Annotated in this window: 40 protein-coding genes and 1 pseudogene (1 of these 41 only partly in view); 17 read left to right on the top strand and 24 right to left on the bottom strand. The window is 71.2% G+C overall.

Going from position 1 to position 40,779, the window contains the following annotated elements; all coding sequences use genetic code 11:
- From ACZ63E_RS38580 to ACZ63E_RS38565, 4 genes are all read right to left on the bottom strand, one after another.
- Positions 1-1,473, bottom strand: a 1,473-nt coding sequence (locus ACZ63E_RS38580; protein WP_465341276.1) for a cryptochrome/photolyase family protein, incomplete at its 3' end; no start/stop codon positions are given.
- A gap of 64 nt (positions 1,474-1,537) precedes the next feature.
- The gene (locus ACZ63E_RS38575; RefSeq protein WP_465302004.1) at positions 1,538-2,854 is read right to left on the bottom strand and encodes a citrate synthase; all 1,317 of its coding nucleotides are present in this window, start codon (positions 2,852-2,854) and stop codon (positions 1,538-1,540) included.
- 197 nt (positions 2,855-3,051) lie between these two features.
- The gene (locus ACZ63E_RS38570; RefSeq protein WP_465341275.1) at positions 3,052-3,993 is read right to left on the bottom strand and encodes a carbohydrate kinase family protein; all 942 of its coding nucleotides are present in this window, start codon (positions 3,991-3,993) and stop codon (positions 3,052-3,054) included.
- Between the two features lie 42 nt (positions 3,994-4,035).
- Positions 4,036-4,611: a TetR/AcrR family transcriptional regulator gene (locus ACZ63E_RS38565; RefSeq protein WP_465302000.1), complete on the bottom strand. Its 576-nt coding sequence runs from the start codon at positions 4,609-4,611 to the stop codon at positions 4,036-4,038.
- A 105-nt stretch (positions 4,612-4,716) separates the two neighbouring features.
- Here ACZ63E_RS38565 and ACZ63E_RS38560 point away from each other — a divergent pair, with 105 nt between their 5' ends.
- A complete protein-coding gene (locus ACZ63E_RS38560) occupies positions 4,717-5,862 on the top strand; it encodes an acyl-CoA dehydrogenase family protein (protein ID WP_465341274.1) in 1,146 nt (381 codons plus the stop codon).
- 115 nt (positions 5,863-5,977) lie between these two features.
- Here the strand turns inward: ACZ63E_RS38560 and ACZ63E_RS38555 are convergent, their stop codons facing one another.
- The 3 genes from ACZ63E_RS38555 to ACZ63E_RS38545 are packed head-to-tail and all read right to left on the bottom strand — an operon-like array spanning position 5,978 to position 8,585.
- Complete coding sequence (locus ACZ63E_RS38555) at positions 5,978-7,195, bottom strand: amidohydrolase (protein ID WP_465341273.1); 1,218 nt, start codon at positions 7,193-7,195, stop codon at positions 5,978-5,980.
- A gap of 11 nt (positions 7,196-7,206) precedes the next feature.
- Complete coding sequence (locus ACZ63E_RS38550) at positions 7,207-7,713, bottom strand: GNAT family N-acetyltransferase (protein ID WP_465341272.1); 507 nt, start codon at positions 7,711-7,713, stop codon at positions 7,207-7,209.
- Positions 7,680-8,585 (bottom strand): aldose 1-epimerase family protein, encoded by a 906-nt coding sequence (locus ACZ63E_RS38545; RefSeq protein ID WP_465341271.1) that lies wholly within the window; start codon positions 8,583-8,585, stop codon positions 7,680-7,682. The genes ACZ63E_RS38550 and ACZ63E_RS38545 overlap by 34 nt, the downstream gene beginning before the upstream one ends.
- Positions 8,586-8,650: 65 nt before the next feature.
- On the opposite strand from ACZ63E_RS38545, the gene ACZ63E_RS38540 reads away from it, so the two are divergent.
- The 3 genes from ACZ63E_RS38540 to ACZ63E_RS38530 are packed head-to-tail and all read left to right on the top strand — an operon-like array spanning position 8,651 to position 10,886.
- The gene (locus ACZ63E_RS38540; protein ID WP_465341270.1) at positions 8,651-9,229 is read left to right on the top strand and encodes a TetR/AcrR family transcriptional regulator; all 579 of its coding nucleotides are present in this window, start codon (positions 8,651-8,653) and stop codon (positions 9,227-9,229) included.
- The gene (locus ACZ63E_RS38535) at positions 9,229-10,065 is read left to right on the top strand and encodes an MBL fold metallo-hydrolase (protein ID WP_465341269.1); all 837 of its coding nucleotides are present in this window, start codon (positions 9,229-9,231) and stop codon (positions 10,063-10,065) included. Before ACZ63E_RS38540 ends, ACZ63E_RS38535 begins: the two co-directional genes overlap by 1 nt.
- Positions 10,062-10,886: an MBL fold metallo-hydrolase gene (locus ACZ63E_RS38530; protein WP_465341268.1), complete on the top strand. Its 825-nt coding sequence runs from the start codon at positions 10,062-10,064 to the stop codon at positions 10,884-10,886. Before ACZ63E_RS38535 ends, ACZ63E_RS38530 begins: the two co-directional genes overlap by 4 nt.
- Before the next feature lie 3 nt (positions 10,887-10,889).
- Here the strand turns inward: ACZ63E_RS38530 and ACZ63E_RS38525 are convergent, their stop codons facing one another.
- Both ACZ63E_RS38525 and ACZ63E_RS38520 read right to left on the bottom strand, forming a co-directional pair.
- Positions 10,890-11,438: a DUF3558 family protein gene (locus ACZ63E_RS38525; protein WP_465341267.1), complete on the bottom strand. Its 549-nt coding sequence runs from the start codon at positions 11,436-11,438 to the stop codon at positions 10,890-10,892.
- A gap of 22 nt (positions 11,439-11,460) precedes the next feature.
- Positions 11,461-12,726 carry an MFS transporter gene (locus tag ACZ63E_RS38520; protein WP_465341404.1) on the bottom strand — a complete coding sequence of 422 codons (1,266 nt, stop codon included), beginning with the start codon at positions 12,724-12,726 and terminating at the stop codon, positions 11,461-11,463.
- Between the two features lie 482 nt (positions 12,727-13,208).
- On the opposite strand from ACZ63E_RS38520, the gene ACZ63E_RS38515 reads away from it, so the two are divergent.
- Positions 13,209-14,066 carry a YwqG family protein gene (locus tag ACZ63E_RS38515; protein ID WP_465341266.1) on the top strand — a complete coding sequence of 286 codons (858 nt, stop codon included), beginning with the start codon at positions 13,209-13,211 and terminating at the stop codon, positions 14,064-14,066.
- Positions 14,067-14,075: 9 nt separating this feature from the next.
- On the opposite strand, the gene pdxH is transcribed toward ACZ63E_RS38515, so the two are convergent.
- The gene (gene pdxH, locus ACZ63E_RS38510; protein WP_465301980.1) at positions 14,076-14,753 is read right to left on the bottom strand and encodes a pyridoxamine 5'-phosphate oxidase; all 678 of its coding nucleotides are present in this window, start codon (positions 14,751-14,753) and stop codon (positions 14,076-14,078) included.
- 219 nt (positions 14,754-14,972) lie between these two features.
- Here pdxH and ACZ63E_RS38505 point away from each other — a divergent pair, with 219 nt between their 5' ends.
- The gene (locus ACZ63E_RS38505; protein ID WP_465341265.1) at positions 14,973-16,640 is read left to right on the top strand and encodes a purine-cytosine permease family protein; all 1,668 of its coding nucleotides are present in this window, start codon (positions 14,973-14,975) and stop codon (positions 16,638-16,640) included.
- Between the two features lie 49 nt (positions 16,641-16,689).
- On the opposite strand, the gene ACZ63E_RS38500 is transcribed toward ACZ63E_RS38505, so the two are convergent.
- Positions 16,690-17,400 carry a TetR/AcrR family transcriptional regulator gene (locus ACZ63E_RS38500; protein WP_465341264.1) on the bottom strand — a complete coding sequence of 237 codons (711 nt, stop codon included), beginning with the start codon at positions 17,398-17,400 and terminating at the stop codon, positions 16,690-16,692.
- Between the two features lie 88 nt (positions 17,401-17,488).
- On the opposite strand from ACZ63E_RS38500, the gene ACZ63E_RS38495 reads away from it, so the two are divergent.
- The gene (locus ACZ63E_RS38495) at positions 17,489-18,595 is read left to right on the top strand and encodes a lipase family protein (RefSeq protein WP_465341263.1); all 1,107 of its coding nucleotides are present in this window, start codon (positions 17,489-17,491) and stop codon (positions 18,593-18,595) included.
- 187 nt (positions 18,596-18,782) lie between these two features.
- Here the strand turns inward: ACZ63E_RS38495 and ACZ63E_RS38490 are convergent, their stop codons facing one another.
- The 6 genes from ACZ63E_RS38490 to ACZ63E_RS38465 are packed head-to-tail and all read right to left on the bottom strand — an operon-like array spanning position 18,783 to position 23,184.
- Positions 18,783-19,478, bottom strand: coding sequence for an urease accessory protein UreD (locus ACZ63E_RS38490; RefSeq protein WP_465341262.1), 696 nt, complete (start codon positions 19,476-19,478; stop codon positions 18,783-18,785).
- Entirely contained in the window at positions 19,475-20,179 is a 705-nt protein-coding gene (gene ureG, locus ACZ63E_RS38485) for an urease accessory protein UreG (protein WP_465301970.1), read from the bottom strand. Before ureG ends, ACZ63E_RS38490 begins: the two co-directional genes overlap by 4 nt.
- Entirely contained in the window at positions 20,169-20,849 is a 681-nt protein-coding gene (locus ACZ63E_RS38480) for an urease accessory protein UreF (protein WP_465341261.1), read from the bottom strand. The genes ureG and ACZ63E_RS38480 overlap by 11 nt, the downstream gene beginning before the upstream one ends.
- A complete protein-coding gene (locus tag ACZ63E_RS38475) occupies positions 20,849-22,564 on the bottom strand; it encodes an urease subunit alpha (RefSeq protein WP_465341260.1) in 1,716 nt (571 codons plus the stop codon). The genes ACZ63E_RS38480 and ACZ63E_RS38475 overlap by 1 nt, the downstream gene beginning before the upstream one ends.
- 1 nt (position 22,565) lies before the next feature.
- Positions 22,566-22,871, bottom strand: a complete 306-nt coding sequence (locus tag ACZ63E_RS38470) for an urease subunit beta (RefSeq protein ID WP_465301964.1) — start codon at positions 22,869-22,871, stop codon at positions 22,566-22,568.
- 10 nt (positions 22,872-22,881) lie between these two features.
- A complete protein-coding gene (locus tag ACZ63E_RS38465; RefSeq protein ID WP_465341259.1) occupies positions 22,882-23,184 on the bottom strand; it encodes an urease subunit gamma in 303 nt (100 codons plus the stop codon).
- A gap of 288 nt (positions 23,185-23,472) precedes the next feature.
- On the opposite strand from ACZ63E_RS38465, the gene ACZ63E_RS38460 reads away from it, so the two are divergent.
- A complete protein-coding gene (locus ACZ63E_RS38460; RefSeq protein WP_465341258.1) occupies positions 23,473-24,621 on the top strand; it encodes a citrate synthase 2 in 1,149 nt (382 codons plus the stop codon).
- A 48-nt stretch (positions 24,622-24,669) separates the two neighbouring features.
- On the opposite strand, the gene ACZ63E_RS38455 is transcribed toward ACZ63E_RS38460, so the two are convergent.
- Both ACZ63E_RS38455 and ACZ63E_RS38450 read right to left on the bottom strand, forming a co-directional pair.
- The gene (locus ACZ63E_RS38455; protein WP_465341403.1) at positions 24,670-25,263 is read right to left on the bottom strand and encodes a TetR/AcrR family transcriptional regulator; all 594 of its coding nucleotides are present in this window, start codon (positions 25,261-25,263) and stop codon (positions 24,670-24,672) included.
- A 17-nt stretch (positions 25,264-25,280) separates the two neighbouring features.
- Complete coding sequence (locus ACZ63E_RS38450; RefSeq protein WP_465341402.1) at positions 25,281-26,975, bottom strand: SDR family oxidoreductase; 1,695 nt, start codon at positions 26,973-26,975, stop codon at positions 25,281-25,283.
- A gap of 241 nt (positions 26,976-27,216) precedes the next feature.
- On the opposite strand from ACZ63E_RS38450, the gene ACZ63E_RS38445 reads away from it, so the two are divergent.
- The 6 genes and pseudogenes from ACZ63E_RS38445 to serC all read left to right on the top strand — a co-directional run bounded on the left by ACZ63E_RS38445 (position 27,217) and on the right by serC (position 33,430).
- Positions 27,217-28,056 (top strand): ABC transporter ATP-binding protein, encoded by an 840-nt coding sequence (locus tag ACZ63E_RS38445; RefSeq protein ID WP_465341257.1) that lies wholly within the window; start codon positions 27,217-27,219, stop codon positions 28,054-28,056.
- Positions 28,053-28,862, top strand: a complete 810-nt coding sequence (locus ACZ63E_RS38440; protein WP_465341256.1) for an ABC transporter permease — start codon at positions 28,053-28,055, stop codon at positions 28,860-28,862. Before ACZ63E_RS38445 ends, ACZ63E_RS38440 begins: the two co-directional genes overlap by 4 nt.
- Positions 28,859-30,015: pseudogene (locus tag ACZ63E_RS38435) on the top strand (sensor histidine kinase). Before ACZ63E_RS38440 ends, ACZ63E_RS38435 begins: the two are co-directional and overlap by 4 nt.
- Positions 30,012-30,632, top strand: a complete 621-nt coding sequence (locus ACZ63E_RS38430) for a response regulator transcription factor (protein ID WP_465341254.1) — start codon at positions 30,012-30,014, stop codon at positions 30,630-30,632. The pseudogene ACZ63E_RS38435 and the gene ACZ63E_RS38430 overlap by 4 nt, the downstream one beginning before the upstream one ends.
- Before the next feature lie 58 nt (positions 30,633-30,690).
- Positions 30,691-32,031, top strand: coding sequence for a serine hydrolase domain-containing protein (locus tag ACZ63E_RS38425; RefSeq protein WP_465341253.1), 1,341 nt, complete (start codon positions 30,691-30,693; stop codon positions 32,029-32,031).
- 274 nt (positions 32,032-32,305) lie between these two features.
- Complete coding sequence (gene serC / locus ACZ63E_RS38420) at positions 32,306-33,430, top strand: phosphoserine transaminase (protein ID WP_465341252.1); 1,125 nt, start codon at positions 32,306-32,308, stop codon at positions 33,428-33,430.
- On the opposite strand, the gene ACZ63E_RS38415 is transcribed toward serC, so the two are convergent.
- The 5 genes from ACZ63E_RS38415 to ACZ63E_RS38395 form a co-directional block, all read right to left on the bottom strand.
- A complete protein-coding gene (locus tag ACZ63E_RS38415) occupies positions 33,423-34,646 on the bottom strand; it encodes a glycosyltransferase 87 family protein (RefSeq protein ID WP_465341250.1) in 1,224 nt (407 codons plus the stop codon). The two genes, serC and ACZ63E_RS38415, sit on opposite strands and share 8 nt — an antisense overlap.
- Before the next feature lie 150 nt (positions 34,647-34,796).
- On the bottom strand, positions 34,797-36,002 hold the full coding sequence (locus ACZ63E_RS38410) for an ABC transporter permease (protein ID WP_465301944.1): 1,206 nt from the start codon (positions 36,000-36,002) through the stop codon (positions 34,797-34,799).
- Entirely contained in the window at positions 35,999-36,685 is a 687-nt protein-coding gene (locus tag ACZ63E_RS38405; protein WP_465341249.1) for an ABC transporter ATP-binding protein, read from the bottom strand. Before ACZ63E_RS38405 ends, ACZ63E_RS38410 begins: the two co-directional genes overlap by 4 nt.
- On the bottom strand, positions 36,682-37,776 hold the full coding sequence (locus ACZ63E_RS38400; RefSeq protein WP_465341248.1) for a peptidoglycan-binding protein: 1,095 nt from the start codon (positions 37,774-37,776) through the stop codon (positions 36,682-36,684). Before ACZ63E_RS38400 ends, ACZ63E_RS38405 begins: the two co-directional genes overlap by 4 nt.
- Positions 37,773-38,315: a hypothetical protein gene (locus ACZ63E_RS38395; RefSeq protein WP_465341246.1), complete on the bottom strand. Its 543-nt coding sequence runs from the start codon at positions 38,313-38,315 to the stop codon at positions 37,773-37,775. The genes ACZ63E_RS38400 and ACZ63E_RS38395 overlap by 4 nt, the downstream gene beginning before the upstream one ends.
- A 113-nt stretch (positions 38,316-38,428) precedes the next feature.
- On the opposite strand from ACZ63E_RS38395, the gene ACZ63E_RS38390 reads away from it, so the two are divergent.
- The 3 genes from ACZ63E_RS38390 to sepH form a co-directional block, all read left to right on the top strand.
- Entirely contained in the window at positions 38,429-39,091 is a 663-nt protein-coding gene (locus ACZ63E_RS38390; protein WP_465341244.1) for a response regulator transcription factor, read from the top strand.
- On the top strand, positions 39,088-40,230 hold the full coding sequence (locus ACZ63E_RS38385) for an ATP-binding protein (RefSeq protein WP_465341243.1): 1,143 nt from the start codon (positions 39,088-39,090) through the stop codon (positions 40,228-40,230). Before ACZ63E_RS38390 ends, ACZ63E_RS38385 begins: the two co-directional genes overlap by 4 nt.
- A 189-nt stretch (positions 40,231-40,419) precedes the next feature.
- Positions 40,420-40,779 carry the 5' portion of a septation protein SepH gene (gene sepH, locus ACZ63E_RS38380; RefSeq protein ID WP_465341242.1) on the top strand. The gene runs 486 nt beyond the window's last position, so only the first 360 of its 846 coding nucleotides appear in the window; the start codon lies at positions 40,420-40,422; its stop codon lies beyond the right edge, outside the window.

Below are 40,779 nucleotides of genomic sequence, written 5' to 3'. Positions count from 1 at the left end.
TTTTGGTGGGCGGGGGGATTCGGGACAACAGCGTGCGGGGGGTTGGCGCCCGCACCACGCTTTGGGAGCCCTTGCGCGCTCCCCCCTTTCGTGGTTTTTCCCCCCCCCCCCCCCCCCCCAAACCCCCCACGACGTGATCGTGCCGTACCGCTCCAAGGACACCTGGCGCTCGTGGGCGTGGTCGACCATCGGCTCCGGGTAGTCCTCGGGGCGGTCCTTCAGCTTGTGGACCGCTTTCCCGGCCACCGAACGCAGTTCCGGCACGTACTTGCGGACGTAGTCGCCGTTCGGGTCGAACTTCTCGCCCTGTGTCGTCGGGTTGAAGATCCGGAAGTACGGCGCCGCGTCGGTGCCGCTGCCCGCGACCCACTGCCAGTTCAGCTGGTTCGACGCGAGGTCGCCGTCGACGAGGTGCTTCATGAAGTGCCGCGCACCGAGCCACCACGGCAGGTGCAGGTCCTTCACCAGGAAGCTCGCGACGACCATTCGGACGCGGTTGTGCATCCAGCCCTCGGCCAGCAGCTGCCGCATCCCCGCGTCGACGATCGGGTAGCCGGTCCGGCCGGCGCACCACTGCTCGAACGCCTCGTTGTCGTTGTCGTGCTTCATCTTGTCGAACCGCGCGTCGTAGTTCTTGCGCGCGGTTTCCGGCCGGTGCCACAGGACGTCGGCGTGGAACTCGCGCCAGCACAGCTCGCCCCGCATCGACTTCGCGCCGGCGCCGTCGTTCCCGGCGAGGTCCGCCAGCAGCGTCCGCGGGTGGACGCACCCCCAGCGCAGGTACGGCGAAATGCGCGTGGTCCCTTCCCGGTCCGGCCGGTCGCGGTCGGTGTCGTACGTTTCGAGCCCGCCGTCGAGGAAGGCGTGCCAGACGTCCAGCGCGGCCTGCTCACCCGGCTCGGGCAGCGACGCCGAAACGCGCGGCGGCTTGGGGATCTTCAGCGAGCGAGGCGGCTCGACCCAGTCCACAAGGGACGGTCCGGTGTCGGCGGGCCCTCGCCAGCCGTGCGCGGTCCAGGCGCGGTGGAACGGCGTGAAGACGCGGTACGGGTCACCGTCCGGTTTGGTCACGCGCCCCGGCGTCACCGCGTACGGGGATCCTGTCTCGACCCAGTCGATGTTGTTGTCCGCCAACGCTTTGGCGACCTCGGCGTCGCGGCGTCGTCCATAGGGGCCGGTGTCGGCGCTGACGTGCACCGCCGCGGCGCCGATCTTCTTGGCCGCCTTCACCACTTCGGCCGCCGGCTCGCCACGCACGACCATCAGGCGGCCGCCGAGCTGCTCGTCCAGCTTTTCCAGGCAGCCGTAGAGGAACGCCGCCCGCGGCGCGCCACCCGGCTTCAGCAGCGCCTCGTCGAGGACGTACAGCGCGAGGACGTGCCTGCTGTGCTTCGACGCTTCGAGCAGCGCGGCGTGGTCGCCCAGCCGCAGGTCGCGGCGGAACCACAGGACAACGGGTGCTTCTCTGGTCACGCGGCCCAACGATAAACGCCCCGCCGTGCCAGTGCACGACGGGGCGTTCAGGAGGGTTAAAAGGTCAGCGCTCCGACATCGGGATGTAGTCCCGCGACGGGTAGCCGGTGTAGATCTGCCGCGGGCGGCCGATCTTGGTGGCCGGGTCGTTGATCATCTCGCGCCAGTGCGCGATCCAGCCCGGCAGGCGGCCGAGCGCGAACAGCACCGTGAAGAACTTCGTCGGGAAGCCCAGCGCCCGGTAGATCAGGCCGGTGTAGAAGTCCACGTTCGGGTACAGCTTGCGCTCGATGAAGTAGTCGTCCGAAAGGGCGGTCTCTTCGAGCTTCTTGGCGATGTCGAGCAGCTGGTCGCCGCCCTTGAGCTTGCCGAGGATCTCGTCCGCGGTGTTCTTGATGATCTTCGCGCGCGGGTCGTAGTTCTTGTAGACCCGGTGCCCGAAGCCCATCAGCTTCACGCCCTTTTCCTTGTTCTTCACCCGCTCGACGAACTTGGCGACGTCGCCGCCGTCGCGCTGGATGCCCTCGAGCATGTCGAGGACCGCCGCGTTCGCGCCGCCGTGCAGCGGGCCGAACAGCGCGTTGATGCCGGCCGAGATCGACGCGAACAGGTTCGCCTCGGACGAGCCGACCAGGCGCACCGTCGAGGTCGAGCAGTTCTGCTCGTGGTCGGCGTGCAGGATGAACAGCAGGTCGAGCGCCTTCGCGACGTCCGGGTCGACCTCGTACGGCTCGGCCGGGAAGCCGAACGTCATGCGCAGGAAGTTCTCGACCAGGCCGAGCGAGTTGTCCGGGTACAGCAGCGGCTGGCCGACGGACTTCTTGTACGCGTACGCGGCCAGGGTCGGGACCTTGGCGAGCAGGCGGATGGTGGACAGCTCCACGTTCGGCTCGTCGAACGGGTCGAGCGAGTCCTGGTAGAACGTCGACAGCGCCGACACCGCGCTGGACAGCACCGGCATCGGGTGCGCGTCGCGCGGGAAGCCGCTGAAGAACGCCTTGAGGTCCTCGTGCAGCAGCGTGTGGCGCTGGATCTTCTCGGTGAAGTCGGCCAGCTGGGCCTCGGTCGGCAGCTCGCCGTAGATCAGCAGGTAGGAGACCTCGACGAAGGTCGACTTCTCGGCCAGCTGCTCGATCGGGTACCCGCGGTACCGGAGGATGCCGGCGTCACCGTCGATGTAGGCGATGGCGGACGACGCGGCGCCGGTGTTGACGAAGCCGGGGTCGTAGGTGATGTGCCCCGTCTGCGCCAGCAGCTTCCCCAGTTCGATCCCGGGCGCGCCCTCGACCGGGTGGACGATCTTGAACTCGTGCTCGCCACTCGGCAGGGTCAGCTTCGCGGTTTCGCCGCCGGACTGCCCCGCAGTCGTCGCGTCGGACATGCAAGTCCCTCTCACGTTGGGCACGGGCCGGCGGCGCCTGTACGTTCCACAGGTAGCCACGTGTTCACGCGAGGAAACACTGGCGCCTCGCTGCACACCGCCCCGCTGGGGTATGAAGAATGCCCCTCTACGCTAGTCGAGAAACGTGTGTTCGCGCAGCGGTGACGTTGCTCCTGGGGGCCCCTTTGGGACCAGGTTCACACGGTGGATGCCATGTCGGCCGACGTCGGCGGTTCGGCGCCGCTGCGGGAGACGGTGATCGAGGCCGCTTTCGCGGCGAACGTGAGAGCTTCGCGCCACGCGTCCGCGTCCAGTGCGGCCAGGTCAGTGACATCGTGGGTGTGCAGCCAGGCCAGCAGCGCGCCCTGGACCGTGTCACCCGCGCCGATCGTGTCGACGACGGTCACCTTGCGCGACGGCACGTGGGCCAGCTCACCTGCGGCGGTGATCACCGCGACGCCGTCGGCGCCCCGGGTGAGCACCACGACGTCCACACCGGACTCGATCCACGTCTTCGCCGCGGCGACCGGGTCGGCGCCTTCGGTGAGCCACGCGGCGTCGTCGTCGGAGATCTTCAGCAGCCGGACGTCCGGCAGCCAGGACGTGAACCGGGCGCGGTAGGCGGCGGGATCGGTGATGAGCGCTTCGCGGATGTTCGGGTCGAGCACGGTCAGCACGCCGCGGGCGGCCTCGCGCCGCAGCATCGCTTCGTACGCCGAGGCGCCGGGCTCGAGGACCATGCCGAGCGTGCCGAGCGAGAGCGCCGTCACGTTTTCCGGCAGCGGACCCGGGTCGGCGACGAGCCGGTCGGCGGTTCCCTCGACGTAGAACGTGTAGTGCGCCGCGCCCTTCGCGTCGAGCGCGACGACGGCCAGCGTCGTCGGCTCGTCTCCGCGCTGCAGCAGCGTGGTGTCGACGGCCGAGGCGTGCAGGCGCTCGACCATCGCGTCGCCGAAGCGGTCGGTGGACACGCGCGAGAGGAAGGCCGTCGGCACGCCGAGCCGGCCGGCGGCCAGCGAGACGTTGTACGGGCCGCCGCCGAGCCGCGGCAGCAGCGCGCGCAACCCACCGTCCACAGTGGAATCCAGGGGGTCGCCGGGAACCAGGTCGACCAGAGCTTCTCCGCCTACGACGATCACGAGGAGGAGTTTAAGTGACCGGAGGCTGACAATTCCTGTCCGCTATTTGTTCAGCCCGCCGAGGAGCAGTTCACCCAGGGCGGTGAACGCCTCGGCGTCGGACACGTCGGTGCGCCGGCCGAGCACCCCGGTCTGGATGCCTTCGATGATCAGCCCGGTCATCTCCGCCACGAGGCGCGCGTGGACGTCGCGGAACACCCCTTCGGCGACGCCCTGGTCGATGAAGTCGCGAAGCCGCTTCGCCGCGTACCGGCTGTTGAGCTGGTAGGCCTCACGGGCCGGGCCGAACTCGGCGAGGTCGCGCATGAACGCCGCGGACGCCCGGTTCAGGTGCTCGGCGACGCCGTCCAGGTACTCCCCGATGAGCTTGCGGGCGTCGTCGATGCCGGCGATCCGCTCCTCGATCCGCTCCGCGGCGCCCCGGAAGAACTGCGTGACGACCTTGACGGCGAGCTGCTCCTTGCTCGGCGCGAGCGCGTAGAGCGTCGACTTCGAGCAGCGCAGGCGGGTGGCGATGTCCTCCAGCGTGAAGACGGCGAACCCTTCGGCGAGGAAGAGCGCCTCGAGGTCGGCGAGCAGGGCTCGCTGGCGAGCCGTGGGCCGGCGACGGGCTTCCATCGGACCACTATCCCTTACGTCCAGTCGGCCACCCCAGGCTCTTCTTACTGTACTCTAAGCGGGCCCACAGTACTGTTTTCAGTACCGTTTTGCTGGAGGACGACGATGCCCGCCGAACGCCTGCTGCCCGATTCGGCCGCCGAGGACCTGCTCGCGCTGGCCACCGAGATCGCGCGCGACGAGCTCGCGCCCCGGGCGGCCGCGGCCGAGGAGGCCGAGGAGTTCCCGCGCGAGCAGTTCCGCCTGCTCGGCAAGTCCGGGCTGCTGGGGCTGCCGTACTCGGAGCGCTGGGGTGGCGGCGAGCTGTCGTACGAGGTGTACCTGCAGGTCCTCGAGGAGCTCGCGGCCGCGTGGATGACGGTCGGCGTCGGCCTCTCGGTGCACACGATGTCCTGTTACGCGCTGGCCGAGTGGGGCACCGACGAGCAGCGCGACCGCTGGCTCCCGGACATGCTGGAGGGCTCGCTCCTGGGGGCGTACGCGCTGTCGGAGACCCAGGCGGGCTCGGACGCGGCGGCCCTGACCACGCGCGCGCGTCTCGACGGCTCGGACTACGTCGTCAACGGCACGAAGGCGTGGATCACCCACGCGGGAGCGGCCGACTTCTACACGACGATGGTCCGCACGAGCGACGACGGCGGCCACGGCATCTCGTGCCTCCTGGTCCCGGCGTCGACGGACGGCCTCTCGGCGGCGCCGCGCGAGCGCAAGATGGGCCTCACCGGATCCCCGACGGCCCAGATGATCTTCGACAACGCGCGCGTGCCCGCTTCCCGGCGCGTGGGCGCCGAGGGCGACGGTCTCCGGATCGCGCTGTCGTCGTTGAGCTCGGGCCGCCTCGGCATCGCGGCGTGCGCGGTGGGCCTGGCGCAGGCGGCGCTGGACGAAGCGGTGCAGTACGCGAAGGGCCGCTCGCAGTTCGGCCGCCCGATCATCGACTTCCAGGGCGTCGAGTTCCTCCTGGCCGACATGGCGGCGACGGTGGAGTCGTCCCGCGCGACGTACCTGGAGGCGGCCCGGCGACGCGACCGCGGGCTGCCGTTCCAGCGGCAGGCATCGATCGCCAAGCTGGTGGCCACGGACGGCGCGATGAAGGTGACGACGGACGCGGTCCAGGTCCTCGGCGGGGCCGGGTACACGCGGGACTTCCCGGTGGAGCGGTACATGCGGGAGGCGAAGGTGCCGCAGATCTTCGAGGGGACCAACCAGATCCAGCGGATGGTCATCGCACGGGAGCTGAAGGCGAGCTGACCCGGCTCGGCGTGATCAGGGCCGGAAGCAGCGTGATCGAGTCACGGCCCCGATCACTCGGGAACATTCGGACGACACGCCGGAACCGCCCGGTAACCGGCGTGCCGTCCGAAACTCAGCGGGTTTCGCGGTACCTGCGGTCCGCGGAAACACCCTCGCCCAGCTGCTCGTCGAAGTGATACACCTCGGCGCCGCGGACGAACACCCGCAGCGCGCGGTTCATCACATCGAGCGGGTCGCCGCTCCACAGCACCACGTCCGCGTCCAGGCCCGGCTTCAGCGACCCGATCTGCCCGTCCAGTCCCAGCATCTCAGCCGGGTTCACGGTGAGCGAACGCAGGGCCGTCGCGGGGTCGAGGCCGTCCTTGACGGCCAGGGCCGCCTGGTAGACCAGGAAGTTGATCGGGATCACCGGGTGGTCCGTCGTGATCGCGATCTTGACGCCCGCGCGGGCCAGGATGCCGGCCGACCGCAGTGTCCGGTTGCGCAGCTCCACCTTGGACTTCGTGGTGAACAGCGGCCCGAGGATCACCGGGACGTCGCGCGAAGCCAGCAGGTCCGCGATCAGGTGGCCCTCGGTGCCGTGGTTGATCACCAGCTTGTAGCCGAACTCGTCGGCCAGCCGCAGCGCCGTGACGATGTCGTCGGCGCGGTGGACGTGCTGGTCCCAGTACAGCTCGCCGTCGAGGACCTTCGACAGCGTTTCCATCGTGAGGTCGACCTCGTGCGGCTTGCCCTCGGACTCCGCGTGCGCGCGCTTCGCCTGGTAGTTGCGGGCCTTCGTGAACGCCTCGCGCAGGATCGCCGCGACACCCAGCCGGGTCGACGGCGTCTGCTTCTTCTCCCCGTACACGCGCTTCGGGTTCTCGCCGAGCGCGCTCTTCACGCTGACCTGCTCCGCGAAGACCATGTCGAGGATGCTGCGGCCCCACGTCTTGACGCCGATCGTCTGGCCGCCGATCGGGTTGCCCGAGCCGGGCTTGATGACGACGCTCGTGACGCCGCCGGCCAGCGCGTCGTCGAAGCCGGGCTCGTACGGGTCGATGCCGTCGATCGCGCGGAAGCGGGCGCCGTTCGGGTCGGTCATCTCGTTCGTGTCGTTGCCGGCCCACCCTTCCCCGTCCTCATGGACCCCGAGGTGCGCGTGGGCGTCGAAGAACCCGGGCAGCACCCAGGTGCCGGCCGCGTCGACCAGCTCGGCGTCCTCCGGGATGTCGACGTCGGCCTCGGCGCCGACCGCGACGATCTTCCCGTCGTCGATCAGGACCGTGCCGCCGTCGATGGGATCACCGTCGATGGGGACGACGTAGCCCCCGACAATTGCCTTCGCCATAGTTCGCCACGCTAACGAACTGCCCGGGAACTCTCCACACGGGCCTTCTCGAAGTGGACGAGCTCGTAGCCGTGCTCCGGCGTCCGGTGCGTCTCGCGGTAGCCGAGCTTGAGGTACAACGCCTGCGGCCCCACGCTCTTCGACCCGGTGAACAGCCGGAAGATCGTCACGGCCGAGGGCGCCGCGGCCTCCGCGGCCAGGAGCAGCGCCTTGCCCAGCCCCTCACCCTGCCGGTCCGGCGCCACGACCAGCCGGCCGACCGTCGCGACCGGCCCGGACACCGTCAGCCGCACCGACGCCACCAGCCGCCCCTCGTCCCGGAAGCCCCACGAAAGACCGGTCTTCAGCGCCGCCCGCGTTTCGGGCAGCGTCTCCAGCAGCGGCGGCAGGTCGAAGTCGTCGTGCGCGCGGGCTTCGGTCACGTACGCGGCGCGTTGCAGCGTCAGCACTTCGCCCGCGTCGGCGACGCTCAGGCGAAGCGGCGTCACCGGACCCGGATGCCCCAGCTGCCCGACCACGACGCCGCGGGCTCGAGGTCGATCAGGTCGGTGCCGGTGTTGAGCGCGTCGGCCGGGCAGGTCATCGGCTCGATCGCGACGGCCCGGCCGCGCCCGACCAGGTCGTCCGGGGTGAACACCTGCGCCCAGCGGAAGTCGGGGCCGGTCCAGACGACGAGCTGCTGGTCTTCGTGGCCGAGGACGAAGTGGTGCGTGCCGTCCGAAGCCGCCGACAGCGTGCCGAACGCCGTGTCGAGGTCGACGTCCTTGAGGACGCGCCCGCCGCGGAAGTCGTACTCGGTGCCTTCGACGTCCTGCTCCGGCGCGTACGGCATCTGCTCGTCGCCGACGTACGGCCGGACGCGGCTCGCGGGCAGCGTCAGGGTCAGGTCGTCGGTCGGGACGTCGCCGATCCGGAAGTACGGGTGCGTGCCGACCCCGACGCCGATCGGCTGCTCACCCTCGTTGCGGATTTCGTGGGTGATGGTCAGTTCGCGCGGCGCGAGCTCGTAGGTGACGGTCGCGCGCAGCGGCATCGGCCAGCCGGGCTGCACCTCGACGTCGACGGCCATCGTGATCGACGACTCGGCGTGCTCCAGCAGCTCCCACTCGAGGTGGCGGGTCAGGCCGTGGATGGCGTTGCCGCGCGCGGCCTCGGTGATCTCGAGCTGCTGCTCCTCACCCTGGAACGTCCACTTGCCGGCCTTGGTGCGGTTCGGCCAGGGCAGCAGGACCTGCCCGGCGCCCTTCGGCGGCTTCGCGTCTTCGGGGAACTCCTCGACGTACGGCACTCCGCCGACCTCGAACGCGCGCAGCCCGGCGCCGATTTCGGTGACGATGGCGCGCGCGTTGCCGCGGGTGATCTCGAACTGCTGACCGGTCGGGTTGCCCATGCGACGACCTTACCGATCCGCGAAGTCACTAGACCGGTCGTCATAGTTTGCGCTACGGTCGTGGCATGGTTCGCCGCACCGACACGCGGCAGCGGATGCTCGACACCGCCGCCGACCTGTTCCAGACCCAGGGCTACCACGCCACCGGCCTCACCCAGCTGACCACGGCCGGGGGCGCGCCCAAGGGGTCGCTCTACTTCCACTTCCCCGGCGGCAAGGAGCAGCTCGCCGCCGAGGCCGTCCGGCTTTCGAGCGAGCGCACCGGCGCGATGCTCAGGGCGATCGTGCAGGCCGCGCCCGACGCCCCGACGGCGATCACCCAGGCCGTCGAAGCGCTCGCGGGATTCCTGACGGAGTCGGACTTCCAGCGCGGCTGTCCACTCGCGACGGTCGCACTGGACGCCGCCGCGGCGAGCGAGCCGATCCGGGAAGCCTGCGCGGACGGCTACTCGTCCTGGCACGGCATCCTCGCGGACTACCTGGCCACCCAAGGACTTTCCGCGGACCGCGCGGACGAGCTGGCCACCGTGGTGCTCGCCACGATCGAAGGCGGACTGCTGCTGGCCCGCACCCGCAAGGACGTCGCGCCGCTGCGCGCCGTCGCCACCCACCTGCACACCACCCTCGACCGGGAGTTCTCCTGATGCGCGTCCACCACCTGAACTGCGGCACCATGCGGCCGCTCGGCGGCAAGCTCGTCGACGGCGAGCCGGGCCTGTTCCGGCGCGCCACCATGGTCTGCCACTGCCTGCTGCTCGAGACGGACACCGGTCTCGTGCTCGTCGAGACGGGCATGGGCACCCCGGCCGCCGTCGACCGGGAAGCCTGGCTCGGCGCCGGGTTCGTCCGCCAATCCAACCCGATCGCCGACCCCGCGCAGACCGCGATCGCGCAGATCCGGGCGCTCGGCTTCGACCCGGCCGACGTCCGCGACATCGTGCTGACGCACCTGGACCTCGACCACGCGGGCGGCCTCATCGACTTCCCGTGGGCCCGTGTGCACGTCTACGCCGAAGAGCTGCGGGCGTTCCAAGAACCGCGTGACAGCAAGGAACGCGGCCGGTACCGGCGGATCCAGTTCGCCCACGGTCCACAGTGGACGTCCTATGCGGACAGTGGCGAGCCGTGGTTCGGCTTCGACGCCGTCCGGCAGCTCGACGGCCTGCCGCCCGAGATCCTGCTGATCCCGCTCTCCGGGCACACACGCGGGCACGCGGGCGTGGCCGTCGACACCGGCAGCGGCTGGCTGCTCAACGCCGGCGACTCGTACTTCTTCCACGGCCAGGTCGACCCCGCCGCCCCGCACTGCCCGCCGGGCCTGAAGTGGTTCGAGGGCCGGATGGAAACCGTCGGCGGCGCCCGGCTGGACAATCATCGCCGCCTGCGCCAGCTTGTTCAGGAGCACGGCGACGAGGTCACCGTCTTCGCCGCGCACGACGAGACCGAGTTCCTCCGGCTGAGCACCAGGAGCAGCGTATGAAGGTGCACCACCTGAACTGCGGAACCATGCGCCCGGCGGGCGGCAGGCTGCTCGACGGCGAACCCGGCCTGCTGCGGCGGTCCGAGCTGGTCGCGCACTGCCTGCTGATCGAGACCGGCGACGACCTGGTGCTGGTCGACACCGGGTTCGGCAGCCGCGGGGTGGCCCGCCCGGGTGAGTGGCTCGGCCGGCCGTTCCTGACGATGGTCGGCGCCAAGCCCCAGGCCGCCGAGACGGCCGTCGCGCAGATCAAGGCGCTCGGCCTCGACCCGGCGAACGTCCGGCACATCGTGATGACCCACCTCGACGTCGACCACGCGGGCGGGCTCGCCGACTTCCCGAACGCCGTGGTGCACGTCCGCGCGGAGGAGCACCGGGCGGCGACGGCCCCGGCGAACGCGGCCGAGAAGAACCGCTACCGGGCCGCGCAGTTCGCGCACCACCCGCTGTGGAGCACCTACGACGAGACGGGCGAGCCGTGGTTCGGCTTCGACGCCGTCCGCGCGCTCAAGGGGCTGCCCGAGGAGATCCTGCTGGTCCCGCTCACCGGCCACACGCGCGGCCACACCGGCGTCGCGGTCGACACCGGCGCGGGCTGGCTGCTGCACGCCGGCGACGCGTACTTCTTCCACGGCCAGCTGGACCCGGTCGCGCCGCACTGCCCGCCCGGGCTGACGGCGTTCCAGAACATCGTCCAGACGCTGCGCGGGCCGCGGCTGGAGAACCTGGCGCGGCTGCACGAGCTGGCGCGCGACCACCAGAACGACGTCACGGTGTTCTCGGCGCACAGCCCGGTCGAGCTGGCGGCGCTGCGCCGGTGAGCGTCAGCTCGCTTCGAGGGCCTTCTTGACCAGCGGCGCCATCACGTCCGGCGTCATCTTGGCCGGGCCGGTGTAGTTGACCAGCACGGGTGTGCCCGACACGAGCTCCGCCGAGGCGAGCGTCGCCGTCTTCTGGTCGTCGACGTAGTACACGGCGCCGTCCGGGAAGCCGGCGACGTCCTGCGCGCCCGCCTTCGCCTTCTTGATCGACGCCACCATGTCGGCGGGCTTCGCCTGGCGGCCCTCGTAGCGGGTCACCGCGAGAGCGCCCGCGGCCTTGCCGTCGTGCTGGTACTCGCAGCTGCGGGCCTTGCCGCCGTTGGCCGCGTTGTCCTGCACCGGGCCCGGGACGGCCTTGAGGTTGTCGAGGAAGAGCGCCTTCGACACGGCGTCGGCGGGCAGCAGCTGACACGGGTCCAGCGAGGCCGCGGCGGCCTTCGAGCTGGGCGCCGGGGACGGCTTCGAGGACGAAGGCGCCTTCGAGGGCTCGTCCCCCGAGGAGCAGGCAGTCAAAGCGGCAAAAGCGACCAAAACGACGGCGAGGGTGCGCATGTCCCGCACCGTACCCGCTTCGTCACGCTCCGGGCGCGCGGTACCGCCAGAACGCCGGGAGCACCAGCATCGAGGCGCACACCAGCACGATGACCAGCAGCCCGCCGACGGTCGCCGCGGCTTCCGTGCCGAACGCCGCGGCGCCCCAGCCGTGCGTCAGGTCGGCGATCCGCGGGCCGCCCGCGACGACCACCGTGAACACACCCTGGAGCCGGCCGCGCATCTCGTCGGTGGTCGCCGTCTGCAGGATCGCCATCCGGTAGACGGCGCTGACCATGTCGGCGGCGCCGGCCAGCGCCATGAAGAGGACCGCGAGCCAGAGCGAGTGCGCGAGCCCGAACGCGGCCACCGCGGCGCCCCACGCGCAGATCGAGACGACCACCGCGACACCCTGGCGGTGGATGCGTGTCAGCCAGCCGGAGAACAGGCCGATCAGCATCGCGCCCGCGGGCAGCGCGGCGTAGAGCCAGCCGAGCGCGGGGCCGCCGCCGGGCGGGTCGCCGAAGGTGCGTTCGGCCATTTCGGGGATCAGCGCCCGCGGCATCCCGAACACCATCGCGATGATGTCGGCGACGAACGAGGCCAGCAGGATCTTCTGCCCGCCGAGGTACCGGAAGCCGTCGACGACGTCACCGATGCCGGCGCGGCGCGACGGGCCGTTGAGCGGCGGGATCGACGGCAGCCGCCAGACCGCGAAGAGCGTGATGGTGAGGGCGACGACGTCGATCAGGTAGAGCGTCGAGAGGCCGAGGACGGGGATCAGCGCCCCGGCCATCAGCGGCCCGAAGACGGCGCCGAAGGTCGACATGGTGGTGTTCAGCGCGTTCGCCGACGGCAGCAGCTCGGCCGGGACGAGCCGGGCGACCACTGCGCCGCGGGTGGGCATGTTGATCGCGAAGAACGCCTGGTTGAGGGCCAGCAGGGCGAGCACGAGCCAGACCGAGCCGAAGTTCACGAACGCCTGCAGCCAGAGCAGCGCGGAGGTGATCGCGACCCCGACGTTGGTGACGAGCAGCAGCTTCCGCCGGTCGACGGCGTCGGCGATGGCGCCGCCCCAGAGGCCGAAGACCAGCAGCGGGACGAGCGCGACGAGCCCGGTGAGGCCGACGTAGGCGGAGGAGCCGGTGAGGTCGAAGACCTGCTTGGGCACCGCGACGGCGGTCAGCTGGGTGCCCACGGCGGTGACCACAGTGGACAGCCAGAGCCGCCGGAAGGCCGGGATCTTCAGCGGCCGGGTGTCGACGATGATGCGGCCGAGCAGCCCCCGCAGTCCCGAGCGGGGCGGCAAGGTCCCCGGTTCACCAGTCACAACAAACGAGCTTAGCTCGGCTAACTATTAACCCGCGCGTGATTTTCGTCGCCCGGTCCGGCCGGACGCGGCCGAGACCGAGCCGTCGGCAGCCGCGCGGCAGGCCGGGATCAACGCCGGCCGCCTGTCCGGCGGCCGCGGATGCCCCTCGGCTGGGACGGCCCAGCCGAACGCATTTCACAGTTGCCTGGCACCACCGACCAGCAGTGTTGCGCTGACCGCCGGAAACCGCCTTCCCTGGCGGCCGACGTCCTCGAAAGCAGACCCCCGCCCTTCCTGGCAGGGTTCCGGCAAAGTCGGGGCGAACGTGACCGGCGGGCCGCTGCGATGCCGTGAATGACTCATTCACCTCGTCAGAGGTCATGAATGAGTCATTCACGACCCTTCCCGGGCTGTGCACAACCCAGGATCGAGGCGCTCGAAACCGGCGTTTTGTCGGACCCCCCTGCCAAGATCAACGGGTGACTTCTTGGGGAGATCGACTCAGTGCCCTGGCCCACGACCGGCTGCCCGCCGAGCTGGCGACGGCGTGGACCGGGCTGATGCGGCCGGGGATCCGGCTGGTCCCGGCCGGGGAAGGGCCGCGCGTGGCGCGGCTCGGCGGTGATCCGGAGCTGCCGGCGGAGACGGAGTGGCCCATCTGGCCGGGCCACGGGCCGCTCAACTTCGTCGCGGCCGTCGACTGCGGCGCGCTGCCGCGAGAGTTCCTGAGCGTTCCGCTGCCGGAAGCGGGCACGCTGATGTTCTTCTACTTCGACGGCGACCGGCGGCCCGTCCAAGCCGATTCGGCGGCGGTCGAAGACGCCGAGGGCGGCCGGGTGCTCTTCGTCCCGGCGGACGCGGCGGTCACGCCCAGGAGCGCGCCCGGCGGTGTTGTCCCCTACCCCGCCCAGGACAACTACGCCGAGGTCGTGGCCACCGCTCCCGAGCGGGAGCACATCCTGCTGGACCGCACCACGACCGCGAGCGGCGACACCCTGACCGAGGCGGCCGAGGAGCTCGACGAAGGCACCGACGTCTTCGGCGACCTGGTCTACGACGCCGCCGGTGACGGGCTCGGCCACCACGTCGGCGGGTTCGCGAGCCCGGTTCAGGGCGCGGTCGAGGTCGAAGTCGCCGCCGTGCTGCTCGACGGCTCCTGGGCCGATCCCCGGCTGGCCGACGAAGCGGCCCGCTGGGTGCTGCTCGCGGAGATCACGAGCGAAAAGGCCACCGAGATGATGTGGGGCGACGTCGGGTCGCTCTACTGGGTCATCCGGACCGCCGACCTCGAAGCCGGCCGCTTCGGGGAAGCGAGGTGCACCATGCAGTGCGGCTGACGCCCCGGCTCAGGGGGCGACGCGCTCGATCTGCCAGCCGTCGTCGTTGCGGACGTAGCGGAGCCGGTCGTGCATGCGGTCCTCGCGGCCCTGCCAGAACTCCACCAGGTCCGGGCGGATGCGCCAGCCGCCCCAGTGGGGCGGGGCCGGGATCTGCTCGGTGTCGGCGAAGCGGCGCTCGATGCCGTGCAGCGCGTTGTCGAGCGCGCGGCGGCCGTCGACCACCCGGGACTGCGGGGACGCCCACGCCCCCAGCTGCGAGCCGCGCGGGCGCTGGGCCCAGTACTCCGCCGTCTCCTTGACGCCAACCTTCTCGACCTCGCCGCGGACGTGCACCTGGCGGTGCAGCGGGTACCAGGGGAAGGTCACCGAGGCGTAGCGCGTCGCGGTCAGGTCGTGGCTCTTCTCGGAGGTGTAGTTCGTGTAGAACACGACACCGCGGTCGTCGAGACCCTTGCACAGCACCGTGCGCGAGGACGGCCGGCCTTCGGCGTCCGCCGTCGCCAGCACCATCGCGTTCGGTTCGGCCATCCCCGAGGAGACGGCCTGGTTCAGCCACCCCTGGAGCTGGTCGGTCCACGTGGCCGCCAGGGCGGACTCGTCGAACGCCGCGCCGTCGTACGCGACCCGCATTCCGGGCAGGCGAACTACGGCGTCTTCCACCTGGTCCTCGATCCTCGGCGTCATCGCCAAACCTCCACGCCCGGTCGGGGCATCAGTCGACTTCGGCCTTAGGCACGTTAGGGCCTTCCGAGCTGCGGCGGAACCCACAGAACGGTGACACCCGACACCACCGCGGCGTAACCGCTGGACAACAAGCCGTAACCCGTGCGTTACCCGCCGGACCAGGATCGATACAGGACGGACCTACCTTCGGCGCGTTCCCCACCACCCCCGGAGGCAGGCATGACCGAGACCCTGTCGAACGCCGAAGAAAGCGCTCCGCCGAAACGCCGGTACGCCCCGCTCGCGGCCAACGAGAACCGCGAGGACTATTCACTGCGCTTCGCCGCTCATTCGTTCCGGAAATGGTCACCGTTCGTGGTCGCGACGACGGCGCTGGGCGGCATCGCCTACCTCGCCGACTTCGCGATCGGCGCCAGCATCGTCCTCTCCTACGGCTTCACGTCCGGGGTGCTCGCGATCCTCGCCGCGGCCGTCGTGATCTTCACGACCGGCGTGCCGATCGCGGCCGCCTGCGCGAAGTCCGGAGTGGACATGGACCTGCTGACCCGCGGAGCCGGCTTCGGCTACTTCGGGTCGACGCTCACTTCGCTCGTCTACGCGAGCTTCACCGTCATCTTCTTCTCCCTCGAAGGCTCGATCATGGGCCAAGCCTTCGAGCTGGCCCTCGGCATCCCGCTGCCGATCGGCTACCTCCTGGCGACGTTGATCGTGCTGCCGTTCGCGCTCTACGGCATGGGCGCGGTCGCGAAGATGCAGACCTGGACGCAGCCACTGTGGATCGCCGGCCTGGTGCTGCCGTTCGTCGTCGTGCTGGTCCGCGAACCCGGCAAGTTCGCCGAGTTCACCCACTTCGGGGGCACCGAGGGCGCCGGCGCCGGGTTCTCCGCGATCGGGTTCGGCTTCGGCATGGGTGTCGCGCTGTCGCTGATCGGGCAGATCGGCGAACAGGCCGACTACCTGCGGTTCATGCCCGAGAAGACGGCGGAGAACAAACGCTCGTGGTGGGCCGCGGTGCTCGCCGCCGGGCCCGGCTGGGTGATCCTCGGGGCCGCGAAGCAGATCGGCGGCGCGCTGCTGGCGTTCCTCGCGCTCGGCGTGGTCGGCCAGACGCACGCGCTCGAGCCGATCGCGCCGTACCTCGAAGCGGTCAAGCCGGCGCTCGGCCCGGTCGCGTTGACGTTCGCCGCGCTGTTCGTCGTCGTCTCGCAGATCAAGATCAACACGACGAACGCGTACTCGGGGTCGCTGTCGTTCGCGAACTTCTTCTCCCGCGTTCTGCACAAGCACCCAGGCCGCGTCTGGTACGTGCTGGTGAACTGCGGGATCGCGCTCGCGCTGATGGAGTTCGGCGCGTTCGGCTTCCTCAACAAGATCCTGGGCTTCTACTCGAACGTCGCGATCGCGTGGATCGGCGCGGTCTGCGCCGACCTCGTGATCGCGAAGCCGCTGGGGCTGTCCCCGCAGCACATCGAGTTCAAGCGGGCCTACCTGCACAAGATCAACCCGGTCGGGTTCGGCTCGATGCTCGTCGCTTCGGCGGTGTCGATCGTGGCGTACTTCGGCGCCTTCGGGCCGTTCCTGGCCGCGTTCAGCCCGCTGCTGGCCCTGCTGATCGCGATCGTGCTGGTGCCGACGCTCGCCGTCGTGACACGCGGGAAGTACTACCTGGCCCGGCCGAACGACGTCGCCGGGCCCGACGCCGACCTTCAGGCGACCTACACCTGCTCGGTCTGCGGTGATCCGTACGAGCTGCCGGACATCGCCGACTGCGCGAAGCAGAGCGGCCCGATCTGCTCCTTGTGCTGCACGCTCGACAACACCTGCCACGACCTGTGCCAGACGGCCGGCCCGGTGGCACTCGGCCTGCCGACGGTCCGCCCGGCGTAAAGTGCCGTGAAGGCCCTGTTCCCGGCGTCCGCTGCCGGGAACAGGGCCTTCACTTCGGCCGGGGTCCCCCCTGCTCCCCCTCCCGGCTCGACTCGTTCACGTCCGGGACAGCACCGGGGTTGCCCGGCAGTTCCAAGATTTTTTCCGGGCGCATGATGGCCGCCAGCATCATCGCGCGGAACTCCGCGCCGACCTCTTCCACCGGCAGCGGCGGTTCGTGCGCCTGCCATTCGCGCAGCAGCCCGGTGCCCGCGCCGACCAGCGCGATCGCCGTCAGCCGGTAGTCCCGTTTGGGCGCGACGCCGTGGTCCGCGGCGCGGCTCGCCTCCGCCGCGATGAAGTTCGCCCAACGGTCGACCCACACCTGGTGCTGCGCCTCCAGCTCGGCGCTGACGCCGACCGCTTCGACGTAGTTGAGGCGCGGCATCCGCGGATCCGAGGTGACCGTGGCGATGAAGACGTCCAGCAGCGTCGAGATGCGGGTGAGCGCGTCGGCGTCCGCGACCTTTTCGACCTCCGCCGTCACGTGGGCGAGCGCGAGGCTGTTGATCCGGTCGTGGAGGGTGCGGAGCACGTCTTCCTTGCTGGTGAACTCCTCGTAGAAGTTCCGCGTCGACACCCCCGCCCGCGCGCACAGCTCGGTGATCTTGGTGTGCCGGAAACCGGTGGAGGTGAACAGCTCCAGGCCGGCCACGAGCAACCGCTCGCGCCGGTCGGCACGGCGCTTCTCGGCCGTGACCCCGCCGTAGGTGCGAGCCACCGGCTCTCTCCTCCTTTCGAGGGATTGTCAGATCCTACCGGGGTGGCTAACTTGTGAAAATCTCGATTACCACCAGCCGGAGGCAAGGGTGCTTCGTCGGTTACTGGTCGCCGTCACGCTCCTTTTCGTGGCGGCCGCCCCCGCGGCGAACGCGTCGAACGCACCCGGAACCCTGCTGGACCAGCGCCCGACGACGGTCTTCGTCGGCCCGTTCCCGGCGCCGGTCAGGGCGTGGCACCTCCTCTACCGTTCGACGTCGGCGACCGGCGCGCCGAACGCCGTCTCCGGGACTCTGCTGGTGCCGGCGGCACCCTGGCTGCGCGGCGGCCCGCGTCCGCTGGTCACGTACGCGGTGGGCACACACGGGCTCGGCGACCGGTGCGCGCCGTCGAACCTCCTGGCGCACGGTATCGAGAACGAGAGCGCTCTGCTGGCGCAGGCACTGTCCCAGGGCTGGGCGGTGGTTGTCACGGACTACGAAGGACTGGGCACACCGGGCACGCACACGTACGCGGTCGGGCAGTCCGAGGGCCGGGCGGTCCTCGACGCGGCCCGCGCGGCGGCCCGGGTTCCGGGCGCCGGTCTGTCGGCCGCCGGGCCGGTCGGCGTGTTCGGGTATTCGCAGGGCGGCCAGGCCGCGGCGTGGGCGGCGGAGCTGCAGGCTTCCTACGCGCCTTCGCTGCGGGTGGTCGGAGTCGCGGCAGGCGGGGTGCCGGCGGACTTGAACGCGGTGTTCTGTTCGAACGACGGCGGCGCGGCATTCGGCCTGGTCCTCGGCGCGGCAACGGGTTTCGCCGCGGCGTACCCGGAGCTGCCGTTCGACTCGATCCTGAACGACCGCGGCCGCGCGGCGGTCTCGAAGGTGTCCCAGGCGTGCACGGTCGAACTGGGCGCGGCGGCGCCGTTCGCGCACCTGCGGGACTTCGTGACGGTGCCCGACCCGATCCACGACCCGCGCTGGCAGGCCCGGCTGAACGCGAACCTGCTGGGCACGGTGGCGCCCGCGGCCCCGGTGTTCCTGTACCACGGGACGGCGGACGAGCTGATCCCGTTCAGCGTCGGCACGGCCCTGCGCGACCGCTGGAGGTCTTCGGGCGCTTCGGTGACGTGGCAGGAGTTCCCGTTGCTGGAGCACATCGCGGGAGTGTCGATCGGCGGCCCGGTGGCGATGAGCTGGCTGGGCACCAAGTTCTGACGCTCGCCGGGGACGGCGCAGGGGGTCTTCCCCGGCGAGCGATCGGGTCCCCGCGACTCGACGGCACCACCGACGTCATGAATGAGTCATTCACTACGTCCGACGCCATGAATGAGTCATTCATGGCGGTGGCGACGGACGCCCGAAACTGTCGGCGCCCTCCGGTAGCGTGGAAATCGGGGGCTGCTCAGAACGGCGCCAACGCCGCCACCGCGTCCGGCGCCAACGAAGTCGTCAGGATCCCGCCGGCCGCGAGCGGCGTCCGGGACCACCACTCACCGGATTCCGCCGGCAGCTCCGGCCCGCCGACGACCAGATCCGTCGCCAGCACCCGACGCCCAGCCAGCACCGCCAGACTGGAGTCCAAAGCAGAATCACCCACCGTCAAAGTCTGACGCAGCACCGGCACCGAACCCCGCGTCACGTTCTGCGTGGTGGTCAATAAACCCGGACGCTCCCCCGCCCTCCCCAGCACCAGCACCTCACGCGTGTGCATATACGCGTCGGCAGCCAGCGAAGCCCGGAACACGGCAGTGTGCCGAGCACGGGCCGTGACCACCGTCGGCTCAGGCAGGTACTCCAGCGAGCCACCGTCCTCCACCGAAACCTCCACTGTGGACAGCGAACCCTCACCCCGAAGCCCCGGCAGGGCCAGGGTCGCCGCCACGCCCGAAAGGCGCAACGACGCACCCGGGCCGACATGAACGGTCAGCAGCAGGTCGTCGCCACCCAACGGCGCCGTCGCCGAGTTGACCAGGTGGACCACCGCCGTCCTTCCCCCGCCGCGGCGGGGGAACAGCGTCAACGGCGCCATCGAACGCAGCTCGCGCAACACCGTGCGTGAGCCGTCGAAGCACGCCGTCAGCCGGGCGTGGGCCTTCACCCCGCGCGGACCGGCAGCAACGAGCGGACCCAGTCGGCCACCGCCGGGGCGTCCGGTGTGTCCACAAGGGACTGCGTGATGACCGGCAGCGGACCGCGCATCCGGTGCGCGTCCGACGTCATCACGTCCATGTCCGCGCCGACCAGGTGCGCGATGTCGATCTTGTTGATCACCAGCAGGTCCGCCGTCGTGACCCCCGGGCCGCCCTTGCGCGGCACCTTGTCGCCGCCCGCGACGTCCACCACGAACACCTGGCTGTCGGCCAGGCCGCGGCTGAACACGGCGGTGAGGTTGTCGCCGCCGCTTTCGATGATCACCAGGTCCAGGTCCGGGAACTTCTCCTCCAGCCGTTCGACGGCGTCGAGGTTCGCGGTGATGTCGTCGCGGATCGCCGTGTGCGGGCACGCGCCCGTCTGCACCGCCTCGATCCGTTCCGGGTCGAGGACACCCGCGCGGCGCAGGAAGTCCGCGTCTTCGGTGGTGTAGATGTCGTTGGTGACCACGGCGAGGTTGACCTCGTCACCCAGCGCGCGGCACAGCGCCGCCGTCAGCGCCGTCTTGCCGGAGCCGACCGGGCCGCCGATGCCGATCCGGTACGCGCGCCCGGCCGTCGGCGCGGCGTCGTAGTGGTCCGGTTCGGCGGCCGTCGGGTCGAAGTTGACCTCGTGGAAGTGACCGTGGCCGTGGCCTTCAGCTGGCAAAGAGACGCACCTCTTCCTGGTGGTGCCGGGCGTGTGCCTCGGCGAACAGATCCAACGCGGGCGAACCCGGCGACGGCAGCGCCGCCGGATCGTCCCCGGCGACCGCGGCCGCGGCCTCACAAACCGAACGAAGATCGAGCCGCGCGACCACGGCGTTGACGGCGAACGGATCCAGCCCCAGCAGCCGCACCGCCGCACTGGCCGGCCCGCTCACCGCCAGGTAGGCGACGGCCATCGCGGCGTCGTACGGCGAACCGCCCGCACCACCGGCCAGCGCACCCAGCACGATCGGGTGGTGCGGCCGCGGAGTTTCCTCCAGCAGAGCGGAAAGCACCGGTGAGGGCCAAGCGATCCGCCCGGCCCGCGCGGTTCCCCGCCCTTGCGCTCGCGACGCCTCCCGCTGCGCGAGCGACGGTGTCCGCGCGTCCAGCTCGGCGTCCAAGCGCGTCCAGTGTCCACTAGCGAAAGACCGAGCAGCCGCATGCGCCGAGGCAGCAGCAAAAACCGCCGCCAGTGAGCCCGCCGTCCGCAACCGTCCGGAAAGGAATCCCGGGAGGTCGCGCACCGAAGTCACCAGCCGACGGGCGACGACTTCCTCGAGCCCGCCACTGTGGACGTGCCCGCCGCCGGGGAAGCGGGAGTCCGCGAGGATCAGCGCCGAAAGGTCCATCAGAACAAGAAGTACCGTTGGGCCATCGGCAGTTCCGTCACCGGCTGCGGCTCGATCAGCTCACCGTCGACGTGCACGGCGAAGCTGTCCGGCTCGACCCGGACGTCCGGCGTGGCGTCGTTGAGCACCATGTCCGCCTTGGTCCGCGCACGCATGTTCGACACGGCGACGAGCGGACGCGTGATGCCGAACGTCTCCCGCAGTCCACTGTCCAAAGCGGACGACGCGACGAAGTGCAGGCTCAGCGCCGCGCCGATCGAAGCGCCGAACATCGGGCGCGCCATGACCGGCTGCGGGGTCGGGATGGACGCGTTCGCGTCGCCCATCGCCGCCCACGCCGGAAAACCGCCCTTCAGCACCACGTGCGGCCGCACGCCGAAGAACTTCGGCTCCCACAGGACCAGATCCGCGAGCTTGCCGACCTCGACCGAGCCGATCTCGGTCTCCATCCCGTGCGCGATGGCCGGGTTGATCGTGTATTTGGCGACATAACGACGTGCACGCAGGTTGTCCGCGGCGCCGTCGCCGGGCAGGGCACCACGACGGCGTTTCATCACGTGCGCCGTCTGCCAGGTCCGGATGATCACCTCGCCGATCCGGCCCATCGCCTGCGAGTCCGAGCTCATCATCGAAATCGCGCCCATGTCGTGCAGGACGTCCTCGGCGGCGATGGTCGACGGCCGGATCCGGCTCTCGGCGAACGCGAGGTCCTCGGGCACCGACGGGTTCAGGTGGTGGCAGACCACCAGCATGTCGAGGTGCTCGTCGAGGGTGTTGGCCGTGTGCGGCCGGGTCGGGTTGGTCGACGACGGCAGCACGTTCGGCAGCGAGACGACCTGGATGATGTCCGGCGCGTGCCCGCCGCCGGCGCCTTCGGTGTGGTACGCGTTGATCGAACGCCCGCCGATCGCGTCCACAGTGGATTCCAGGAACCCGGCCTCGTTCAACGTGTCCGTGTGGATGGCCACCTGGACCCCGGCTTCGTCGGCCACCGTGAGACACGCGTCGATCGCGGCGGGCGTCGTCCCCCAGTCCTCGTGCAGCTTGAACCCGCCCGCGCCGGCGGCCAGCTGCTCCCGCAGGGCCTCGTGCCGGACGGTGTTCCCCTTGCCCAGCAACAGGACGTTGACCGGGTAACCGTCCATCGCGGACAGCATCCGGCCGAGGTTCCACGCGCCGGGCGTGACGGTCGTGGCCTTCGTGCCCTCGTTGGGGCCGGTGCCACCACCGACCAAAGTGGTCAGTCCGGCCGCCAGGGCCGTGTCGACGAGCTGCGGGCAGATGAAGTGGACGTGGCAGTCGATGCCGCCCGCGGTGAGGATCTTCCCGTTGCCGGACAGCACTTCCGTCGATGGGCCGATGACCAGCGCGGGGTCGACGCCGTCCATCGTGTCCGGGTTGCCCGCCTTGCCGATGCCGACGATCCGGCCGTCGCGCACACCGACGTCGGCCTTGACCACACCCCAGTGGTCGAGGATCACGGCGCCGGTGATGATCAGGTCGGGCGCGCCCTCGGCGCGGGTCGCCGTGCCCTGGCCCATCGACTCGCGGATGACCTTGCCGCCGCCGAAGAGCACCTCGTCGCCCGAGCCGCCGGGGCCCATCGAGCGGTCCTCGGTGACCTCGATCAGCAGGTCGGTGTCGGCGAGCCGGATCCGGTCACCGGTGGTCGGCCCGAAAAGCTCGGCATAACGCTCGCGGTCGATCTGCGGCATTTCAGAACTCTCCCGAAAATTCGGACCGCAGGCCCGGAACACGGCGCGCGCCGGCGAGCGGCACCAGGTCGACCTCACGCTCGACGCCCGGTTCGAACCGCACGGACGTGCCGGCCGGGACGTCGAGCCGATGCCCGCGGGCGGCGTCGCGGTCGAATTCGAGGCCCGGGTTCACCGCGGCGAAGTGGTAGTGCGAGCCGACCTGCACCGGCCGGTCGCCGAGGTTGCGCACGAGCAGCCGGACGCGGGCGCGGCCCGCGTTCAGCTCGACCGGCTCGTCGCCGGGGATGATCTCGCCAGGGTGCATCGCGGACCTCTCAGACGATCGGGTCGTGCACGGTGACGAGCTTCGTGCCGTCCGGGAAAGTGGCCTCGACCTGCACGGAGTCGACCATCTCGGGCACGCCGTCGAGCACCTGCGCCCGCGCGAGCACGGTCCGGCCGCTCGCGACCAGCTCGCTGACCGTGCGCCCGTCGCGGGCCCCTTCGAGGACGTGGTCGGTGATCAGCGCGACGGCCTCCGGGTAGTTGAGCCGGACGCCCCGGTCCAACCGCCGCCGCGCGACGTCCGCCGCCACGTGGATGAGCAGCTTGTCGCGCTCCTGCGGACTGAGGTGCATCGCTCAGGTCTATCACCCGGACCACGGTCCCGCCTGGTTCGGAAACATACCTTTAACCTGGCTTTCGTCACAGTCCGTGGCGAAAATTCTCCGGTCGGACGGCCTCGGTGACTGAATCGTTCTCGTAATCGTGACCGAAACCACCGCTTCTTTCGATTGCCCCCCGGCGATCGAGGGAGCAAGGTCTATCCATCCGTGCGATGGCGCGCGCGTTCCGTGCGCATTTCCGTCCGCGCGAGCACCACCACCAAGACGGGGAAAAAGCGCACCGAAAGGTTCCGCGAAACAGTGACTACCTCCACGATCAGCAAGCCTCAGCCGTCCGGCCAACCCGACGACGGCTTCCGACCGGGTCTGGAGGGCGTTGTCGCCTTCCACACCGAGATCGCCGAACCCGACCGGGACGGCGGTGCGCTGCGCTACCGCGGCGTCGACATCGAGGACCTCGCCGGAAAGGTGACCTTCGGCGACGTGTGGGGCCTCCTCGTCGACGGCCGCTTCGGCCACGGCCTCCCGCCCGCCGAGCCGTTCCCGCTGCCGGTGCACACCGGTGACGTCCGCGTCGACGTCCAGGCCGCGCTGGCCATGCTCGCCCCGATCTGGGGCTACCGCGCGCTGCTCGACATCACCGACGAAGAGGCGCGCGAGCAGCTGGCCCGCGCTTCGGTCATGGCGCTGTCCTACGTCGCGCAGTCCGCGCGCGGCATCGGCCAGCCCGCCGTCCCGCAGACCCGCGTCGACGAGGCCCACTCGATCACCGAGCGGTTCCTGATCCGCTGGCGCGGCGAGCCGGACCCCGCGCACGTCCGGGCGCTGGACGCCTACTGGGTGTCGGCCGCCGAACACGGTCTCAACGCCTCGACCTTCACCGCCCGCGTCATCGCGTCCACCGGCGCCGACGTCGCGGCGGCCATGTCCGGCGCGATCGGCGCGATGTCCGGCCCGCTGCACGGCGGCGCGCCGGCGCGCGTGCTGCCGATGATCGAAGAAGTCGAACGCACCGGTGACCCGGCGGGCCTGGTCAAGGGCATCCTCGACCGCAAGGAACGCCTGATGGGCTTCGGCCACCGCGTCTACCGCGCGGAGGACCCGCGGGCGCGCGTGCTGCGGCGCACGTGCCAGGAGCTCGGCGCGACCCGCTTCGAGGCGGCCGCGGCGCTGGAGCAGGCGGCGCTGAAGGAGCTGCGCGAGCGGCGTCCGGATCACCCGATCGAGACGAACGTCGAGTTCTGGGCGGCCGTCATCCTGGACTTCGCCCAGGTCCCGCCGCACATGATGCCCGCGATGTTCAGCTCGGCCCGCACCGCCGGCTGGGCCGCGCACATCCTGGAGCAGAAGCGCACCGGACGCCTGGTGCGGCCGTCGGCCAAGTACGTCGGCCCGGCGCCGCGCACCCCGGAAGAGGTCGAGGGCTGGGAGCTCGTCACCAAGCACTGACGGCCGTGCAGCTTTCACGTGAAAGCGTACCGGAGTTGGTAACTCCAGTTAGCTTTCACGTGAAAGCTGCGGTTTGTCGTGGGTGGCGGTCGCGCCGAGCATGGCCGTGAGCTGGTCGACCAGCCAGGTGTCCAGCAGCTCGCGCGGGACCGTGCGCTCCTGCAGCCAGCTGAGCAGGGCGCCCTCGACCACCGCCGTCCAGCAGCGCAGGGTGAGCAGCAGCAACGGCGAGGGGTGCTCGACGGCCAGCGCGTCCAGGATCAGGGCCACCGCGCGGTTGCGGACCTCGTCGACCGCCGCGTCCGTTTCGGACGTCGCGATCACCGAACCGCTGCGCAGCAAGGCGATGTAGCCCGCGCGGTAGTGGTCGGCGACGTCGACCAGGCCACGCACGGCCGCGCGCAGCCGCACCTCCGGCGGGCCCTCCTCGAGCCCGGCCAGGCCGTCGATGAGCCCGTCGGTGACCGTGCGCAGCGCCTCCACCTGCAGCTCACGCAGGCTGGAGAAGTACCGGTAGAACAACGGACGCGACACCTCGGCACGCGCGACGATGTCGTCCACCGTCACCAGCTCCGGCGCCCGCGAGCCGAACAGGTCGAGCGCGGCGCGGATCAGGTCGTCCCGGCGGGCCTGCGGGGACATCCGCCGCGGTCGGACGGTCAAGGCGTCAGGTCCAGCTTCGCCGCCTGGCGCAGCAGTCCGGGTGTCAGTCGCGAAAGGACCAGCGCGGCCTTGGCCTCCGGTGTGGACGGTGCGATCGCGGTGTCCTTTTCGACCGCCCGCAGGATGTCCTTCGCGACGCCTTCGGGGCCGAACCCGCGCCGGGCGTAGAGCTTCGAGCTCTCCTTCTGCCGCCGCCGCTGCTCCTCTTCGGACACTCCGACGAACGTGGTCGTGTTGGTGATGTTCGTCTTCACGATGCCCGGGCACACGGCCGTGACGCCGATGTGGTGCTCGGCCAGCTCGGCCCGCAGGCAGACGCTCAGCGTCAGCACCGCGGACTTGGTCGTCGCGTACGCGGTCAGGATCTTCGACGGCAGGTAGGCGGCGGCCGAGGCGAGGTTGACGATCTGGCCGCCCTCGGCGCGTTCGGCGAGCATCGGCGCGAACGCGCGACAGCCGTGGATCACGCCCCAGAGGTTGACGTCGATGACACGTTCCCAGTCTTCGACGGACGTGTCGAGGAACGGGCCGGACATCCCGATGCCCGCGTTGTTGACCACGATGTCCGGCACACCGTGGTTCTCGCGGACATCACGAGCGAAGCGGTGCACGGCTTCACCGTCGCTGGAGTCCACTGTGTACTCCGCGACCCCGTGGTCTTCCAGGAGCTTCAGGGTTTCCGCGGCCGCCGTCGGGTTGATGTCGGTGATGACGACGTCGGCGCCCTCGGCGGCGAAGGCGAGCGCGGTGGCCCGGCCGATGCCGCTCCCGGCGCCCGTGACGACGACCAGCTTGTGTTCGAAGCGGCCGGCGCCCACCCGCGACCGCTTCAGCGCGCGGCTCTCGACGCCGGTCTCGACGTACTCGATCAGCTCGGCGGCGGCGCCCGCGATCACCGCCGGCCGCGCCCGGGTCACCCAGTGCGTCCCGACGACCGGACGAACACGCAGGTCGGGCACCCAGCGCGCGATCTCGGTCTGCAACGGCGTGGTGACGTAGGCGTCGCCGGTCGGCGCGAGGACCTGCACCGGGACGTCGGCGGCGCGCGGCGCCGGGCGCGAGAGCCGCGTGAACATGTTCGCGCGGTAGAGCTCGAGACCGTGGATGCCGTCCTGGACGCTCGGCTTCGCCGCGTCCGGCTCCATGCGCTGGATCTGCGCGCCGAGCAGGCCGGTGCGCCAGAGCAGCTGCGGGACGAGCGGGATCTGGAACGCGAGGATGTACCAGGAGTGCAGGAACTGGCTGAGCGCGTTCTTGAGCCGCTTCGGCGTCGGGCGGGTGACCTGGGCGCGGAACCACGCGCCGGCGTGGTCGAGGCTCGGCCCGGAGACGGACGTGTAGGACGCGATCCGCCCGCGCAGGCCGTCGCCGGTGACGGCGTGCCAGGCCTGGATGGAGCCCCAGTCGTGGGCGAGCAGGTGGACCTTGCCGTGCGGCTGGACCTCGTCGACGACGGCCCGGAGGTCGTCGGCCAGCTGGTCCAGCCGGTAGGACGCGCGTCCCGACGGCTTGTCCGACTGTCCGGCCCCGCGGACGTCGTAGGTGACGACGCGGTGGTCCGGCGTCAGCTCGGCGGCCACCCCACCCCACATCGAGCTGTTGTCGGGATAGCCGTGCACGAGCACGACCGTGGGCCCGTCTTCGCGGCCTTCGACCCGGGCCGAGAGGCGGACACCGTCACTGGCGGTCACCCACTTGTGAGACATTCTGTCATGTTAGACAACTTGTCAACAGTGTGGTTCACCCACGCGGCGGCTGGCGGACCGCCGCCGTTCATGCAGAAGGCCCGTTTTTGCTTGTATGACAGCGTTTTTGTGGTTCCACGGGAAACCAAGCCGGGCCCGGCCGACACCGCTGTCCACCGATCGGTGGACAGCCGGATTCAGCCGGCCGTTGCTCCTCTCCGCGGCCCCAGGCGACCAAGCTCGAGCCATGACCACAGCAGTGAGCGTGCGCGGCCTGCGCAAGCAGTACCCCGGTCACCTCGCGGTGGCCGGGCTGGACCTGGACATCGCCCCGGGGGAGGTCTTCTCCCTGCTCGGCCCGAACGGCGCCGGGAAGACCACGACCGTCGAGATCCTCGAAGGCCACCGGCAGCGGACCGCCGGCGAGGTCACCGTCCTGGGCGAGGACCCCGGGAAGGCCGGGCGCGCGTGGCGCTCGCGCATCGGCATCGTCCTGCAGACGGCCAACGACGCCGCCGAGCTGAGCGTCGCCGAGACCGTCCGGCACTTCGCGAAGTACTACCCGGACCCGCGCGACCCCGACGAGGTGATCGAGAAGGTCGGGCTCACCGAGAAGGCGAAGGCCCGGGTCAAGTCGCTCTCCGGCGGGCAGCGGCGCCGCGTCGACGTCGCCCTCGGCATCATCGGCCGCCCCGAGCTGCTGTTCCTCGACGAGCCGACCACCGGCTTCGACCCCGAGGCGCGGCGGCACTTCTGGACGCTGATCAGCGAGCTCGCCGCCGAAGGCACGACGATCCTGCTGACCACCCACTACCTCGACGAGGCCGAAGCGCTCGCCGACCGCGTCGCGGTGATCGCGCGCGGCGAGATCGTCGCGCAGGACACCCCGCAGAACCTGGGTGGCCGCGCCGCCGCCGAGGCCACCGTGCGGTGGACCGACGACCGCGGCGACCACGTCGAGCGCACGTCGTACCCGACCAAGCTCGTCAACGAGCTCTCTGCTGGGGGTAGAGAGCTCGCTGGGCTGACCGTGACGCGGCCGAGCCTGGAAGACGTCTACCTGGACCTGATCGGAGACAAGGCATGACCACGCTGACGCTGCCGGGCACACTGTCACTGGGGCTGGCCCGCGGCGGCACCGAGCTGCGGCAGTTCTTCCGGCACAAGGAGCAGGTGGTCTTCACCTTCTCCCTGCCCGCGGTCCTGATGATCCTGCTCGGGTCCATTCTGGACGGTCCGACCGCGCTCGCCGGCGTCACGTCCGGGCAGCTGCTGGCGGCCGGGATGATCGGCTCGGGCATCGTGTCGACGTCGTTCAACAGCATCGCGACCGGCGTCTCGGCCGACCGGGAAGCCGGCGCGCTCAAACGCCTTCGCGGCACGCCGATGCCCTCGGCGTCCTACTTCGTCGGCAAGATGGTGCTGGTCGCGGTGTCCAGCCTGGCGCAGACCGTGCTGATGTCCGCCGTCGCCGTGCTGCTGTTCGGGCTGAAGCTGCCCACCGAGCCGGCGAAGTGGCTGACGCTGTTCTGGATCTTCCTGCTGGGGATCGTTTCGTGCACGCTGCTCGGGATCGCGCTCAGCTCGGTCGGGAAGTCCTCCACCGGCACGGTCGCCGTGGTGCAGATGGTGTACCTGGTGCTGCAGTTCATCTCCGGCGTGTTCGTCAGCCCGATCACGAACCTGCCGAAGATTATGGTGGACATCGCGTCGTTCTTCCCGCTGAAGTGGATCTGCCAGGGCTTCCGGTCGGTGTTCCTGCCGGACGGCGCGGTCGGAATGGAGATGGCTGGGTCATGGGAACTCCCGCGGGTGGCGTTGGTGCTGGGGATCTGGTGCGTGGTGGGCGCGGTGCTGGCGCGGCTGAGCTTCCGGTGGACCGACGCGAAGTGAGTGACGCCTGGGACCGGTTCAACTGGCTCTGGGAATCCTCTTCGCGGTCGCCTACGCGGCCACGACGGCGTTGGTCATCCTCGACGAAACCGATCCGGTGCGGACGGTGGTCGCGGTCGGGGCGCTCACCGCACTGGCCCTCACCTACCTCGTGTGGGGCCGCCGGGTCGTGCGGGACGACGGGCACCCGGTGCAGCGGTGGACGCTGGCCGTGCTCGTCGTCGTCCTGGTCGCGGTCGCGCTGCTGGCCAACACCACCGCCAGCTTCATCCTGTTCATGGTGTGCCCGCTGCTGTTCACGACGCTCACCTTCCGCCCGGCGGCGGTGCTCACCACGGTGGTGATCCTGATGTCGCCGGCGTCGTCGATCGTGAACGACGGGCTGCGCGGCCCGGTGCTGCACATCCTGCTGCCGATGACCGCGATCCTCATCGTGTTCGGGGTGCTGTCCGGCAAGTTCATCCTGCACGTCATCGAGGAGAGCCGGGCGCGGGCGGAGCTGATCGACGAGCTCGAGGCGAGCCGGGCGGAGGTGGCCCGGCTCTCGCGGGAGGCGGGCACGGCGGCCGAGCGCGAACGGCTGGCCCGGGAGATCCACGACACCCTGGCCCAGGGTTTCACCAGCATCGTCACCCTTGCCCAGGCCATCGAGTCCGAAGTGGACACCGACCCGGCGGCGGCGCGGCGGCACGCGGAGCTGGCCGCCCGCACCGCGCGGGACAACCTCACCGAGGCCCGCGCGATGGTCGCCGCGCTGGCGCCGGCCGACCTCACCTCGGGTTCGCTCGTCGACGCCGTCCGCCGGCAGGCCGACCGGCTCGCCGACGAGACGGGCCTCGCGGTGCGGTACGAAGTGGACGAAGGACTGCCCACACTGGTCATGGCGAGCGAAGTCGTGCTGCTGCGCGGCGCGCAGGAGGCCCTGAACAACGTCCGGCGGCACGCGTCCGCGGCCGAAGCGGCGGTCCGGTTGTCCCTTGTGGACGGTGCGGTGCGGCTGTCCGTCCGCGACGACGGCGTCGGCTTCGACCCGGACCGCACCGCCGGGTTCGGGCTGCGCGGCATGCGGTCCCGCGCCGAACAGGTCGGTGGCACACTGAGCGTCCGGAGTGGCTCCAGCGGCACCGAACTCACCTTGGAGGTGCCCGCTTGATCCGCATCATGCTCGTCGACGACCACCCCGTCGTCCGCGAAGGGCTGCGCGGCATGCTCGAAGCCGAGCCCGACCTCACGGTGGTCGGCGAAGCGGGTTCGGGCGACGAAGCCGTCGCGCTCGACCGCGTCGCCCGGCCCGACGTGGTGCTGATGGACCTGCGGATGCCCGGCCTGGACGGCGTCGGCGCGACCAAGCGGATCCTGCGCGAGCAGCCCGGCCGCCGGATCGTCGTGCTCACGACGTACGAGACGGACGCCGACATCCTGCGCGCGGTCGAGGCGGGCGCGTCGGGCTACCTGCTCAAGGACGCGTCCCGCACGGAGCTGGCGAACGCGATCCGCGCGGCCGCCCGCGGCGAGACCGTGCTGGCGCCGTCGGTGGCCGGGAAGCTGGTCAACCGGGTCCGCAACCCGGAGCCGCAGACGTTGTCGGCCCGCGAAGCCGAGGTGCTGCGGCTGGTCGCGAAGGGCGGCACCAACGCGGACATCGGCCGGGCGCTGCACATCAGCGAAGCCACGGTGAAGACCCACCTGCTGCGCGTGTTCGGCAAGCTCGGCGTGTCGGACCGGACGGCCGCGGTGACCACCGCCATGGCCCGCAACCTCCTCGGCTGACCCGGCGCTCGTCGTCCCGGTGGCTGCCGGGTCCGGCGCCGCGCGGCAGAATGCCCCCATGCTTGAGTCGACCGAACACGTCCTGCTCCGCCGGATCGCCCATGAGCAGGCGGCCTGCCGCGCGCCGTCGCTCGTCGCCGCCGTGGTGCGGGACGGGGAGATCGTCTGGTCCGGGGCCCGCGGGCGCGTCGGGGACTCCCGGCCCGGCACCGACACGCAGTACCGGCTGGGTTCGATCACCAAGACGCTCGTCGCCACCGCCGTCATGCGGCTGCGCGACGAAGGCCTGCTCGACCTCAACGACCCGCTCGAAAAGCACGTTCCCGGCACCCCCTTCGGCGCCGCGACCGTCGCCCAGCTGCTCTCCCACACCTCCGGCCTGACGTCGGAGTCGCCCGGGCTCTGGTGGGAGCGGACGCCGGGCGCCGACTGGGACGCGCTCGCCGGCAGCCTCGCCGACGGCGCCACCAAGCACCGGCCGGGCGCGCGGTTCCACTACTCGAACGTCGGGTACGGCGTGCTCGGCGAGCTCGTCGCGCGCCACCGCGGGAAGGGCTGGCTCTCCGTGCTGGACGAGGAGATCCTCGGCCCGCTCGGGATGACCCGCACCACCCCGCACCCGGTCGGCGCGCACGCCGAAGGCTTCGCCGTGCACCCCTTCGCCGACGTCCTGCTGCCGGAGCCGCACCCGGACGCCGGCGCGATGGCCCCGGCCGGGCAGCTGTGGTCCACCGCCACCGACCTCGGGCGCTGGACGGCGTTCCTCGGCGGCCACGGCGGCGGGGTGCTCGCGCCGGAGACCATCGAGGAGATGCGGACGATGGTGACCGTCGACGACACCGACGTCTGGACGACCGGGTTCGGCCTCGGCCTGATGCTCGTGCGCTACCAGGGCCGGCGGCTGGCCGGGCACACCGGCTCGATGCCCGGGTTCCTCGCCGCGTCGATCATCGACCCGGTCGCGCAGACGGGGGCGCTGGTGCTCACCAACTCGACGTCCGGGGTCGGCATCACCCAGCTCTGCCTCGACCTGATCACCACGACCGACACCCTCGAGCCGCGCGTGCCCGCCGAGTGGGAGCCGTCCGCCGTCGACCCCGCGCTGCTCGCGCTGACCGGGCTCTGGCACTGGGGCCCGACGCCGTACCACCTGCGGATCCAGGGCGACGGCCTGCTCCTGCTGGCCCCGGCCGAGGGCCCCGGGCGCAGCTCCCGCTTCCAGGCGACGGGCGAAGACACCTACCTCGGTCTCGACGGCTACTACGCCGGCGAGACGCTCGTAGTCGGGCGAAACACCGAAGGCGTCGCGACGCACCTCGACCTCGCCACGTTCGTCTTCACACGCACGCCGTACGACCCGGCCGCCCCGGTGCCGGGCGGCGTCGAGAACTGGCACTGAGCCCGAGCCGGGCCCCGCTCACACCCCCAGAGTGAGGTGAGCGGGGCCCTCAGGTCAGTGCCGGGACGCCCGCGGCCTGGGCCCGCGAAGGCCAGCTGCACAGTCGTCACGACCGGGAACCTAGCGCCCGCCGGGCCCGCCGGTAACCGTGTTTTTACGGTCACGGCGGGTTCCGTCCGGACCGGTCCCACTGCGCGGAACAGCCGCTATTCCACATACCGGGCAGTTCCGCACCGCTTCGACCTGCCGCGTCCCGACCTGAGAGACTGGCGGCATGACCGACGCTGAGTTGACCATCCCCGCAGACCTCAAGCCGGCCGACGGCCGCTTCGGCTGCGGACCGTCGAAGGTCCGCGCCGAGCAGCTGAGCGCCCTGGCGGAGTCCGGCTCCACCTACCTCGGCACGTCGCACCGGCAGAAGCCGGTCAAGTCCCTCGTCGGGCGCGTCCGGGCCGGGCTGTCCGAGCTGTTCTCCCTCCCCGAGGGCTACGAGGTGATCCTCGGCAACGGCGGCACCACGGCGTTCTGGGACGCGGCCGCGTTCGGCCTGGTCCGCGAGCGCTCGCAGCACTTCACCTACGGCGAGTTCTCCTCGAAGTTCGCCTCCGTCACCAAGGGCGCGCCGTTCCTGGCCGACCCGATCGTCGTCAAGGCCGACGCCGGCAGCGCGCCGGACATCGCCTACGAAGCCGGCGCGGACCTGGTCGGCTGGGCGCACAACGAGACGTCGACCGGGGTCGCCGTCCCGGTCCGCCGCCCCGAGGGCAGTGACGGCGCGCTCGTCGCGATCGACGCCACCTCCGGCGCCGGCGGCCTGCCGGCCAAGGCCGAGGACTTCGACGTCTACTACTTCGCGCCGCAGAAGTCGTTCGCCGCGGACGGCGGCCTGTGGATCGCGCTGGCCTCGCCCGCCGCGGTCGAGCGCATCGGTGAGATCGGCGGCGGCGACCGCTGGATCCCGGAGTTCCTGTCGCTGACCACCGCGCTGGACAACTCCCGCAAGGACCAGACCTACAACACCCCGGCCGTCGCGACGCTCTTCCTGCTCGCCGAGCAGATCGAGTGGATGAACGGCCAGGGCGGCCTCGAGTGGACGACCTCGCGCACGAAGGACTCGTCGTCGCGGCTGTACGAGTGGGCCGAGAAGACGAGCTACACCACGCCGTTCGTGAAGGACCCGGAGCTGCGCTCGCAGGTCGTCGGCACGGTGGACTTCAGCGACGACGTCGACGCCGCCGCGGTGGCGAAGGTGCTGCGCGCCAACGGGATCGTCGACACCGAGCCGTACCGCAAGCTGGGCCGCAACCAGCTGCGCGTCGGCCTGTTCCCGGCCATTGACCCGGACGACATCTCGAAGCTCACGCAGAGCATCGAGTACGTCGTCGAGCGGCTCAGCTGACCTGAGGCTCCTTCGAGGGGACCTTCGCCGCTTCGGTGGCGAAGGTCCCCTTTTCCGTGCTCAGGCGACGGGCGCCGAACGCGGCCAGGACCAGCAGCGCGAGGCCGAACAGCTCGTAGGACTCCGTCGCCAGCCACCAGCCGGCCGACGGCGCCGGGCGCGGCGCGAACCACATCGGGCCCCAGATGAACAGCGCGAGCCCGGCGACGACCACCGCGGTCGCCGTCCACCGGATCGCCCGGCCGAAGCGCCACGCGTACCACCCGGCGAGGACGAGGATCGGCACGCACCACGTCCAGTGGTGGGTCCACGAGATCGGCGAGACCAGCAACCCGCCGAGCGCGCAGGCGGTGAGCCCGAGCACCGGCTCGGCACGCGCGACGACCACCGCGACCAGGGCCATCACCACCAGCGCGGCCAGCACCCAGGCGAACTCCGGCCAGCCGGCGCGCACGGTCAGACCGTGTAGCGACTGGTTGCCGACGTAGTCGACACCGCCGATGCGGCCGGCGTCGAAAACGAGCTTCGTCCAGTAGGTGAAGGACGCCGACGGCCGGACCAGCCACAGCAGCGCGCCCGCGGCCAGGAACCCCACGACGACCCGCGCGGCCGACTTGAAGTCACGGCGGAACAGGAAGTACACGACAAAAACGGCGGGCGTCAGCTTGATCGCCGCGGCGACGCCGATGAGCAGGCCCTTCGTCCGCCGCCGCTCGCCGGGCAGCAGGACGTCGAGCACCACCAGGACCATGAGCAGCGCGTTGATCTGGCCGAAGCCGAGCGTCGAGCGGACCGGCTCGAGCAGGGCGCCGGCGAGCTGCGCGCCGATGGCGACCAGCGCGGCCACCGCGCGGCCGCGGACCTTCGACGCGTCGGTCAGCGAGCCGTTGAGCGTCGCGACGTAGAGGTAGGCGACCACGCCGGTCGCGAGGATCGACGCGATGCTGACCAGCTTCATCGTCGCCGCGAACGGGAGCAGCGTGCCGGGCAGGAACACCGCGGCGGCGAACGGCGTGTAGGTGAACGGCAGCAGGATCTGGTGCGTGGTCGGCACCCAGGCGTCGTACGGCGAACCCTGCTCGGCCAGCGCCTTCGCGCCGCCCAGGTAGACCTCCAGGTCGAGGCCGTCGAATCGCTTCAGCACGAGGACCAGCACGACGGCCGCGATCTCGAGGACGGCCAGTGCCGCCACAAGCTTCCGCCCCGACAGCACCACACGTCCCCCTCAGGTCTCCCGACCGGCCGAGATTACCGGGCGCTCACCGCCCCCCGCGGCTGACCTGGCGTTCACCACCCCGAGCTTTCACGTGAAAGCTAACCGGAGGTCGTAACTCCGGATCGCTTTCACGTGAAAGCTCCGCCTGGGTCAGGCGAGGGCCTGGGTGGGGGCGAGCCGTGCCGCGCGGACCGCCGGGTAGGCCCCGGCGACCGCCCCGACCAGCGCCGCGACGCCGACACCGCCGGCCAGCGCGCCCCACGGCAGCACCGCCGGCCAGCCCTGGCTCAGCGCGTACCCCGCCGTCACCAGCACCCCGGCCAGCACCCCGGCGAGCCCACCGAGCCCGGACAGCAGCACCGACTCGGCCAGGAACTGCCCGCGGACCTGCCGTTTGGTGGCCCCGAGCGCGCGGCGCAGGCCGATCTCACGACGTCGTTCGAGCACCGAAATCACCATCGTGTTCGCCACCCCGACCCCGCCGACGAGCAGCGCGACCCCGCCGAGACCGAGGAACAGCGCGCTGTAGGTCGTGTCCGTCAGCTTCTGCGCGGCGAGCGCGTCCGACGGGCGGCGCACCTCGACCTCGTTCGGCGCCTGCGGGCTCAGCGTCGCGGCCAGCACCGACCGCACACCGTCCACTTGGGACTCTTCGGCGCGGACGTACACGGTGGACGGGTGGCCGTCGAAGCCGAGCAGCCGCTTCGCGACGTCCCAGCCGACCAGCGCCGACCGCTCGACCTCCGGCGCGAGCGGCATGGGCGCGAGGATCCCGACGACGGTGAACCACTGCGTCCCGATCAGCACCTGCGGTGGCCGCGCCGGGTCGACGCGGTCGATGCCGAGCCGGGCCGCCGCCTGCGAACCGAGCACCGTCACCGGGTAGTCCTGGTTCCCCGCCGCCAGGAACGACCCCACCCGGACCTTCCCGCCGAGCACGCCCAGCAGGTCCGGCCGCGCGGCGAACACCGCGAGCCCGGAGGTGTCGTCCACCGCGATCTTGTCGCTGCGGCGGACGTTCGCCGACGTGTTCCCGGTGCCGCTGGCCGCCTGCACCGGGCCGATGCGCTGGGCCATCGGGATGGCGTCGTCGGGCAGGGTCGCGTCCTTGCCGAACAGCGTCTGGCCCGGTCCGGCGGTGAGCAGGTTGGTGCCGAGCGCGGCCAGCCGGTCGTGCAGGGCCTGCGCGCCGGACGCCGGGATCGCCAGCACCGCGACCATCGCCGCGACGCCGATCGCGATGCCCAGCGCGGAAAGCACCGCGCGCACCGGCCGCGTGCGCATGCCGTGGGCGCCGAGCGCGACGACGTCCGGCGGCTTGAGCCGGGCAGGCTCCGGGAGGGTCACCATCGTCATCGCGCACCCACCAGGCCGGTGTCGAGCCGCAGGTGCCCGTCGAGCAGCTCGATCCGCCGCGGCATGCCCGCGGCGATCTCCCGGTCGTGGGTGATCACGACGATCGTGGTGCCGTCGGCGGACAGCTCCCCGAGCAGCCCGAGCACGGACGCGCCGGTGCCGGTGTCGAGGTTGCCGGTCGGCTCGTCGGCCAGCAGAATCGCCGGGTTGTTGACCACCGCCCGCGCGATCGCGACGCGCTGGCGTTCCCCGCCGGACAGCTCGCCCGGCCGGTGCCACGCCCGGTGCCCGAGCCCGACGCGGTCGAGCGCGGCCAGCGCCCGCCCGCGCCGCCGTCGCCGCGGCACCCCCGCGTAGAGCAGGCCGGTGCAGACGTTGTCCACCGCGCTCATCCCTTCGTCGAGGAAGAACTGCTGGAACACGAACCCGATCCAGCGCGAGCGCAGCGCGGAGACCTTGCGGTCCGACAGCGCGGCGACGTCGTGGCCGTGCAGCTCCACCCGGCCCGACGACGGCCGGTCGAGCGTCCCCATCAGGTGCAGCAGGGTCGACTTCCCCGACCCGGACGGCCCGACGATCGCAACCATCTCGCCGTCCTCCAGCGAAAGCGAGACACCGTCGAGCGCGGCGACCCCGCCGGGGTAGGTGCGCGTGACCTCGTGGACGCGCAGCACGGGCGTCACGACGTCGTCACCACCCGCATGCCTTCGGTCAGCCCGGCCCCGGTGACCTCGACCTTCCCGCCGCTGAACAGTCCCGTTCGGACACCGATCAGCCGGCGCTGCCCGTTTTCGTCGACCTCGACGGCGTAACCGCCTTCGGCGAGCGCGAGCAGCGCGCCGACCGGGACCGCGAGCACCCCGGAGTGGACGCTCTTGGTGAACCGGACGGTCGCCGGGGCCGAGTCGAGCGAGCCGGCGACGGCCGGGTCGTCGAGCCGGACGGTCACGGTGATCTTGGGCTTGCCGTCGTCCTGGCCCGCCGCGTCCTTGCCCTCGACGGCGGTCCGCCCGACGTCGGTGATCGTGCCCTGGGTCGTCTTCCCGTTGATCGTCACCGACGCCTTCGCGCCCTGCTGCGCGAGATCCTGCTTCGCCGCGTCGAGCTTCACCTGCACCGAGCGGACGGTGCCGGTCGTCTTGAGGACGTCACCCTGGGCCGGCGCGCCGAGCTTGGCCGACAGCGCGGACACCCGGACCTCGCCCGCCGCGAGCACGACGTCACCCTGGCCGAAGGCGCCGGTCTGCTCCAGCCCGAGCGACTTCTGCCACTTCTTCAGCGCCGACGCCGTTGCCGAGGTGAACTTCTTGTCCGGCGTGCCGAAGCCGCCGAACCCGCACGCCTTGAGGTTCTCCTCCAGCTGCTTGACGTCGGCGCCGTCGGCCGCGCCCGCCGCGAGGTCGCGGTAGAACGGCAGGGTGCCGTAGAACAGCGGCACCGGCTTGGCGTCCACGCCGTAGACCGGCGCGCAGCGGGTGAGGATGGCGCCGGCGGCGGGCAGCGACGTGATCGTGCCGGGCTTGCGGCCCTGGACGCCGTCCTCGTCGCCGTACCCGAGCGTGCCGTCGGCTTCCTCCTCCTCACTCAGGTCGGTCTTGGCCACCTCCGCCGTCTCGACGGACGGTGGCGCGGCCTCCTTGACGGGCGTCGCGCTCGAAACCCGCGTCAGGATCACGACGGAGCTGGTGCCCAGCACCACCACGATCACCGCGGCGGCGACGAACCAGCGCGTCCGGCCGCGACGGCGGGGCTTCAGGTGGGTCACTTCGCTCATTGGTCCGCCCCGCGGGCACTGATGCTCGCGCCCATCCCGCAGGCCTTCGCGGCGGCTTCGAACTTCTTCGGGTCGTCGCCCGGCCCGCCGAGCCGCGTCGCGCCCTTGCCGCTCGGGTCGGGGTCGGGCATGTCGATGCCGTGCTCGCGCATGCACTTGGCGTCCTTGCGCATCTTGTCGAGTTCCTCGGCGCTCGGCGGCTTCATCTCGCCGCCGTTGGGCATGAGGTGCTTGCAGGCCTTCTGCGCGGCTTCGATCTTCCCCATGTCGACGCCGTCGCCACCGAGGGTGACCGCCATCCCGCCGCCCTCACCGGCCGGCTTCGGGTCGGGCATGTCGACGCCGTGCTCCCGCATGCACTTGGCGAAGTCGCGCATCTTGTCCTCGTCGCTCTTGCCGCTGTTGTCCGCGGCCGTGGGCCCGCCCGGCTTCGGCGGCGTCGAGATCGACGCGACCTTCGACCCGTCGTCGCCCTTCGCGCCGCAGCCCCCGAGCAGCAGGGCCGCCCCGAGCGCCGCGACGACGATCCGTGTCCGCATGGCTCGCTCCTTTCTCCTTCGCTGGGGTGCCAGGTCTACGGATCGGGGGATTCGGGCCCGCTAAGCGACGTCGCTTATGCGGTCCTTATGGCCCTCCTGCGCAGACTGGGCGGGTGCGGGTGCTGGTGGTGGAGGACGAACGGCTGCTGGCCGACTCCGTGGCCGAGGGGTTGCGGCGGTTTTCGATGGCCGTCGACGTCTGCTACGACGGCGAGCAGGCCCTCGAACGCGTCGGCGTGCACGGCTACGACGTCGTGGTCCTGGACCGCGACCTGCCGAAGGTGCACGGTGACGACGTCTGCGCCGCCGTGGTCCGGGCGGGTGGCGAGGCGCGGGTGCTGATGCTGACCGCGGCCGCCGACGTCACCGAGCGGGTCGCCGGCCTGGGCGCCGGCGCCGACGACTACCTGACGAAGCCGTTCGCCTTCGCCGAGCTCGTCGCCCGGGTGCAGGCGCTGTCGCGGCGCGCGCGGCCCGCGTTGCCCCCGGTGCTGGAGCGCGACGGCGTCGTGCTCGACCTGCCGCGCCACCAGGCCGCCCGCGACGGCCGGTTCCTGCTGCTCTCGCCGAAGGAGTTCGCCGTGCTCGAGGTGCTCATGCGGGCGGAGGGCGCGGTCGTCAGCGCCGAGGCCCTGCTGGAAAAGGCGTGGGACGAGCACGCGGACCCGTTCACCAACGCGGTGCGCGTCGCGGTGATGACCCTGCGGCGCAAGCTCGGGGACCCACCGGTGATCGAGACCGTGCCGGGCGCCGGCTACCGGTTCGGCGCCCGGTGAACGGCATTTCGGTCCGCGCGAAGCTCACCGCCTGGTACGGCGGGCTGTTCCTGCTGGCCGGGCTGGTCCTGGTCGTCATCAACTACCTGCTGGTGCAGAGCACGCTGCCGGACCCGGCCCGGGTCGCCTCCTCGACGATCGGCACGGCCGACCTGACCTACGGCGTCCCGGCCGACACGGCTCCGGCGGGCGTCGCGGTGCGGCTGCTCAGCGGTTCGCTGGCGGACTACCGCTCCTCGACGCTGTCCACGCTGGTGGTGGGCTCGGCGATCGCGCTGGTCGTGACGGCGGCGCTGGCGGTGCTGTTCGGCTGGCTGATGGCGGGCCGCGCGCTGCGGCCGCTGCACGACATCACCTCGGCCGCGCGGCGGCTGGAGGCAGGCAAGCTCGACCGGCGGATCAACCTCGAAGGCCCGCCCGACGAGCTGAAGGAGCTCGCCGACACCTTCGACGGCATGCTCGACCGGCTCGCGGAGTCGTTCGACAGCCAGAAGCGGTTCGTCGCGAACGCGTCGCACGAGCTGCGGACGCCCCTGGCGGTGCAGCGGACGCTGATCGAGGTCGCGATGGCCGACCCGGAAGTGGCGCCCGAGCTGCGGAAGCTCGGCACGCACCTGCTGCACACCAACGAGCGCAGCGAGCGGATGATCGAGGGCCTGCTGGTCCTCGCCCGCAGCGACCGGGGGCTGACCGCGCGCGCCCCGGTCCGGCTCGACGAAGTGGTGGCGTCGGTCGTGCGGGCGACGTCCGCCCAGGCCGAGTCGGCCGGGGTGAAGGTGGAGGCCCGCCTGCGGCCGCGGGTGGTCGCGGGCGACCCGGTGCTGCTCGAGCGGCTGGTGACGAACCTGGTGGTCAACGCGATCACGTACAACGCCGCGGGCGGCTGGGTGTACGTCGAGGTCCGCGGGGATCCGGCCCTGGAGGTGCGCAACTCCGGGCCGGTGGTGCCGCCCGAAGCCGTGCCGACGCTGTTCGAGCCGTTCCGCCGGGTGGGGTCGGAGCGGACCGGGGACACGCGCAACGCGGGGCTCGGGCTGTCGATCGTCCGGTCGGTGGCCCAGGCCCACGGCGGGTACGCCGACGCCCAGCCCGGCCGGCGCGGCGGCCTCACCCTCGTCGTCCGGCTGCCGCCGGCGTGATCCACTCGATCGTGACTGACCGTGTCCGGCGTGTCACCCGGCGGCCGCCGACCTGGGTGATCCATGATGCGGACGTCGCTAAGTGAACAGTGGGCAGTTCGGTGCGGACTCGGCGCGCCTCGCACGTCAAGCCGACGCGCCGTTCTAACGTGGGCACCCACAACGGTGAAGCATCGGGGAAGGCGAACAATGCGCGCGCTTCGGGTAGTCGGGTTGCACGAGGACGGTAAGTCCATCGTGTGCGAAGACTCGGCGAGCGGTACGCGCTTCCTCCTCCCGGCCGATGAAAGACTGCGCGCGGCGGCACGGGGTGACCTCACCCGCCTCGGCCAGATCGAAATCGAGTTGGAGAGCCAGATGCGGCCACGCGAGATCCAGGCGCGAATCCGTGCCGGCGAGTCAGTCCAGCAAGTCGCGGCGGGCGCCGGGATTTCGGAGCAGCGCGTCGAGCGGTACGCCTACCCCGTCCTGCTCGAGCGGTCCCGGACCGCCGAGCTCGCCCAGAGCGCCCACCCCGTCCGCGAGGACGGCCCCGACGTGCAGACGCTC

This window comes from Amycolatopsis sp. NPDC104819 (genome assembly GCF_055583145.1).
The sequence above is the reverse complement of the archived record's forward strand: the minus strand, read 5'-3'. Positions and strand labels throughout refer to the sequence as shown.

Excerpts from the sequence above, each read along its gene's own strand:
- ACZ63E_RS38575 (WP_465302004.1), bottom strand. The coding sequence starts at position 2,854 with ATGTCCGACGCGACGACTGCGGGGCAGTCCGGCGGCGAAACCGCGAAG.
- ACZ63E_RS38565 (WP_465302000.1), bottom strand. The coding sequence starts at position 4,611 with ATGGAAGCCCGTCGCCGGCCCACGGCTCGCCAGCGAGCCCTGCTCGCC.
- ACZ63E_RS38560 (WP_465341274.1), top strand. The coding sequence starts at position 4,717 with ATGCCCGCCGAACGCCTGCTGCCCGATTCGGCCGCCGAGGACCTGCTC.
- ACZ63E_RS38555 (WP_465341273.1), bottom strand. The coding sequence starts at position 7,195 with ATGGCGAAGGCAATTGTCGGGGGCTACGTCGTCCCCATCGACGGTGAT.
- ACZ63E_RS38545 (WP_465341271.1), bottom strand. The coding sequence starts at position 8,585 with ATGGGCAACCCGACCGGTCAGCAGTTCGAGATCACCCGCGGCAACGCG.
- ACZ63E_RS38540 (WP_465341270.1), top strand. The coding sequence starts at position 8,651 with ATGGTTCGCCGCACCGACACGCGGCAGCGGATGCTCGACACCGCCGCC.
- ACZ63E_RS38535 (WP_465341269.1), top strand. The coding sequence starts at position 9,229 with ATGCGCGTCCACCACCTGAACTGCGGCACCATGCGGCCGCTCGGCGGC.
- ACZ63E_RS38530 (WP_465341268.1), top strand. The coding sequence starts at position 10,062 with ATGAAGGTGCACCACCTGAACTGCGGAACCATGCGCCCGGCGGGCGGC.
- ACZ63E_RS38525 (WP_465341267.1), bottom strand. The coding sequence starts at position 11,438 with ATGCGCACCCTCGCCGTCGTTTTGGTCGCTTTTGCCGCTTTGACTGCC.
- pdxH (WP_465301980.1), bottom strand. The coding sequence starts at position 14,753 with ATGACGCCGAGGATCGAGGACCAGGTGGAAGACGCCGTAGTTCGCCTG.
- ACZ63E_RS38505 (WP_465341265.1), top strand. The coding sequence starts at position 14,973 with ATGACCGAGACCCTGTCGAACGCCGAAGAAAGCGCTCCGCCGAAACGC.
- ACZ63E_RS38480 (WP_465341261.1), bottom strand. The coding sequence starts at position 20,849 with ATGGACCTTTCGGCGCTGATCCTCGCGGACTCCCGCTTCCCCGGCGGC.
- ACZ63E_RS38475 (WP_465341260.1), bottom strand. The coding sequence starts at position 22,564 with ATGCCGCAGATCGACCGCGAGCGTTATGCCGAGCTTTTCGGGCCGACC.
- ACZ63E_RS38470 (WP_465301964.1), bottom strand. The coding sequence starts at position 22,871 with ATGCACCCTGGCGAGATCATCCCCGGCGACGAGCCGGTCGAGCTGAAC.
- ACZ63E_RS38465 (WP_465341259.1), bottom strand. The coding sequence starts at position 23,184 with ATGCACCTCAGTCCGCAGGAGCGCGACAAGCTGCTCATCCACGTGGCG.
- ACZ63E_RS38455 (WP_465341403.1), bottom strand. The coding sequence starts at position 25,263 with ATGTCCCCGCAGGCCCGCCGGGACGACCTGATCCGCGCCGCGCTCGAC.
- ACZ63E_RS38445 (WP_465341257.1), top strand. The coding sequence starts at position 27,217 with ATGACCACAGCAGTGAGCGTGCGCGGCCTGCGCAAGCAGTACCCCGGT.
- ACZ63E_RS38440 (WP_465341256.1), top strand. The coding sequence starts at position 28,053 with ATGACCACGCTGACGCTGCCGGGCACACTGTCACTGGGGCTGGCCCGC.
- ACZ63E_RS38425 (WP_465341253.1), top strand. The coding sequence starts at position 30,691 with ATGCTTGAGTCGACCGAACACGTCCTGCTCCGCCGGATCGCCCATGAG.
- serC (WP_465341252.1), top strand. The coding sequence starts at position 32,306 with ATGACCGACGCTGAGTTGACCATCCCCGCAGACCTCAAGCCGGCCGAC.
- ACZ63E_RS38410 (WP_465301944.1), bottom strand. The coding sequence starts at position 36,002 with ATGACGATGGTGACCCTCCCGGAGCCTGCCCGGCTCAAGCCGCCGGAC.
- ACZ63E_RS38400 (WP_465341248.1), bottom strand. The coding sequence starts at position 37,776 with ATGAGCGAAGTGACCCACCTGAAGCCCCGCCGTCGCGGCCGGACGCGC.
- ACZ63E_RS38395 (WP_465341246.1), bottom strand. The coding sequence starts at position 38,315 with ATGCGGACACGGATCGTCGTCGCGGCGCTCGGGGCGGCCCTGCTGCTC.